Annotated in this window: 53 protein-coding genes and 1 riboswitch (2 of these 54 only partly in view); of the genes, 26 read left to right on the top strand and 27 right to left on the bottom strand. The window is 69.5% G+C overall.

The window, feature by feature from the left end; all coding sequences use genetic code 11:
* On the bottom strand, positions 1-381 hold the start of the coding sequence (locus HDC34_RS05635) for a beta-phosphoglucomutase family hydrolase (protein ID WP_308807274.1). It extends 414 nt beyond the left edge of the window; the window shows 381 of its 795 coding nt (coding positions 1-381); its start codon is at positions 379-381; its stop codon lies off the left edge, out of view.
* A 190-nt stretch (positions 382-571) separates the two neighbouring features.
* Positions 572-1219 carry a helix-turn-helix domain-containing protein gene (locus tag HDC34_RS05640; RefSeq protein ID WP_257023082.1) on the bottom strand — a complete coding sequence of 216 codons (648 nt, stop codon included), beginning with the start codon at positions 1217-1219 and terminating at the stop codon, positions 572-574.
* A 58-nt stretch (positions 1220-1277) separates the two neighbouring features.
* Between HDC34_RS05640 and HDC34_RS05645 the strand changes: the two genes are divergently transcribed.
* On the top strand, positions 1278-2228 hold the full coding sequence (locus HDC34_RS05645) for an NAD(P)/FAD-dependent oxidoreductase (protein ID WP_179556201.1): 951 nt from the start codon (positions 1278-1280) through the stop codon (positions 2226-2228).
* A 33-nt stretch (positions 2229-2261) separates the two neighbouring features.
* Here HDC34_RS05645 and HDC34_RS05650 read toward each other — a convergent pair whose 3' ends face one another.
* A complete protein-coding gene (locus HDC34_RS05650) occupies positions 2262-4667 on the bottom strand; it encodes a PhoX family phosphatase (protein ID WP_179556202.1) in 2406 nt (801 codons plus the stop codon).
* Between the two features lie 101 nt (positions 4668-4768).
* Positions 4769-5425 (bottom strand): GntR family transcriptional regulator, encoded by a 657-nt coding sequence (locus HDC34_RS05655; protein WP_179556203.1) that lies wholly within the window; start codon positions 5423-5425, stop codon positions 4769-4771.
* A 335-nt stretch (positions 5426-5760) separates the two neighbouring features.
* On the opposite strand from HDC34_RS05655, the gene HDC34_RS05660 reads away from it, so the two are divergent.
* Both HDC34_RS05660 and HDC34_RS05665 read left to right on the top strand, forming a co-directional pair.
* Positions 5761-6795 carry an LLM class flavin-dependent oxidoreductase gene (locus tag HDC34_RS05660; protein ID WP_179556204.1) on the top strand — a complete coding sequence of 345 codons (1035 nt, stop codon included), beginning with the start codon at positions 5761-5763 and terminating at the stop codon, positions 6793-6795.
* Positions 6796-6934: 139 nt separating this feature from the next.
* Positions 6935-8404, top strand: a complete 1470-nt coding sequence (locus tag HDC34_RS05665) for an NAD-dependent succinate-semialdehyde dehydrogenase (RefSeq protein ID WP_179556205.1) — start codon at positions 6935-6937, stop codon at positions 8402-8404.
* 1254 nt (positions 8405-9658) lie between these two features.
* On the opposite strand, the gene HDC34_RS05670 is transcribed toward HDC34_RS05665, so the two are convergent.
* Genes HDC34_RS05670 through HDC34_RS05680 form a run of 3 tightly spaced genes read right to left on the bottom strand, consistent with a single transcriptional unit; the run spans position 9659 to position 16063 of the window.
* Positions 9659-10432, bottom strand: a complete 774-nt coding sequence (locus HDC34_RS05670; RefSeq protein ID WP_179556206.1) for an Fpg/Nei family DNA glycosylase — start codon at positions 10430-10432, stop codon at positions 9659-9661.
* Positions 10419-11111 carry a pentapeptide repeat-containing protein gene (locus tag HDC34_RS05675; RefSeq protein ID WP_179556207.1) on the bottom strand — a complete coding sequence of 231 codons (693 nt, stop codon included), beginning with the start codon at positions 11109-11111 and terminating at the stop codon, positions 10419-10421. The genes HDC34_RS05670 and HDC34_RS05675 overlap by 14 nt, the downstream gene beginning before the upstream one ends.
* Positions 11112-11137: 26 nt before the next feature.
* Entirely contained in the window at positions 11138-16063 is a 4926-nt protein-coding gene (locus tag HDC34_RS05680) for a DEAD/DEAH box helicase (RefSeq protein WP_179556208.1), read from the bottom strand.
* A 126-nt stretch (positions 16064-16189) separates the two neighbouring features.
* Between HDC34_RS05680 and HDC34_RS05685 the strand changes: the two genes are divergently transcribed.
* On the top strand, positions 16190-16369 hold the full coding sequence (locus tag HDC34_RS05685; protein WP_104254080.1) for a PspC domain-containing protein: 180 nt from the start codon (positions 16190-16192) through the stop codon (positions 16367-16369).
* Positions 16370-16391: 22 nt separating this feature from the next.
* Here the strand turns inward: HDC34_RS05685 and HDC34_RS05690 are convergent, their stop codons facing one another.
* Positions 16392-17090, bottom strand: a complete 699-nt coding sequence (locus HDC34_RS05690) for an alpha/beta hydrolase (protein WP_179556209.1) — start codon at positions 17088-17090, stop codon at positions 16392-16394.
* 31 nt (positions 17091-17121) lie between these two features.
* On the opposite strand from HDC34_RS05690, the gene HDC34_RS05695 reads away from it, so the two are divergent.
* The 14 genes from HDC34_RS05695 (at position 17122) to HDC34_RS05760 (ending at position 30687) form a co-directional block, all read left to right on the top strand.
* Positions 17122-17658 (top strand): DUF4916 domain-containing protein, encoded by a 537-nt coding sequence (locus HDC34_RS05695; protein ID WP_104254078.1) that lies wholly within the window; start codon positions 17122-17124, stop codon positions 17656-17658.
* A 27-nt stretch (positions 17659-17685) separates the two neighbouring features.
* A complete protein-coding gene (locus HDC34_RS05700; protein WP_179556210.1) occupies positions 17686-18228 on the top strand; it encodes an EVE domain-containing protein in 543 nt (180 codons plus the stop codon).
* A gap of 104 nt (positions 18229-18332) precedes the next feature.
* Positions 18333-19007 carry a GntR family transcriptional regulator gene (locus HDC34_RS05705; protein ID WP_179556211.1) on the top strand — a complete coding sequence of 225 codons (675 nt, stop codon included), beginning with the start codon at positions 18333-18335 and terminating at the stop codon, positions 19005-19007.
* Between the two features lie 150 nt (positions 19008-19157).
* Complete coding sequence (locus HDC34_RS05710; RefSeq protein ID WP_179556212.1) at positions 19158-20357, top strand: branched-chain amino acid ABC transporter substrate-binding protein; 1200 nt, start codon at positions 19158-19160, stop codon at positions 20355-20357.
* 57 nt (positions 20358-20414) lie between these two features.
* Positions 20415-21305: a branched-chain amino acid ABC transporter permease gene (locus HDC34_RS05715; protein ID WP_068479389.1), complete on the top strand. Its 891-nt coding sequence runs from the start codon at positions 20415-20417 to the stop codon at positions 21303-21305.
* 4 nt (positions 21306-21309) lie between these two features.
* Positions 21310-22440 carry a branched-chain amino acid ABC transporter permease gene (locus tag HDC34_RS05720; protein WP_104312754.1) on the top strand — a complete coding sequence of 377 codons (1131 nt, stop codon included), beginning with the start codon at positions 21310-21312 and terminating at the stop codon, positions 22438-22440.
* Positions 22437-23438 carry an ABC transporter ATP-binding protein gene (locus tag HDC34_RS05725; protein WP_179556213.1) on the top strand — a complete coding sequence of 334 codons (1002 nt, stop codon included), beginning with the start codon at positions 22437-22439 and terminating at the stop codon, positions 23436-23438. The genes HDC34_RS05720 and HDC34_RS05725 overlap by 4 nt, the downstream gene beginning before the upstream one ends.
* The gene (locus tag HDC34_RS05730; RefSeq protein ID WP_104312752.1) at positions 23435-24145 is read left to right on the top strand and encodes an ABC transporter ATP-binding protein; all 711 of its coding nucleotides are present in this window, start codon (positions 23435-23437) and stop codon (positions 24143-24145) included. Before HDC34_RS05725 ends, HDC34_RS05730 begins: the two co-directional genes overlap by 4 nt.
* A gap of 86 nt (positions 24146-24231) precedes the next feature.
* Positions 24232-25416, top strand: coding sequence for an FAD-binding oxidoreductase (locus HDC34_RS05735; RefSeq protein WP_179556214.1), 1185 nt, complete (start codon positions 24232-24234; stop codon positions 25414-25416).
* The gene (locus HDC34_RS05740) at positions 25413-25691 is read left to right on the top strand and encodes a (2Fe-2S)-binding protein (protein ID WP_179556215.1); all 279 of its coding nucleotides are present in this window, start codon (positions 25413-25415) and stop codon (positions 25689-25691) included. The genes HDC34_RS05735 and HDC34_RS05740 overlap by 4 nt, the downstream gene beginning before the upstream one ends.
* A complete protein-coding gene (locus HDC34_RS05745) occupies positions 25688-27172 on the top strand; it encodes an NAD(P)/FAD-dependent oxidoreductase (protein WP_179556216.1) in 1485 nt (494 codons plus the stop codon). The genes HDC34_RS05740 and HDC34_RS05745 overlap by 4 nt, the downstream gene beginning before the upstream one ends.
* Positions 27169-28110 (top strand): dihydrodipicolinate synthase family protein, encoded by a 942-nt coding sequence (locus tag HDC34_RS05750; protein WP_179556217.1) that lies wholly within the window; start codon positions 27169-27171, stop codon positions 28108-28110. The genes HDC34_RS05745 and HDC34_RS05750 overlap by 4 nt, the downstream gene beginning before the upstream one ends.
* Positions 28111-28148: 38 nt before the next feature.
* Positions 28149-29156, top strand: a complete 1008-nt coding sequence (locus HDC34_RS05755; protein ID WP_179556218.1) for a proline racemase family protein — start codon at positions 28149-28151, stop codon at positions 29154-29156.
* Between the two features lie 13 nt (positions 29157-29169).
* Positions 29170-30687: an aldehyde dehydrogenase (NADP(+)) gene (locus HDC34_RS05760; RefSeq protein WP_179556219.1), complete on the top strand. Its 1518-nt coding sequence runs from the start codon at positions 29170-29172 to the stop codon at positions 30685-30687.
* Between the two features lie 88 nt (positions 30688-30775).
* Here HDC34_RS05760 and HDC34_RS05765 read toward each other — a convergent pair whose 3' ends face one another.
* From HDC34_RS05765 to HDC34_RS05785, 5 genes are all read right to left on the bottom strand, one after another.
* Positions 30776-31540: an energy-coupling factor transporter transmembrane component T gene (locus HDC34_RS05765; RefSeq protein ID WP_179556220.1), complete on the bottom strand. Its 765-nt coding sequence runs from the start codon at positions 31538-31540 to the stop codon at positions 30776-30778.
* Positions 31537-33264 (bottom strand): ABC transporter ATP-binding protein, encoded by a 1728-nt coding sequence (locus tag HDC34_RS05770; protein WP_179556221.1) that lies wholly within the window; start codon positions 33262-33264, stop codon positions 31537-31539. The genes HDC34_RS05765 and HDC34_RS05770 overlap by 4 nt, the downstream gene beginning before the upstream one ends.
* A complete protein-coding gene (locus tag HDC34_RS05775; RefSeq protein WP_179556222.1) occupies positions 33254-33844 on the bottom strand; it encodes an ECF transporter S component in 591 nt (196 codons plus the stop codon). The genes HDC34_RS05770 and HDC34_RS05775 overlap by 11 nt, the downstream gene beginning before the upstream one ends.
* Positions 33841-34482, bottom strand: a complete 642-nt coding sequence (locus HDC34_RS05780) for a YkoF family thiamine/hydroxymethylpyrimidine-binding protein (protein ID WP_179556223.1) — start codon at positions 34480-34482, stop codon at positions 33841-33843. Before HDC34_RS05780 ends, HDC34_RS05775 begins: the two co-directional genes overlap by 4 nt.
* A gap of 27 nt (positions 34483-34509) precedes the next feature.
* Positions 34510-34617, bottom strand: a riboswitch (TPP riboswitch).
* A gap of 25 nt (positions 34618-34642) precedes the next feature.
* A complete protein-coding gene (locus tag HDC34_RS05785; RefSeq protein ID WP_179556224.1) occupies positions 34643-34984 on the bottom strand; it encodes a VOC family protein in 342 nt (113 codons plus the stop codon).
* Between the two features lie 122 nt (positions 34985-35106).
* Here HDC34_RS05785 and HDC34_RS05790 point away from each other — a divergent pair, with 122 nt between their 5' ends.
* Together HDC34_RS05790 and HDC34_RS05795 are read left to right on the top strand one after the other, a co-directional pair.
* Positions 35107-36261 carry an LLM class flavin-dependent oxidoreductase gene (locus HDC34_RS05790; RefSeq protein WP_179556225.1) on the top strand — a complete coding sequence of 385 codons (1155 nt, stop codon included), beginning with the start codon at positions 35107-35109 and terminating at the stop codon, positions 36259-36261.
* 25 nt (positions 36262-36286) lie between these two features.
* Positions 36287-37654, top strand: coding sequence for an NtaA/DmoA family FMN-dependent monooxygenase (locus tag HDC34_RS05795; protein WP_218854903.1), 1368 nt, complete (start codon positions 36287-36289; stop codon positions 37652-37654).
* A gap of 100 nt (positions 37655-37754) precedes the next feature.
* Here the strand turns inward: HDC34_RS05795 and HDC34_RS05800 are convergent, their stop codons facing one another.
* Both HDC34_RS05800 and HDC34_RS05805 read right to left on the bottom strand, forming a co-directional pair.
* A complete protein-coding gene (locus tag HDC34_RS05800; RefSeq protein WP_218854904.1) occupies positions 37755-38789 on the bottom strand; it encodes a RimK family alpha-L-glutamate ligase in 1035 nt (344 codons plus the stop codon).
* Positions 38786-40189 (bottom strand): M20 family metallopeptidase, encoded by a 1404-nt coding sequence (locus HDC34_RS05805; RefSeq protein WP_308807275.1) that lies wholly within the window; start codon positions 40187-40189, stop codon positions 38786-38788. Before HDC34_RS05805 ends, HDC34_RS05800 begins: the two co-directional genes overlap by 4 nt.
* A gap of 134 nt (positions 40190-40323) precedes the next feature.
* Here HDC34_RS05805 and HDC34_RS05810 point away from each other — a divergent pair, with 134 nt between their 5' ends.
* Positions 40324-40617, top strand: a complete 294-nt coding sequence (locus HDC34_RS05810) for a hypothetical protein (RefSeq protein ID WP_146080829.1) — start codon at positions 40324-40326, stop codon at positions 40615-40617.
* A 51-nt stretch (positions 40618-40668) separates the two neighbouring features.
* Here the strand turns inward: HDC34_RS05810 and HDC34_RS05815 are convergent, their stop codons facing one another.
* Positions 40669-41694, bottom strand: coding sequence for an FAD-dependent oxidoreductase (locus HDC34_RS05815; RefSeq protein ID WP_179556226.1), 1026 nt, complete (start codon positions 41692-41694; stop codon positions 40669-40671).
* A gap of 51 nt (positions 41695-41745) precedes the next feature.
* On the opposite strand from HDC34_RS05815, the gene HDC34_RS05820 reads away from it, so the two are divergent.
* Positions 41746-42366 (top strand): TetR family transcriptional regulator, encoded by a 621-nt coding sequence (locus HDC34_RS05820; protein ID WP_179556227.1) that lies wholly within the window; start codon positions 41746-41748, stop codon positions 42364-42366.
* Positions 42367-42413: 47 nt separating this feature from the next.
* On the opposite strand, the gene HDC34_RS05825 is transcribed toward HDC34_RS05820, so the two are convergent.
* Together HDC34_RS05825 and HDC34_RS05830 are read right to left on the bottom strand one after the other, a co-directional pair.
* A complete protein-coding gene (locus HDC34_RS05825) occupies positions 42414-43214 on the bottom strand; it encodes an alpha/beta hydrolase (RefSeq protein WP_179556228.1) in 801 nt (266 codons plus the stop codon).
* Between the two features lie 37 nt (positions 43215-43251).
* A complete protein-coding gene (locus HDC34_RS05830; protein ID WP_179556229.1) occupies positions 43252-43752 on the bottom strand; it encodes a GNAT family N-acetyltransferase in 501 nt (166 codons plus the stop codon).
* 200 nt (positions 43753-43952) lie between these two features.
* On the opposite strand from HDC34_RS05830, the gene HDC34_RS05835 reads away from it, so the two are divergent.
* Positions 43953-44096: a hypothetical protein gene (locus HDC34_RS05835; RefSeq protein ID WP_179556230.1), complete on the top strand. Its 144-nt coding sequence runs from the start codon at positions 43953-43955 to the stop codon at positions 44094-44096.
* Positions 44097-44124: 28 nt separating this feature from the next.
* Here HDC34_RS05835 and HDC34_RS05840 read toward each other — a convergent pair whose 3' ends face one another.
* The 3 genes from HDC34_RS05840 to HDC34_RS05850 form a co-directional block, all read right to left on the bottom strand.
* Positions 44125-45588 carry an HNH endonuclease signature motif containing protein gene (locus tag HDC34_RS05840; protein WP_179556231.1) on the bottom strand — a complete coding sequence of 488 codons (1464 nt, stop codon included), beginning with the start codon at positions 45586-45588 and terminating at the stop codon, positions 44125-44127.
* A gap of 114 nt (positions 45589-45702) precedes the next feature.
* The gene (locus HDC34_RS05845) at positions 45703-46218 is read right to left on the bottom strand and encodes a hypothetical protein (protein ID WP_179556232.1); all 516 of its coding nucleotides are present in this window, start codon (positions 46216-46218) and stop codon (positions 45703-45705) included.
* Between the two features lie 32 nt (positions 46219-46250).
* Entirely contained in the window at positions 46251-47291 is a 1041-nt protein-coding gene (locus HDC34_RS05850; RefSeq protein WP_179557109.1) for a low specificity L-threonine aldolase, read from the bottom strand.
* A 67-nt stretch (positions 47292-47358) separates the two neighbouring features.
* Here HDC34_RS05850 and HDC34_RS05855 point away from each other — a divergent pair, with 67 nt between their 5' ends.
* Positions 47359-48387 (top strand): pirin family protein, encoded by a 1029-nt coding sequence (locus HDC34_RS05855; RefSeq protein ID WP_179556233.1) that lies wholly within the window; start codon positions 47359-47361, stop codon positions 48385-48387.
* Between the two features lie 62 nt (positions 48388-48449).
* Here the strand turns inward: HDC34_RS05855 and HDC34_RS05860 are convergent, their stop codons facing one another.
* The 4 genes from HDC34_RS05860 to HDC34_RS05875 form a co-directional block, all read right to left on the bottom strand.
* On the bottom strand, positions 48450-49655 hold the full coding sequence (locus HDC34_RS05860; protein ID WP_179556234.1) for a mechanosensitive ion channel family protein: 1206 nt from the start codon (positions 49653-49655) through the stop codon (positions 48450-48452).
* Positions 49656-49789: 134 nt separating this feature from the next.
* On the bottom strand, positions 49790-50263 hold the full coding sequence (locus HDC34_RS05865) for a SprT-like domain-containing protein (RefSeq protein ID WP_179556235.1): 474 nt from the start codon (positions 50261-50263) through the stop codon (positions 49790-49792).
* 8 nt (positions 50264-50271) lie between these two features.
* The gene (locus HDC34_RS05870) at positions 50272-50844 is read right to left on the bottom strand and encodes a hypothetical protein (RefSeq protein ID WP_104254052.1); all 573 of its coding nucleotides are present in this window, start codon (positions 50842-50844) and stop codon (positions 50272-50274) included.
* Positions 50845-50930: 86 nt separating this feature from the next.
* A complete protein-coding gene (locus HDC34_RS05875; RefSeq protein WP_308807276.1) occupies positions 50931-51824 on the bottom strand; it encodes a fused MFS/spermidine synthase in 894 nt (297 codons plus the stop codon).
* 84 nt (positions 51825-51908) lie between these two features.
* On the opposite strand from HDC34_RS05875, the gene HDC34_RS05880 reads away from it, so the two are divergent.
* Together HDC34_RS05880 and HDC34_RS05885 are read left to right on the top strand one after the other, a co-directional pair.
* A complete protein-coding gene (locus tag HDC34_RS05880; protein WP_179556237.1) occupies positions 51909-52373 on the top strand; it encodes a Fur family transcriptional regulator in 465 nt (154 codons plus the stop codon).
* A 65-nt stretch (positions 52374-52438) separates the two neighbouring features.
* Positions 52439-53935 carry a catalase gene (locus HDC34_RS05885; RefSeq protein WP_104312725.1) on the top strand — a complete coding sequence of 499 codons (1497 nt, stop codon included), beginning with the start codon at positions 52439-52441 and terminating at the stop codon, positions 53933-53935.
* A gap of 99 nt (positions 53936-54034) precedes the next feature.
* Here HDC34_RS05885 and HDC34_RS05890 read toward each other — a convergent pair whose 3' ends face one another.
* Together HDC34_RS05890 and HDC34_RS05895 are read right to left on the bottom strand one after the other, a co-directional pair.
* Positions 54035-54847 carry a hypothetical protein gene (locus tag HDC34_RS05890; protein WP_179556238.1) on the bottom strand — a complete coding sequence of 271 codons (813 nt, stop codon included), beginning with the start codon at positions 54845-54847 and terminating at the stop codon, positions 54035-54037.
* Between the two features lie 237 nt (positions 54848-55084).
* A protein-coding gene (locus HDC34_RS05895; protein WP_179556239.1) for a lamin tail domain-containing protein crosses the window boundary here: on the bottom strand, positions 55085-56675 show its 3' portion. Its footprint extends 905 nt past the window's final position; the window shows 1591 of its 2496 coding nt (coding positions 906-2496); its start codon lies off the right edge, out of view; its stop codon occupies positions 55085-55087.

The raw sequence follows: 56675 nt of genomic DNA on the forward strand, positions 1-56675 counted from the left end.
CAGGCCGTGGTCGACGGCGGCGTTCAGGAACTCGACGGACCCCGGGTACGCCTGGACGCCGGTCTCGGCGAGTTCCGAGTTGAAGGTGTCGTTCTTGCGGTTGCCGAGGCCGCACACGGTCTCGAGCTCGGGCGAGTCCTCTGGGGTCCCGTTTTCGAGCGTGATGCCGCGGGAGGCGAGGAACGACCGGACGCCGTCGTAGCGCGGTTTGCCGTCGATGTAGCGCAGGTAGTCGTCGTCGGTGTACGCGGGGCCGACGCCCTTGAGCGTGAGGTAGTCGGTGAAGAGCCTCGCCCATGCGCGCATGTGCACCTCGGCGGTCGGCGTGATGACGCCGTCGAGGTCGAAGAGTATGGCTTGTGAACTGGTGAGCTGTGTCACGTCTCGAAGACGAGGAGCGATCATTGCATCCAACCTTGCATCGTTGGGTGGCGCCGTGACGCCGTTCTATGGTGCACGACAGAATTCACCGGTGTGCTCCTCCCTCGATGCACACCGCAGATCCCCGGCGCGGTGATCAATATCGTAGGGCGTCCTGGGGGTGGGATGCGTCCATTTTCGGACGATCCGTTCAGCCTGTTTCGTGGATGTGGCTGCGCTCCGCCTGACGGCTGAAGAGGGAGAGGACCTCGAGGGTCGTCGCGCCGTCGTTGGTCATGGAGTGCGGCCGGGTCGTGTCGAATTCTGCGGCTTCCCCTGCTTCGAGGATCGTGACCTCGTCGTCGAGCTGCAGGCGGAGTCGGCCGGCCAGGACGTAGCACCATTCGGTGCCTTCGTGGACTCGCAGCTGGACGGGCTTGTCGCGGTCGGCGGGCTTCTGCGGGGCGACGAGCACTTTGAATGCCTGCATGCCGTCGGTCGCGCGCGAGAGCGCGAGGTAGACGCGGTCGCCGCGTTTGACGGGCTTCGGGTGGATGCGCGGGTCGCCGGTGGAGGGCGCGCCGACGAGGTCGTCGAGCGGCACTCGGTAGCAGCGCGCGAGGGGCAGCAGCGCGTCGAGGGATGGCCGACGTCCGCCGGATTCGAGGCGCGAGAGCGTGCTGATGCTGAGGCCGGTCTCGTCGGCGACCTCGCTGAGTGTCATGCCCCGCGCTTGTCGGATCTCCCGGAGTCGCGGCGCGACGCGGCTGAGCGCTTCGGGGATGCTGGCCGTCTGCTCCGAGATCGTGTCTGGTCCGGTGTGGGAGGTGTGGGCTGAGCCCTGCTGCGCATCCATCATGTTGCGAAGTTAGCAAACAATGTTGCGAAACGCGAGACCCGGCGCGGAGACTCGACGCATGACACATCAGGATGCGCCGCTGCGAGCGGCAGACACCGAGGCTCAGCTGTGGGACGCCGTCGTGATCGGCGCCGGCCCGGCCGGGCTGAGCACTGCGCTGACCCTCACGAGAGGGCGCCGACGCGTTCTCGTGATCGACCACGGGGTCCCGCGGAATCGCTTCACCGACCACATGCACGGGGTGCTCGGCCACGAGGGGCTCGCGCCCGGCGAGCTGCGCAGGATCGGCAGGGCCGAGGTCGAGGCGCACGAGGGCATTTTCGAGGATGCCCAGGTGGCGTCCGTGGACTCGGTCGCAGACGACGACGGCACCCGCGTGCGCATCGCGACGACCGATGGCCGGACCTTCCGGGCGCGTGCGGTGGTGGTGGCGACGGGGCTCCGCGACGAGCTCCCCAACGTGCCCGGATTGCGCGCGCTCTGGGGTCGTGGCGTGTACGCGTGCCCGTTCTGCGACGGCTACGAGCATCGCGACCGACCGATCGCCGTGCTCGCGAACGGCGACCACTCCGACATGAAGGCGCACCTCCTGCGCCAATGGAGCGCTGACCTCGTGTTGCTCGTGAACGGCTCGTTTGCGCTCGGCGAGGTCGAGGCGAGGGCGCTCACCGCGCTGGGGATCCGCATCGAACGCTCCGGAGTCGACGAGGTGATCGCGGGCGACGACGATCGTGTGCGCGGCGTGCGCCTTGCCAACGGCACCGAGCTGGAACTCGAGGCGATCTTCACGAATCCCGCCTTCGTGCCGTTGACGGACTTCCTCGACGGGGTCGAGGTGCGCGGCCCCGAGCATCCGGACGCCCGCGTCTGGGTTGTCGGCAACGCGGGGGACCCGCGCGCCAACGTGCCCGTCTCGATCGGCCAGGGCGCGACGGCGGGAGGCGACGTCGCGTTCGCCCTGCTCATGGATGAGATCGCAGCGGCGACCGCGGGCGAGAAGCGGCCTTAGCCGCTGCTCGCCCGGCAGCTGACGAGAAGTCGCCTACTCCGACTCGCTGTCACCCTCGCCGGCCTGTGCGGGTCGTTCACCGCGCCGGCGGATGGCGGCCGCGGTGGCGAGTGCGCCGGCGGCCAGCACGGCGGCTCCGCCGATGGTCGGCGCGAGCAGCTCGCCGCCGGTGGATGCGAGTCCGTCGGGCGTCGCGGTGGCGCTCGGGGATGCCGTGGCCCATCCGGGCGCCGAAGCGCTCGGCGTGGGAGTTCCGGTCGCGCCGGGTGTGCCCGTCGGGGAGGCGGTCGGCGTCAGCGGAGGGGTGGAGGTCGGGGCGGGAGTCGCCGTCGGGGACACCGTGGGCGTCGGCGTGACCGGCACCTCGATGAGCTGCTCCTTGGGAAGCACCTGCACGATGGTGGGCCGGGGGCCAGCGAACGAACCTGCCGGCGCGGGCGTTCCAGCCGCGACGAAGTCGGGGAACAGCGAGTTCTGCACCTCGAAGGAGCCGTCTTCTCCGGGGTGCTGGACGGCGACGAACACGTGGCGCTCGCTGTCGTGGATGACCGGACCGCATGTCTCGCTCTCGCGAGGCACGGCCAGGAACTGCTCGACGTTGCCGCGTTCCGGGCCCTCGAGCGTGACCCGGAACAGGCCGTCGTTGTAGCCGATCGTGCTCGGGGCGCCGTCGGTCGAGATCCAGAGGTTCCCGACGGAGTCGAACGCGAGGTTGTCCGGGCACGAGATGGGCGACACCTGCGCCGCGGGGAAGCCCGCGAAGTACGCCGACGAGTTCGTGGCAGGGTCGCCGCAGAGCAGCAGCAGGTTCCAGGTGAAGCTCGTCGCCGTCTGGTCGCCTCCGGCTTCGGTGATCTCGACGACGTGCCCGTCGCGGTTCTCGGCGCGCGGGTTGGTCTCGTCGACCCCCGCTCGGCCCGGCGTGCCACGGTTGGTGTTGTTGGTGCACGCGACGTAGACCTTCCCGGTGAAGGGGTTCGGCTCGACGTCCTCGCAGCGATCCATCTTGGTGGCGCCCGCGAGGTCTGCGGCGAGGCGCGTGTTGACGAGCACCTGGTCGACGGACATCCCGGCGATCTGCGACGCCCCGCCGACGACCAGCGGCAGCCAGGTGCCCGTGCCATCGAACGCGGCGTCGCTCGGGAGCGCGCCGGAGCCCGTGATCTCGGCGGCAGGGGAGTTGCCCGCGAACTGCGCGACGTAGAGGTCGCCGTTGGCGAGCAGCGTCATGTTGTGGGCGCGGTTGCCCTCGATGTAGGTGTCGCGGGAGACGAACTTGTACAGGTAGTCGAAGCGCTCGTCGTCGCCCGTGTAGGCGACGACCCTGCCATTCGCGGCGATCGAGATGTTGGCGCCCTCGTGCTTGAGGCGACCGAGCATCGAGTGCTTCTTCGGCGTGCTCGTCGGGTCGAGCGGGTCGATCTCGATGATCCAGCCGAAGCGGTTGGCTTCGTTCTCGTACCCGGCGTTCCTCGTGTCGAAGCGGGGCGCATCCAGCTCCCAGCCGCGGGCGGTCTCGCTGTCGGAGAGGCCGTACCGCTTGTCTTCTGCTGAGACCCCGGGGGAACGGAAGTAGCCGTTGAAGTTCTCCTCGCCGGAGAGGATGGTGCCCCACGGGGTCGTGCCGCCCGCGCAGTTGCCCAGTGTCCCCTTGACCCAGCGGCCGGCTGGGTCCTCCACCGTCGTCAGGAGCGGCGACCCCGCGGCTGGCCCAGTGACCTCGTAGACGGTGTTGAGCAGGAAGCGGCGGTTGCGTTCGGCGCCGACCACGTAGCTCCAGGGGTGTTCGGCGGAGGTGCGCTCGAGCTCCACGACGGTGAGGCCGTGTGCGGCTCGGCTGACGGCCCGAACCCGCGCCTGCTCGTTCTCGAGCTGCGCCGCGGGGAACATGATGTTCTCGTTGGTGTACTCGTGGTTGACGAACAGCACCGCGCGCAGGCCGTCCGTGCCATCGAGCGGCAGGATGTCCGTGTAGTCGCAGTTGTAGCCGAACTGGCGGGCCTGCGCGGCCTCCGTCTGGTCCGCTGGGTCGAAGATCGGGCTGTCGGCGAAGAGCGGGTCTCCCCAGCGGATGAGGGCGCGCCAGTCGTAGCCGTCCGGCACCGTGAACGTATCGGACATGGCGTCGACGGGTGAGATCGGGGTGAACTCGAGTGGCGAGGCGGCGGGACCGAACGGCGACGCGCTCGGAGCGGCCTCGGCGCGAGGCGCGGCGCTGAAGGCGAGGGTGATGGCGCCTGCGAGTCCGGCGCTCGCGCCGAGCATCGCGCGACGCGAAAGCTGCGCGGAAACGATGTCGCGGAAGTAGGCGTTCGACGAGGTGTTGCAGACCTCACCCGTGCACGCGTTGGCGCACTTGAGGGCGCACGTCACGGGGCTGCGCTTGCCCTTCGTGTGCCCGAGCATCGGGAGGAACGTGCGGCGCGAGACATCGGTCATGGGAGAACTCCTTCGTCGGGGGACTCGACGAAGGCAAGCAGCGCGTGAGGAACGGAGAATGGTCGCGGGGTGAATGCCCGGTGAATCCGCGTGAGGGCTGCCTAACGCGGGCGCGCTGCCCGCAGCGTGGCGAGGTGGTGCTCGCGAATCGACGCCTCGATCTCGGCGCCCGGCGCCCCGGACTCGACGAGATCGATCTGCTGCTCGTGCTCGGCGAGGGAGGCCCTGGCGTGCTCCGGCACGAACCCGAGCGTCGAATGACGCACCTGCGTGAGCCTGAGACGGGTCCGTTCGACGAGCTCGAGAAGATGCGCGTTCGGGCACCGCCGGTAGAGCACGCGGTGGAATCGCGCATTCAGGTCCATGAACGCAACCGCATCGAGGGCATCGATCGCCTGCCGCATCGACTCGGTGATCTGGCGGGCCTCCGCGAGGTCGGCCGGCGTCATGTGCGGGGCCGCGCTCGCGGTTGCGTAGCCGCCGAGCACGGCAAGCGATTCAAGGGTCTGCGAGAAGAGCTCGGGGTTGAGGCCGGACACCTGCGCGCCGACGTTGCGCTCGAAGGTGACAGCGCCCTCGGCTTCGAGCATCCGGATCGCTTCGCGGACGGGTACGGTGCTCACGCCGATCTGATTCGCGATGGACCCCAGCACGAGGCGGTACCCCGGAGGGAACGTGCCATCGGAGATGCGCTCGTTGAGGTAGTCGTAAGCGAGGCGCGCCTTGCCGGGCGCGAGGGTCTCCAGGGTTCGTGCCACAGTCTTCACGTTCCACCTCTTGCTTCATTGCCGGGGGTAGGAGTGACCATATACGTCTCTGGCCCGGGGTGCGTCGTCCTGAGTCGGTGCCGAGGCGAGGCCCGCCTGAGTTGACGTGCCCGGGTATTTCTTGGCATCATCATCGAACTTCATTCGATTGCATAGATCGCCGCCTCGCCCAGACGGGCACGCAGCGCGGCAGTCGACCACAAGCCGCGCCGCCTCGGGGATGCCGTGTTCCCCCGGGGCGGCGCTTTTTGTGCCCCGCCGAGCTTCGGGTCGTTGGCTTCCGGCAGTAGAGTTCATGCAATTGCATTGAAATGGATGGAGCTGCCATGACCGGCACGATCGAGTTCGGCCTCAACACCTTCGGCGACGCGACCAACGACCTCGAGGGGCAGCCGCGCTCGCACGCCCAGGTCATTCGCGATGTCATCGAAGAAGGCGTCCTCGCCGAAGAGGTTGGCATCGATGCGTTCGCGGTCGGCGAGCACCACAGGGACGACTTCGCGATCTCGACCCCAGAGACCGTGCTCGCAGCCATCGCCGCACGCACCGAGCGCATCCGCCTCGGGAGTGCCGTGACCGTGCTCAGCTCCGATGATCCCGTCCGCGTCTTCCAGCGCTTCTCGACCGTGGACGCCATCTCCAACGGGCGCGCGGAGGTCATGCTCGGCCGCGGCTCCTTCACCGAGTCCTTCCCTCTCTTCGGGCTCAACCTCCAGGACTACGAGGTGCTCTTCGAAGAGAAGCTCGACCTGTTCATGAAGATCGCGGCGGGCGGACCCGTCAGCTGGAGCGGCACCGTCCGCGGCGCGCTCAACGACGTGACCGTGCATCCGCAGCTCGAGGAGGGGCGCCTGCGCACGTGGGCCGCCGTCGGCGGAACACCTCAGTCCGTCGTTCGCGCCGCCCAGTACTCGATGCCGCTCATGCTCGCGATCATCGGCGGAGAATCGGCGCGCTTCGCGCCCTTCGCCAACCTCTACCGGAAAGCCAACGAGCAGTTCGGCCAGCCCAACGGGCCCATCGGTGCGCACTCGCCCGGCCACATCGCCGAGACCGACGAGCAGGCACGCGAGGAGCACTGGCTGAACTACCGGACCATGATGATGCGCATCGGCAAGGAGCGCGGCTGGTCGCCCATGCAATACGAGCAGTACGTGCAGGAGACGGGGGAGCGTGGCGCGCTCTATGTCGGCTCGCCCGAGACCGTCGCACGCAAGATCGCCGCGACCGTGCAGGTGCTCGGACTCCAGCGCTTCGACCTCAAGTACAGCGCGGGCACGCTCCCGCACGAGCACAGCATGAAGGCCATCGAGCTCTACGGAACGAAGGTCATCCCCATGGTGAGGGACCTCCTCGCCTGATTGTGCGGATGCACGGCCCAGGTGCTGCGGGCTGGGCGAAATGCTCGTGAAGCGCCCAGCCCGCACGAGTAGCGTTGGAGCCCGGAGAACGCTTGAGCCCGCCACACTCGAGCCCGCCAACAACCGAGGAGTTTGCACTATGACGTACCCCAACGAAGCGGAACTGCTTGCGAAGGTCCCCGGCCAGCTGTTCATCGGCGGCGAATGGATCGACGGTGCGGACGAGCCCTTCGCGGTCAACGACCCGTCGACCGGCACGGCGCTGAAGCACATCGCCAACGCGAACCCGGAGCAGGGCATCCAGGCGCTCGACGCGGCTGTCGCCGCTCAAGAGGACTTCGCGCGCATGGCCCCGCGTGAGCGCGGCGAGATCCTCCGCCGCGCCTTCGACATCCTGCAGGAGCGCCGCGACGAGATGGCGCTCATCATGACGCTCGAGATGGGCAAGCCCCTCGCCGAGGCGCAGGGCGAGGTCACCTACGGTGGCGAGTTCCTGCGCTGGTTCAGCGAGGAAGCCGTGCGCGTGCACGGCCGCTACGGCACGCAGCCGGAGGGCACGGGGCGCATGATCGTCTCGAAGCACCCCGTCGGCCCCGCATTCCTCATCACGCCGTGGAACTTCCCGCTCGCGATGGCGACGCGTAAGATCGCGCCGGCGATCGCAGCTGGCTGCACCTCGGTCGTGAAGCCCGCATCCCTCACGCCCCTCACCACGCTCTACTTCGTGAAGATCCTCGAAGAGGCCGGCCTGCCCAAGGGTGTTGTGAACGTCATCACGACCCGCAGCACCGCGGCCGTCTCGTCGCCGATCATCGCCGACCCGCGCCTCCGCAAGATCTCGTTCACCGGGTCGACCGGGGTCGGCCAGGGCCTCATGAAGGAAGCCACGAAGAACGTGCTGCGCACGTCGATGGAGCTCGGCGGCAACGCGCCGTTCGTCGTCTTCGAGGACGCCGACCTGGACAAGGCCGTCGAAGGCGTCATCGCGGCGAAGTTCCGCAACATCGGGCAGGCCTGCACGGCCGCGAACCGCATCCTCGTGCACACGGACGTCGCCGATGAGTTCGCGCGCCGCGTCACCGAGAAGGTGTCCTCGTTCAAGATCGGGCGCGGCACCGAGGAGGGCGTCGTCATCGGCCCGCTCGTCGAGGACAAGGCCGTCGACAAGGTCGCGTCGCTCGTCGACTCGGCCGTGGCCGCGGGTGCCGAGCTGCTCCACGGCGGCAAGCGCGTCGAGGGGGACGGGTCGTTCTACGAGCCGACCGTGCTCAACCGCACGCCGTCCTCCAGCGAGATCTTCCGCGAGGAGATCTTCGGACCCGTCCTCTCGATCACGACGTTCGCCGACGAGGAAGAGGCCATCCGCCTCGCCAACGACACCGAGTACGGCCTCGTCTCCTACGTGTTCACGGAAGACCTGAAGCGCGGCCAGCGGCTCATCGACCGCATCGAGACGGGCATGATGGGCCTCAACATCGGTGTGCTGTCCAACGCGGCGGCCCCGTTCGGCGGCGTCAAGATGTCCGGCATCGGCCGCGAGGGCGGCTTCGAGGGCATCGAGGAGTACCTGTACACGAAGTACACGCTCACCCCGAACCCCTACGCGTAGGCTCTCGCGCCTCCCGCATCCACCGATCCCGCCGCCGGCCTCGCGCCGACGGCGGGATCGCTGTCTCGGCGCAGCGTCGGCCAGGGCAGGCTCAGCCTTGTGGGAGAACGCTCCTGCCACCCCGCAGAGCGACACCTCGCCACAACTCTGTCCGGTACCGCGGCTGGTCGGGGATTGACCGCCGAGGTTCTCCACAGCCCGTGAGCGCGCTCGTCTCGGCGCCCGGATCTCTCATAGCCTCGAGCGGTGGATGCAGGTGACAGGAGCGGCGCGAGCAGAGCCAGCCGACGACGCGACGATGCTGGGCGCGCATCGGGACGCGAGCCGCGCATCCCCTTGCCGAGCGAGCTTCGGTACTCCGCGTTCAGCGTCGCGGACGCTTGCGCCGCGGGCGTCTCCCGCGGACGCCTGAGGAACCGGGCTGAGGGAAGGCCCTTCCACGGTGTGCGCGTTCCGGAGGTCCCGCACGATCCGGGAGAGATCGGTCGCCTGCTCGGCCACCACGGTTCCCGCGATGAGTTCGAGGTGCTGGCCGAACGGATGCGGAACCTCGACCGCAGCTACCTGCCGATCATGTCCGCCGTTCAAGCGTTCGGCGGTGTCTCAGCGGCACGTCTCTACGGCCTCCCGCTTCCGCTCCGTCTGCTTCGGGACCCGACGGTGCGTGTCATCGTGCCGAAGGGGCGAAATCCGCCGCGGGCGAGGGGCGTCTCGGCGCGATCCGTTCCGGCGAGGTTCTGGAGTGTCCAGGCATTGCGCGGCGCGCCTGCGAGCGGCCACGGGTCAGCTTCGGGATGGCGTCGAGTCGCCGTGGGAGACCGTGACACGGCTTGTGCTCGTGGAGTCCGGGTATCCCGAGCCTGCGGTGAAGTTCCAGCTCATGTCGGGGGAGCGCAGGATCGCGCGCCTCGATCTCGCCGATCTGCGCGCACGCAGCACGTACGAGTACGACGGGGACGGCCATCGGAAGGACAAGCGCCAGTGGCGTCTCGACGTCACACGCAGTCGGGCGATCCAGGGTGAGCGCTGGAGTCACGTCCGACTCACGGTGGCCGATCTGGAGCCGGCCACCGGGTTGGAGACCTTCACGTCCTACGCGCATCGACTCCGGGCGGAGCGGCTTGGCGAATGGTGCGCGCGCGGGGATCAGCGTTGTGGCCAAACGTCGTCAGCGTTCGGCGGAGCTGCACATGCCCACAACTCTGCGGTCAGCGGGCCCGGGCGCAGCAGCGGGCCCGGGTGCGGGTGCGGGCCTCACGGGGCGGGCTGGCAGCTGGGGCACCAGGCGGCGACGCGCTCTCTGCCCTGCAGGCCGCGGCGGATGCGCGTGCCGCAGCGCAGGCACGGTTTGCCGTACCTGCCGTAGACATACGTGCGCTTCCCTGGGCGCAGATCGCCGGTCGTCGTCCGCTCAACTCGGTCTCGGTTCGCGACGATGAGCTTTTGGCCGAGCTCGACGAGCCGGTCGAGGTCGCCCGCCCCGGAGACGGGGGTGTGCGGGTGCAGACCGCGCAGGAACAGCAGCTCGGTCACGTACACGTTCCCGAGGCCCGCCAGGTTTCGCTGCTCGAGGAGTGCGCCGGCCAGTTCCGCGTCTGGTTCGCGGCGCAGATTCGCCACCGCGAGGCCCGGATCCCAGTTGTCGCCGAGCAGGTCGGGGCCGAGGTGGCCAACCGCGTTCTCCTCGTCGTCGCGCGGCAGCATCTCGACAACCGGCAGCTCGAAGCCGACAGCGGTCCCGGCGGCGGTGCCGAGGACGACTCTCGCGAGGTAGTCCGGGCGGGGCCACTTCGCGCCGAGCTGCACAAGCTGCCAGCTGCCGTCCATCCCGAGGTGGGTGTGCAGGGTGTGCTCGCCGATGCGCGTCAGCAGGTGCTTGCCTCGCGGCACGACCCCGTCGACGGTGAGGCCGCTGAGGTCGAGCGCCGCGTACTTCGGAACCCGCAGCTCGAAGCGGGTCAGCTCGCGCCCCGCGAGGGCGCGGTTCAGGCGGGTCGCCGCGCGGTAGACGGTGTCACCTTCCGGCATCACGCACCTCGATGCCGAGGTGCGCCGCGAGGTGGGGAGCAAGCGCCTCGAGTTGCGAGGGCGTCACCGTGACGCCGCGGAGGCCTTCGAGGCCCGTGATGGTTGAGAACTCGAGGCCGCGCAGGTCGACGTGCTCGAGGCGTGCGCCCGTGACGTCGAGGATGCCGGTGCGGCTCTCCGTGAACGCGACACGCTTCGCCGTGGCACCGCCCAGGTCGATCTCGTCGAACGCGCAGTCCGCGAACCGCACGTCGGTGAGGGTGGCCCCTCGCAGATTCACGTAGCCGAGACGATTGTCGCGGAACTCGACATTCTGGAAGTCGCTCTCGTGGAGGTCGGCCGAGCCGAGTCGCGAGGCCGTCCACGAGACGGAGCGGAACGACTGGCGCTGTCCCTCCACGACGGGCACCTCGACGCGCTCCAGCACGCACTCGCTCACCCGGCCCGAGTGGAGCAGGAGCCTGCGGGCGGTGAGCCCCTCGATGCGGCACTCGGAGAAGGTCACGCCGGCGGCGTCGATCTCCTCACCCTGCACGTCGACGAAGTGCTGCAGCTCGTGTACCCGCGCTGTCGCGAAGTCCACGGCACGCGCCTCGTCGAGTTCCGGCAGGAATGGTGCCTCGATTCTCGCCTCGGTGCCGCCGGTCCTGTTGCCTCGTCGTCCGCGTGCTGCTGCCAATTCGTTTCCTCTCATCGTTGGTGTGTTCAGTTCCCGCGCATCCGCAGGCCGCGGGTGGTGAGCGAGAACCCGCCTTCCTGCAGCATGCTCGCGAGGGGCGTCTCGAGCACGAAGGTGCCGTCGACGCGTTCGATCACGAGGTTCGGGATGCGCGCCCGCCCGATCGTCTCGGCGAGCGACCTCGCCGCCGCCCGGAGCACCTCGTCGGAGTCGGTGAAGGTGAGGAGCGTCTTGCCACCGCGCTCGACGTACAGTGCGAGCTCACCGTCGACCATCGTGACGAGCCCACCGGCCTTCCTGCCTGGCCGGTGCTTGGTCTGCGACTCCTCGGCGTCGGGCCACGCGAGGGCGGCGCCGTATGGGTTCGCTGGATCGGTGGCGGCGAGCGTCAGCGTCTCGAACCGTTTCTCCGCGTCGAGCTCGTGCGTGAAACCGCGCAGGCGGTCGACGGCGCCAACGGTCGAGAACTGGGCGGCGCCGAGCTTCTCGATGAAGTAGCCTCGCCTGGCCTTGCCAGACTCCTCGAAGCGCGCGAGGACGCGGTACACGAGCGCGAAACCGCCGAGGATCTCCTCCGCCATGACGCTGCCCCGGGTCACGATGCCGTAGCGGTCGAGCAGCAGGTCCCCGATGGCGAGGCCGCGCTCGGTCGCATCGCTGACTCCGTTCAGCCCGAGCGTCCAGCGTCCGCTCGTGTGGGGCTGCGATGGGGCGGGGCGCTGCGATGCGAAGGCGGATGCGGTGGGGCTGCCGGCGGAGTCGCTGGGTGCCATGGCGACACGGCCGCGGTAGAGCCTGCCGCGGGCGGCGCGGCTCGGGGCGCGGTGCGCCGAGGTGCTCGCCGCCCCCGGCCCGCCAGAGAGCAGCGCGCGCAGGGGTGCAAGCGTGTCGTTGGTCACGCGCCCCTGCCAGACGAGCGCCCAGAGCGCGTCGGAGAGCTCGCGGTCGCTGACTGACTCGGGTTCGAGCATCAGGCGCACGTGCCTCGACAGCTGGGGGAAGAAGCCGGGGCCGGAGCCGGCGAGCGCGTCGAGGAGGTGCCTGCCGCGCGCATCCGGCTCGCCCTCTGGCTGGTCGGGAAGCGTGAGGTGCGCAGTGTCGGCGAGGTGCAGGCTGATCCAGCCGTCACTCGAGCCGATCGCGCCGTGCCCGCGCCACAGGACCTCGCCCGCGGTCGTGAGCTCGTCGAGCATGCTCGGGTGGTAGTCGCGAACCCTGGCGGGCAGGATGAGCGTCTCGAGCGCCGATGCGGGGACGGGCACGCCCGCGAGCTGGTCGATGACGGTGATGAGGCCGTCGATGCCGCGCAGGTCGCCGCCGACGTGCTGCCAGGCGGGAAGGAACCTGGCGAACGCGGAGTGGTCGACCGGCTCGATCTCGCTGCGGAGCGCGGCGAGGGAGCGGGCGCGGAGTCGCTTGAGCACGGTCTCGTCGACCCACTCGGAGCCCTCGCGGTCTGGGCGGAACTCGCCCTCGACGACGCGGCGCGCCAGCTCGAGACGGGTGAGGGCCTCGCGCACGACGGCTTGCCCGGTGCCGTAGCGCTCCGCGACCTCGGCGACGGAGAATGGCCCGTGCGAGCGCGCGTAGCGGGAGACGAGGTCGCCGACCGGGTCGTCGACCGGGTCGATGAAGGCGACGGGAACGCCGATCGGCAGCGCTACCCCGAGCGCGTCGCGGAGCCTGCTGGCGTCCTCGATCGCGGCGATGCGCTCGACGCCGGCGATGCGCACGCGCAGGGCGCGCTTGGCGCTGACGAGCTCAGCCGCGTACTGCTCCGCGACCTCGATGCTCGCGCCGGGGCGCGCCTCGGCGGCCGCCTCGCGCTCCGCCCTGTCTCCGTCTCGCTCGTGCCCGCCGTCCGGCTCCTCGACATCGTCGGTGCCTTGGGCGTCGTCGCCGAGCAGACGCTCGGCGATCTCCTCGACACTGATCGGTCCGAGCACGCGCAGCAGGTCGGCGACGCCTTCAGCATCGCGGGCCCGCCTGTCCGGTGCCGTGCGCTGCAGCTCTGCCTCGAGTCTGGCGATGACGTTCGCGTCGAGGAGCTCGCGCAGCTCGACGCGGCCGAGCAGGTCGGCGAGGAGGCTCGTGTCAAGGGCCAGCGCGGCCGCGCGGCGCTCCGCGAGCGGGCTGTCGCCCTCGTACATGAACGCGCCGACGTAGCCGAACAGCAGCGTTCGCGCGAACGGAGAGGCCTGCTCGGTCGTGACGTCGACGAGGCGTACCTCGCGCCCGGCGATGCGCTTGGCGAGGTCGACGAGCGCATCGAGATCGTAGACGTCGTGCAGGACCTCTCGCACGGCTTCGAGGATGATCGGGAACGTCGGGTACTGCTTGGCGACGTCGAGCAGCTGCGCCGCCTTCTGTCGCTGCTGCCACAGCGGGGAGCGCTTGCCGGGGTTGAGGCGCGGAAGCAGCAGCGCTCGGGCCGCGGCCTCGCGGAAGCGCGAGGCGAAGAGCGCGGAGCCGCCCACCTCGCGTGCCACGATCTGCTCGATCTCGTCGGCTTCGAGTGCGAACAGCTCGGCCCCGGGCGGTTCGGCGTCGCCTTCGGGGATGCGAACGATGATGCCGTCATCGCTCGCGACGACTCCGCCGTCGAGTCCGTACTGGTCGCGGATGCGCGCGGCGACGATGAGCCCCCAGGGCGAGTGCACGGGGGAGCCGTACGGAGAGTGCAGGATGATGCGCCAGTCGCCGAGCTCGTCCCGAGTGCGTTCGACGATGAGCGTGTGGTCGCTCGGCACCTGCCCCGTCGCGTCCTGCTGCTCGCGGACGTAGGCGACGGCGTTCTGCACGGCGTTGTCGTCCATGAGCGTGGAGAGCGCCTCCGGCACGCGCCCCTTGGCGGCGATCTCGCGGGTGATGGCACCGATGGCCTGACCGAGCTCGGAGGGGCGTCCGAGGGCGTCCCCGGTCCAGAACGGCAGGCGCCCCGGCTGGCCGTAGGCGGGGGTCACGAGGACACGGTCGAACGTGATCTCGGCGATGCGCCAGCTCGTCGCGCCGAGGGCGAAGATGTCGCCGACGCGTGATTCGTAGACCATCTCCTCGTCGAGCTCGCCGACGCGCCTCGGCCCGCGCTGCGCGTCGGCGTCCTCGGATCCCGCGAGGAAGACGCCGAAGAGTCCTCGATCCGGGATGGTGCCGCCGGAGGTGACCGCCAGCCGGGCGGCACCGGGTCGGCCGGTGAGGCGCCCGAGGTCGCGGTCCCACACGAGGCGGGGCCGCAGCTCGGAGAACTGGTCGGACGGGTACTTGCCGGAGAGGAGGTCGAGCGTCGCCTCGAACAGGGGGCGGGACAGCCACGCGAACGGGGCCGAACGGCGGACGAGGTCGAACCACTCCTCGACGTCGAGGTCCTCGATGGCGGCGGCCGCGATGGTCTGCTGGGCGAGCACATCGAGCGGGTTGGCGAGCACCCGCATCCGCTCGATCTGCCCCGTCACCATGCGGGAAGCGAGCACGGAGGAGTGCAGCACGTCAGCTCGGTGCTTGGGGAAGATCGTGCCCTCCGAGGTCTCTCCGACCTGGTGCCCGGCGCGGCCGACCCGTTGGAGGCCGCTCGCGACCGACGGCGGCGACTCGACCTGCACGACGAGGTCGACGTCGCCCATGTCGATGCCGAGCTCAAGGCTCGAGGTCGCGACGACGCAGCGCAGCGTGCCGCTCTTGAGCGCGTTCTCGACCTCGGCGCGAGACTCCTTCGAGACGGAGCCGTGGTGGGCGCGCGCAAACGACAGCGGGGCGCCGGCGGACTGGCCTGCCTGTCCCATCGACACGGCCGGCGGGCGCTTCGGGTCGGGTTTCGGCTTCGCGCTGTGATCGCCGGAGGACCAGCGCACGCCGGGCGCCGCGGCACCGTACGGATCGCTCTCGTGGGCGGCCTCGATCGACGGGGCGTCGACCGCCGCGCGCTCCTCCGCGATCTCGTTGAGCCGCGCCGTGAGACGCTCGGCGAGTCGCCGAGAGTTGACGAACACGATCGTGGAGCGGTGCGACTCGACGAGGTCGGCGATGGACTCTTCGATGTGCGGCCACACCGAGCCGCTCTCTTCTGCGTCGCCCTTCGGATCCCGCAGGGTCCCCGCGGCGGCGCCCGCTTCGAAGTCAGCGAACGGGTCGGCGTCGTCGACGGCACCGGACGCGTCGGCCGCGGTCGGGGTGGCGGCCCCCGCCCGTGTCATGCCGATGTCGCTCAGGTCTTCGACCGGGACGCGCACCTCCAGCTTGAAGGTCTTCGTGCTCGGGGGCGCCACCACCTTGACGGGAGCGTTGCCTGCGAGGAAACGCGACATCTCGTCGAGCGGGCGGACGGTCGCCGAGAGTCCGATTCGCTGCGCCGGCTTGTCGAGGAGGGCATCGAGCCGCTCGAGCGTCAGCGCCATGTGGGCACCGCGCTTGCTCGAGGCGACGGCGTGCACCTCGTCGATGATGACGGTGGTCACGCCGGTGAGCGTCTTCCGCGCCTGAGAGGTGAGCATGAGGTAGAGCGACTCTGGCGTCGTGATGAGGATGTCAGGAGGGTTGCGCAGCTGCTGCCTGCGCTCGGCGGGGCTCGTGTCGCCGGAGCGCACGCCGACGCGGATGTCGGGAGCGACGGCCCCGAGCCGCCTCGCCGTCTGCGTGATGCCGACGAGCGGCGAGTGCAGGTTGCGTTCGACGTCGACGCCGAGGGCCTTGAGGGGCGACAGGTACACGACTCGGGTGCGACGCTCGGCGTTCGGCTCCGAGCTCTGCGCCCCGCGCTCGGCGGCCAGCTGGTCGATCGCCCAGAGGAACGCGCTGAGCGTCTTGCCCGAACCGGTCGGCGCCACGACAAGCGTGTGATGCCCGTCGGCGATCTCGCGCCAGGATGCGTCCTGCACGGCAGTGGGGCCGACGAAGGCGCCTTGGAACCATTCCCGCGTGGCGGGTGAGAACGCATCCAGCGCGGTCGATTTCGGCATGGGGACTACAGAACCACACACCACCGACATCAGCCTCCAGGAGGACGGGATCAACCCCGCGGAGGACGATCATTCAGCCGTGATGGGCGAAGCTGGACGCACCACATTCTGAAGGAGTGATCTCACATGAAGCGTCTTGTCCGCCCCCGCCGGGGCCGCATGATCGCCGGTGTCTGCGCGGGTATCGCGCAGCGTTTCGGCTGGTCGCCGTTCGTCGTCCGCCTGCTCACCGTCCTGTCGGTCCTCATCCCGGGCCCGCAGGTCATCATCTACCTGGCGCTCTGGCTGCTCATCCCGAACGACTAGCGAGAACGGCCTGAGACGAGAGCTACTCAAGCACCCGCTCGAGGAACGCCGCCATGAGCGGCAGCTCCGTCTCGGACACGGCGTGACCGAGGCCCGCCTCGACGTACTTCTGGACGTCGGCGTGGGCCTCGAGCCATGCCGCCGTGTGCTCGACGGCGAGAGCGGGGATGACGGTGTCGGCGTCGCCGCGCCCCCAGAAGACTGGCGGACGCGTCTGGGCGAGCTCGGCATCCCCCGGCAGCGTGCCGACGGCGACGAGCCCGGAGATGAGGAGTGCTCCGGCGAACGAGCCCGGTCGCTGACGGAGCGCCTGCATGGCGACGATGCTGCCCTGCGAGTAGCCGAGCAGGGCGATCGGCGCGCCTGAGGTGAAGACGCCGAGCCCGTCGAGCAGCTCGAGCAGCGCTGATGCCGCGTCGTTCGCACCGCGCTCGAGGCTCAGCTGCGCGTCGGCATCCACGGCGACTTCCCCGGTCATCGGGTCGGCGAAGCGCAACGGGAACCATTCGCGCCCGCCCTCCGGCTGGATGTGCGGGGCAGGCACCGAGACGTAGCGGTAGCCCTGCGGCAGCTGGCCGGTGAGGCTCAGGATGTCGGTGCCGTCCGCGCCGTATCCGTGCAGGCCCACGACCAGAGGAACCCTACTCGTGGCCGCCGTCTCGGCGTCGCCGCCGCGCCAGAGGAGTGTCGTGGGGTCGATACCTGTGGATGCAGTGCTCACCCGGGAAACATACATGGTCCACAATGGGGTCATGACGGTGCGCACTCCTGATCCTGAGTCCGGCTGGATGAACGACGACGAGCTCGCGCTCGTCAGGCGTCGCGTGCCGATGCTGTATGTCGAGGCCATCCCGGTGCGTGTCGACGCCGCGGGGAAGGTCGAGCATCTCGGTGTGCTGCTGCGCGCGGACAACCAGGGCGTCATGACGCGCTCGTTCGTGTCGGGGCGCGTGCAGTACGGCGAGTCGATCCGGGATGCGCTGCTGCGGCACCTGGAGAAGGACCTCGGCACTATGGCGTTCCCTGCGCTGCCGCAGGCGCTCGCCCCGTTCACGGTCGCCGAGTTCTCGCCGATGCCCGGCTCCGGTCTGTTCGATTCGCGGCAGCACGCGGTCGCGCTCGAGTTCATCGTGCCCGTCGCGGGGGAGTGCAACCCGCGCCAGGATGCGCTCGAGATCACGTGGCTGACGCCGCAGCAGGCACTCGACCCCGATCTTCTCGAGGAGCTCGAGGGCGGACGCGGCCAGGTGCTGCGGACTGCTATCGGTCACCTCGGCCTCTGGCCCTAGCCTCAACCCCTGCCGGGCGTCGTTCCCATGGCCATCCGCTACTGGCTCGTCGTGCAGCCCTTCGATCGTGCCCTCGCGATGGTCGAGGGCGGCTTCGTGCAGGCTCCGTGGGGTGCGCTCGAGGGGGTCGAGCAGATGGGGGTCTCCGACGGCGTCGTCATCTACTGCCCGCGGGAGGTCAACCCTGACGGCGAGCCCATGCGCAGCGTGGTGCAGTCCGGGTACGTGCTCGACGAGGAGCCGTACCGTGCCGGCGGTCGGGGCTCGTCGCCGTGGCGCCGAGAGGTGCAGTGGATGCGCGAGGCGCGCCCCGCGCCCATCCGCCCGCTTCGAGAACTCCTCGACTTGACGCGCAACGACAAGTACTGGGGTGAGCGACTGCGTGCTGGCTGGCTGGAGCTCTCTCGCCGCGATTTCGAGATCTTCGAGGATGCCGTCAGGCGCCCGTCTCCTGAGCCGAGTGCGTTGGGGATGGGCCTCATCCGCGAGACGGGCCTCGCGCAGTCGGCGGAGCGGCCCGGGCGTGGGGAGCCGGATTCGGGCGAGGATCCGTACTCGATCAGGTTCTAATCGAGCAATTTCAGCCCATGTGACACATTATTGAGTGTGCGTGATGAGCACCGCTGAGGTGTGCTTACGCTTCCGACCAGAGTGAGCTCGATGAACGGGGTGCCATGATCGACGCGTTGGACTTCAGGCCGGCGGCGCAGCAGTCGAATCTGCGTGCCACGATCGAGGACTCGGTTGCCGCGGCCATCGTGTCCGGTGGGCTGGCGGCTGGAACCCTCGTCTCCGTGCCTGCGCTCGCGGCCCGGTTCGAGGTGTCGGCCACCCCCGTGCGGGAGGCGATGCTGAACCTCGAGAAGCTCGGCTTCGTCGAACCCGTCCGCAACAAGGGCTTCCGCGTCACGCACGTCTCGGTGGAGGAGCTGCGGCAGATCGTCGAGGTCAGGCAGATGCTCGAGGTGCCCGTCGTCCGGGAGCTCGCCGCCGATTTCCCTGTCGCGCCTCGGACCGAGCTGCGCGACCTCGCGACGCGGATCGACGCCGCCTCGGCCGAGGGTGACCTGCCCCTGTATCTGGCCGTGGACATCGAGTTCCACGAGCGGCTGCTCAGTCTGTCCGGCAACGATCGGCTCGTGTCGATCGTCACGGCGCTGCGGCGGCAGACGAGGCTCACGGGCCTCACGGAGATGCTCGGCTCCGAGGAGCTCGCCGCTTCGGCGCGCGAGCATGCGGACCTCCTCGTGCTGCTCGAGGCTGGCAAGGCGGATGAGGCTGCCGAGCTCATGCACCGCCACATCGGCCACGTCGTCGGCTGGTGGGCTGGCCTACCCGAAGAGGCTTAGCAAGCCCTGCACCTAGTGAAACACTTTGTAACAACTGTGTTTCAAGGGTGTTGAAGGGTCTACTGCGAGCGTCCGCCGAACAGTAATGTGTGACATCCCATCACCGGAGATGGTCCGGCGATTCTGACGTCTGTTCGGAAGGAACTCACCATGACTGCACGTCGTTCCACCAGCCCTCGGGGTGCTGGCCTCTGGAAGCGGGTGCTCCTCCCAGGAGCCCTCCTCGCAACTGCCGCACTGGCTCTGACCGGATGCTCCGGAGGTGTCGCCGGAGGCGGTGACACCGCGTCCGAGGACGGACCGATCAAGCTCGGACTCGCGGCCCCCTTCTCGGGATCCGAATCCGCCTTCGGCCCGTACATGGAGAACGGCGCGAAGATGGCGATCGATGAGCTCAACGAAGCCGGCGGCGTCCTCGGCCGCCAGCTCGAGCTCGTCACCGCCGACGACGCCTGCGACGCGACCAGCGCGACCGCCGCGGCGAACAAGCTCGTCACCGACGGCGTCGTCGCCTCCGTGGGCGGCTACTGCTCGGGCGCGACGCTCCCGACGCTCCCGATCTTCAACACGGCGGAAATCCCCATGGTGATCCCGGCCGCCAACTCGAACCAGCTCGTCGCGGCCGGCCTCGACAACGTGTTCCTCATCAACGGCACCGGCACGCAGCAGGCCCAGGCCATGCTCAAGTACGCCGAGAAGCAGGGCGTCAAGACGCTCGCGCTCGTCGATGACAACACCGACTACTCGACGGACCTCGCGAAGTCCGCCTCCGAGCAGGCCAAGGAGCTCGGCATCGAGGTCGTCCTCGAGGAGTCCGTCAACGCGGGCGAATCCGACTACGCGGCCAACGTCAACAAGGTCGTCTCGGCGAACCCGGACATGATGTACTGGACCGGCTACTACCAGGAGGGTGGCCTGATCACGCAGCAGCTGCGTGCCGCTGGCTACACCGGCAAGATCATGGTCGCCGACGGCTCGGTCGACGCGAAGTTCGCTGAGATCGCCGGCAGCTCGTCCGAGGGTGTGCTCGGCACGTTCACGCAGACCCCCGACATGCTCGAGGGTGCAACCGAGTGGATCGACGCCTACACGGAGAAGTTCGGCGCGGCTCCCGGCCCGTACTCGACGCAGAGCTACGACGCCGTCCGCGTCGTCGCCCAGGCGATCGAGGATGCAGGAAGCACTGATGGACCCGCGGTCATCGAGGCGCTCAACGCGCTCGACGGCTTCGACATCTTCTCCGGCCCCCTCACCTTCACGGAAGAGGGAACGCTGACCGAGGGCGGATTCGCCATCGTCACCGTCGGACCCGACGGCACCTTCATCCTCGAGGATGACCTGAAGAGCTAGTCAGCCACGGCGGGCGGGGAGGGAACTCCCCGCCCGCTTCTGCAGTCAGGAACCACTGTGATTCAACTCATCATCGACGGGCTCTTCGTCGGATCCTTCTACGCGCTCGTCGCGCTCGGGTACAGCATGGTGTACGGCATCATCAAGCTGCTCAACTTCGCGCACGGCGACGTCTACATGGTCGGCGCGTTCGCCGGCCTCACGATCTTCTCAGCCTTCTCCGGCCTCGCCGGGGGCGGCATCCTCTCGATCCTGCTCGTCATGCTGCTCGCGATGATCTTCACCGGCATCCTCGGCGTGACGATCGAGCGGGTGGCCTACCGCCCGCTGCGCTCGAGCCCCAGACTCGCCGTGCTCATCACCGCGGTCGGCATGTCGTTCATCCTCGAGTACGGCGTGCGCCAGATCTTCGGGCCGGACCCCAAGGTGTACCCGACGCGTCTCGAGGGCGAGACGCTCGACTTGCTCGGCGGCCGCATCACGATGCCGCAGATCGTCATGATGCTCGTCGCGGCCGCCCTCATGTTCGGCCTCAACACCTACATCATGCGCTCCCGCGACGGGCGGGCCATGCGCGCCATCGCGCTCGACCCCACGGCAGCCCAGCTCATGGGCGTCAACGTCAACAAGGTCATCTCGCGCACGTTCTTCATCGGCTCCGCGCTCGCGGGCGCCGCCGGGGTCATGGCTGGCGCCTACTACGGCACCATCGACTTCCTCGCCGGCTTCGTCATCGGGTTGAAGGCGTTCACGGCCGCCGTCATCGGCGGCATCGGAAACCTCTACGGCGCCATGCTCGGGGGCCTCGTGCTCGGCTTGCTCGAAGCGTTCGGCACCCACTGGCTCGGCGGGGAGTGGCGTGACGTGTTCTCGTTCGCGTGCCTGATCCTCTTCCTGTCCTTCAGACCGACCGGCATCCTCGGTGCCCGCGTCGTGGAACGGATGTGACCCCATGACCGACATCAGACTCCAGGCGCCTGCGCCCACCGTCGAGCGGCCGACACCGCGCACTGGCATCCGGAACCCGAAGACCTTCATGAACCTCGTGGGGCTCGTGCTGTTCCTCTTCGCGTTCCTGCTGCCGTTCATCAACGCGACGCCGTACGTCATCTCCATCGGCACCTCGGCGATGATCTACATCATGCTCGCGATGGGCCTCAACATCGTCGTCGGCTACGCGGGCCTCCTCGACCTCGGCTACTACGCCTTCTTCGCGGTCGGCGCGTACACGGCCGGCGTGCTCAACACGCTGCTGGACATGCCGCTCATCGCGACGATCCCGTTCGTCATCGTGGCGTGCATCCTCGCCGGGCTCATCATCGGCGGGCCGACGCTGCGCCTGCGCAGCGACTACCTCGCGATCGTCACGCTCGGCTTCGGCGAGATCATCCGACTCACGGCCAACAACCTCGAGGTCACGGGCGGTCCATCCGGCATCTCCGGCATCGACACGTTCGAGTTCTTCGGCTGGTCGTTCGCCGACGGCCTCACGATCGGCGGTATCGAGTTCAACGGCAAGATCCTCCTGTACTTCCTCTGCGTCATCATCGCGGGAGGTGCCGCGATCATCGCAGCCTCCCGTCTGGGCAAGGGGAAGATGGGGCGTGCCTGGCGCGCGATCAAGGACGACGAGGACGCAGCCGAGGCGATGGGCGTCAACACGTATACGACGAAGCTCGGCGCGTACGTGCTCGGCGCGGTGTTCGGCGGGCTCGCCGGCGTGCTCATGGCAGCGCACCAGACGGCCATCAGCCCGACGTCGTTCGTGTTCCTGAACTCGGCCCTGCTGCTCATGGCGGTCGTGCTCGGCGGCATGGGGTCCATCCCCGGCGTCATCGTGGGTGCGCTGCTCGTCTCGCTGCTGCCCGAGATCCTCCGCGACTTCTCCGACTGGCGCTTCCTCGTCTTCGGCGTGCTGCTGGTGGTCATGATGATCTTCCGGCCGCAGGGCATCTGGCCGGCGACGGCGATCCTGCCGTTCCTCAAGTCGCGCGCCAAGGGCGAGCCGCCGTCCCCGAAGGACGGCTTCTCGGCCCACGAGGCACCGGACGCCAATATCGACCTCTCGAAGGAGCAGGCATGAGCCAGGGTTCAGGCACGGGTGAGGTCTACGGGACCGCGCCGATCGATGTGCCGAAGACGGAGTCGGTGACCGCGGTTGCCGAGGAGTTCAGGCGGGCGCACTCCGGGGAGCCGCTGCTGTCCGTCCGCGACCTGCGCCTGCAGTTCGGCGGAGTGAAGGCCGTCGACGGCACGTCGTTCGACGCGTACGCGGGCGAGATCATCTCGGTGATCGGCCCGAACGGCGCCGGCAAGACAAGCGCGTTCAACTGCATCACGGGGTTCTACCGGCCGACGTCGGGCACGATCACGTTCGACGGCGTCGACATCATGCGCAAGCAGCCGTCGACGATCACGCGCCTCGGGCTGAGCCGCACGTTCCAGAACGTGCGCATGTTCCGCGACATGTCCGTCATCGACAACGTGAAGACGGCGATGCACGCGCGCATCCGGCAGAACGTGTTCCAGACGATGCTGCACACGATCGGCTACAGGAAGATCGAGGCGCAGGCGCTCGAGGATGCGCGTGGCTGGCTCGACTTCGTCGGCTACTCGCTGGACGACGACCTGCTCGCGTCGCAGCTGCCCTATGGCGAGCAGCGGCGTGTGGAGATCGCCCGCGCGCTGGCCACGCAGCCCAAGCTGCTGCTGCTCGACGAGCCCGCGGCCGGCCTCAATCACAACGAGAAGCAGGAGCTGATCTCGCTCATCCGCAAGATCAGGGACCTGGGGGTCGGCATCGTGCTCATCGAGCACGACATGGGGCTCGTGATGGAGATCTCGGAGCGCGTGATCGTGCTCAACTTCGGCCGTGAAATCGCGGATGGCCTGCCGGAGGACGTCAAGAACGACCCGAGGGTCATCGAGGCGTACCTGGGGGTCGAGGATCCGGAGGACGAGGTGGCCGAGGAGGTCGGCGAGGAGCAGCTCGACTCCCCGGAGCGTCCGCGCACGCTCCGCGACCGGATCGACGAAGAGGACATCGCGGAGCAGGGCTCTGCGGAGGAGGAACGGTCATGAGCGCTGAACTCGAGGTGAAGGACGTCGACCTCTTCTACGGGCGCGTGCAGGCGCTGCGGGGGCTGTCGATCGAGGTGAACGAGGGCGAGGTCGTCTCGCTGCTCGGCAACAACGGTGCGGGCAAGACGAGCACGCTCACGATGCTCTCTGGTCTGGCCAGGGCGAAGAGCGGCACGATCACCTGGCGCGGCAAGGACATCTCGAGCGCCAAGCCGTGGGACCTCGTGCGCGACGGGCTCATCCACGTGCCTGAGGGGCGTCGCATCTTCTCGACCATGTCGGTGCACGAGAACCTGCTGCTCGGCGGGTACCAGGTCAAGGACCCGAAGGTCGTGGCCGACCGTGTCGAGGAGTGCTACGAGCTCATGCCGCGCCTGCTCGAGCGGCGCACGCAGCAGGGCGGAACCCTGTCTGGTGGTGAGCAGCAGATGGTCGCCATTGCGCGCGCGTACGTCGGTGGACCGAAGCTCATGCTGCTCGACGAGCCGTCGATGGGACTGGCGCCGCTTGTCGTGAAGCAGGTGATGGAGCTGATCGGGCGCATCAACGAGCGTGGTGCCACGGTGCTGCTTGTCGAGCAGAACGCGCGTGCGGCGTTGAAGGTCGCGCACCGCGCGTACGTCATCGAGCACGGGCATGTGACGCTCTCCGGCCTCGCGTCCGACCTGGCGAAGGACAAGGCGGTCATCGAGGCCTACCTGGGCTGACCGCCACCTGGCCCGTCCCGCGCGAGGGGCGGGCCAGTCTTGCAAGGGCAACTGGTGTGTGACATATTACTGACAGGAGGTGCGGGATGAGCAGCTACGACGTCGTCGTGATCGGTGGCGGCATCATCGGCGCGGCGTGCGCGGCTGAGCTCGCCGGCCGAGGTCGCCGGGTGGTGCTCGTCGAGCGCGGGCGAGTCGCGAGCGGCACCAGTGCGCACTGCGAGGGCAATCTGCTCGTCTCGGACAAGGGCCCCGGGGCGGAGCTCGAGCTCTCCAAGCTCGCGAATGCGGCCTGGTCCAGGCTTGCGAACACCTTCCGCGACGAACTCGGCGGCGACTTCCCCGACATCGAGTTCGAGGCCAAGGGCGGCCTCGTCGTCGCGACGACCGACGGGGGAGCATCCGCGCTCCTCGATTTCGCGACCACGCAGCGCGAAGCCGACATCGCGGCCGAGCCGGTCACGCTCGCAGAGGCACGCCGACTCGAGCCGTGGCTCACCGATCGCATGACCGCAGCCGTCTGGTATCCGGGCGACAGTCAGGTGCAGCCGACCATCGCGACCGAGGCGCTCGTGGCCCTCGCGCGCCTGCGCGGGGCGAGCATCCTGGAGCACCACGAGGTGACGGGAGCCCTCCGCAACGGCGGCAGGCTCGTGGGCGTGCGGACGACCGCGGGGGATGTGCGCGGCAACGACGTCGTCGTCGCGGCGGGTCCCTGGTCAGGTGACGTGTCGGCCGTTCTCGGCATGCCCCTGCCGGTGCGCCCGCGTCGAGGAGTTGTGCTGGTCACTGCGAAGATGCCGCAGCGGGTGTTCCACAAGGTGTACGACGCCGACTACGTCGGCGCCGTCGGTTCCGGTGACGTCGCCCTCATGACCTCGAGCGTCGTCGAGTCGACGCCAGGTGGCACGGTGCTCATCGGCTCGAGTCGCGAGCAGGTCGGCTTCGACGACGCGTTCCGCGCCAACGTGCTGAGCGAGCTCGCGAGGAAGGCCATGTCGATCTTCCCGTTCCTCGCCGAGACGGCGATCATCCGCAGCTACTCGGGGTTCCGCCCGTACATGCCCGACCATCTGCCGCTCATCGGCGCCGATCCACGCCTCCCGGGCCTGTGGCACGCGACGGGCCACGAGGGGGCCGGCATCGGCCTCTCGTTGCCGACGGCCACGCTCATCGGCGACCTCATGGATGGGAAGCCGACGCAGATCGACGCCGCCCACTTCGCTCCGTCTCGACAGGCCCTCGCCGCCGAGTTGGAGGCCGTCGCATGAGCGAACGTCCAGTCCGGCGCGATGGGGTCGAGAGGCCCGTCCGCATCACGGTCGACGGCGAGCCCGTCGAGGGCATCGCGGGGCAGAGCATCGCGGGTGTCCTCCTCGGCTCCGGCCGCGTCGCCTGGCGCGAGACGGCGGTCGCGGGCAGGCCCCGCGGACTGTTCTGCGGCATCGGTGTGTGCTTTGACTGCCTCGTCACCGTCGACGGGGTTCCGGATGTGCGCGCCTGTCAGCGACGCGCGTGCGACGGGGACGAGGTGAGCTCCCAATGACCTCGACGCAGCGAGAACGGCGCCACGTCGCCGTCGTCGGCGGGGGACCGGCCGGTCTCGCGGCCGCAGTGGCCGCGGCGGAGCACGGCGCACGCGTGACGCTCGTCGAGTCGAGTCGTGAGCTCGGTGGCCAGTACTGGCGACACCTGCCGGACGAGCGTGACGGCCACCGACAGTCAGCGATGCACCACGGCTGGTCGACGTACCAGGACCTCGAGCGTCGAGTCCGCTCGAGCCCCGACATCACCGTGCTCGCCGAGACCAGCGTCTGGGCCGTGGATGCTCCGACTGCGGCTGGTCGGGGCCCCGGCCTCGGCGTCCCGACGCTGCAGCTCCTCACCGGCCCGGCCGACGCGGCGACGCGCGTACCGTCGACGCTCAGGCCGGACGCCATCGTCATCGCGACCGGGGCGCACGACCGCACGCTCCCCTTCCCGGGTTGGGATCTGCCCGGCGTCTTCACTGGCGGGGCTGCCCAGGCCTTCGCGAAGAGCGAGCGCATCGCGGTCGGCGGCAACGTCGTCGTCGCGGGTGCCGGCCCGTTCCTCCTGCCCGTCGCTGCGTCCCTCGCGCAGGTGGGTTCGCGCGTCATCGAGGTCGTCGAAGCCAACCGCATCCCGCGTCTCGCCTCTGGCTGGCTGCCCAAGCCGTGGCAGCTGGCCGGTGCGCCGGGCAAGGTGAGCGAGCTCTTCGGCTACGTGGCAGGTCAGCTGCGTCACCGCATCCCGTACCGCGTCGGCGAGGCCGTCGTGGAGGCGCACGGCGACGGCCGGGTCGAGCGCGTGACGATCGCCAGCATCGACGCCCAGTGGCGGCCGATCCCCGGCAGTGAGCGGCAGGTGGCCTGCGACGCCGTGTGCGTCACGCACGGGTTCACGCCCCGCCTCGAGGTCGCCATCGCGGCCGGATGCGCGCTGAGCGACGACAGATTCGTGGTCATCGACGAGTCCTGCGCGACGAGCGCGGCAGGCGTCTACGCGGCCGGGGAGGTGACCGGCATCGGGGGCGTCGACCTCTCGCTTGCCGAGGGTCGCGTCGCGGGGCACTGCGCCGCCGGCGGCGCCGCTCGGGACCCGCAGGTTAGCGACGCGCAGCGCAGGCGCGCCGTCTTCGGCGCGTTCGCCGCCCGCATCGACGCCGCCCACGGGGTGCGGCCAGGCTGGCAGGACTGGCTTCGCGACGACACGATCGTGTGCCGTTGCGAGGAAGTCACCGCAGGCCAGCTCCGCGGCAAGGCGGCCGCCACCGGCTCACGCAGCCTGCGCTCCCAGAAGCTCGCCACCCGCGCGGGCCTCGGCATCTGCCAGGCGCGCATCTGCGGCCGCAGCGCCGAGGAGCTGCTGCAGGCGGCGACCGGTTCGACCGGCGAACTCGACGAGGGCATCGTCGACCGCCGCCCCATCCAGACCCCCATCCGGCTCGCAGAGCTGGCAGGCATCTCAGAAGAGCAGCACCCCCTGACAGGAAGGCAAGACCCATGACCGAAACAGCTTCCACGCACCTCGACCTCGGCGGCGTCGTCGTCGCGACGGCCCTCCCCTACAAGGAGGACGCCTCGGCGCCCGCCGGTCTCGCCGTCGACTACGACGCCTACGCCGAGCACTGCAACTGGCTCATCGAGAACGGCTGCCGGGGTGTTGGGCCCAACGGCTCGCTCGGCGAGTACTCATCCCTCACTGACGAGGAGCGCCGCAAGGTCGTGCAGGTGGCTGTCGAGACCGTCGGCGACCGCGGCATCGTCGTCGCGGGCGTGCACGGGCCCGGGTGGCACCAGGCGCAGCACTGGACGCAGCTCGCGAAGGAAGACGGAGCCCACGGTGTGCTCTGCCTCCCGCCGACGATGTACCGCTCGGCGGACGCCGACGTCGTCGAGCACTTCGCTAAGGTCGCCGAGGTCGGGCTCCCCGTCATGATCTACAACAACCCGCTCGACACGAAGGTCGACATCACGCCGCGTCTCGTCGCCGAGATCGCGAAGATCGACGGCATCGTCGCCGTCAAGGAGTTCTCTGGCGACGTGCGACGCGCCTTCGAGATCCAGGAGGCCTGCGAGGCGGCCGGCTCGAGCATCGACGTCATCGCCGGCAGCGACGACGTGCTCTTCGAGCTCATGATCGACGGCGCGACGGGCTGGTTCGCGGGCTACCCCAACGTGTTCCCCGCGGAGGCGGTCGCGATCTACGACCACATGGCCGCTGGCCGCTACGTCGAGGCGCGAGAGATCTACAAGAGCCTCATCGCGGCGTTCCGCTGGGACTCGCGCCCGGAGTTCGTGCAGGCCATCAAGCTCGGGATGGACATGGTCGGCCGCAACGGCGGGCCCTGCCGTCCGCCGCGCGCCGCGCTCACGCCCGCGATGGAGGCGCAGGTGCGCGCCGACACGCAGCGCGCCCTCGACGCGCTCGTCACCCTCCAGTAGGGTCGCACCTTCCACTCCACAGCCTGAGGTCAACTGACATGCGAGCATCACGAGTCATCTCCGCCGTCGACTCCCACACCGAGGGGATGCCGACCAGGGTCGTCACGGGCGGTGTCGGGGTGATTCCCGGCACCACCATGAACGAGAAGCGCCTCTACGTGCAGGAGCACCGCGACGACCTGCGCACGTTCCTCATGCGCGAGCCGCGCGGGCACTCCGCCATGAGCGGGAGCATCCTGCAGCCGCCGACGCGGCCCGACGCCGACTTCGGGGTCCTCTACATCGAGGTCTCCGGTCTGCTGCCGATGTGCGGGCACGGCACGATCGGGACGGCGACGGTGCTGGTCGAGACGGGGATGGTCGAGGTGCAGGAGCCGGAGACGGTGATCCGGCTCGATACGCCAGCCGGTCTCGTGATCGCTCGTGTGGAAGTGAGCGAAGGACGCGCTGTTAGCGTTACCATCGAGAACGTGCCCAGCTTCTGCGAACGCCTCGACGCCGTCGTCCCGGTGCCGGAACTCGGCATCGACGCGCTGAGGTACTCGCTGGCATTCGGCGGGAACTACTACGCCATGGTCGACCTCGACGACGTCGACCTGCCGTTCGATCGACGCCGCAAGGATGACATCCTGCGCGCCGGCCTCGCCATCATGGACGCGATCAACGCCCACGACGCGCCGCAGCATCCGACTATCGAGGGCGTCGACCACGTGCACCACGTCGAGTTCATCGCGCCGGGCTCCGACGCAGCCCACTCGCGGCACGCCATGGCGATCTACCCCGGCTGGTTCGACCGCTCGCCGTGCGGCACCGGCACGTCCGCGCGCATGGCAGAGCTGCATGCCAGGGGCGAGCTGCCGCTGCACACCGACTTCGTCAACGAGTCGTTCATCGGCACGAGCTTCACCGGCCGACTCATCGACGAGGTGCAGGTCGGCGAACGCGCGGCCGTGATCCCCACCATCACGGGGCGCGCGTGGATCACCGGCATGGGCCAGTACCTGCTCGACCCGACAGACCCGTTCCCCGCGGGTTTCGAATTCTAGATTGGACTCATCGATGAGCACACCCACCCCGCACACCACAGACGCCGAGCTCGAGCAGATCCTCGCGGCGGCGGCCCTCGCCGCCCCGGTCTGGGCGGCGACGCCCCCGACCGAACGAGCGTCGGCGCTCATCGCGGTCGCGGACGCCCTCGATCAGGCGGCGGGGCAGCTCATCCCCATCGGCATGCGGGAGACGGGCCTCGCGCAGGCGAGGCTCACGGGCGAGCTGAAGCGCACCACTGTGCAGATCCGCCTCTTCGCGGACGTCATCCGTGACGGCGCCTACCTCGACGTGCGCCTCGACGAGGCCGACCCCGACTTCGTGCTCGGCCCACGGCCCGACGTGCGCCGGATGCTCGTGCCCGTCGGCGTCGCCGTCAACTTCTCCGCCTCCAACTTCCCCTTCGCCTTCTCGGTGGCGGGCGGTGACTCGGCCGCGGCGCTCGCGGCGGGCTGCGCGCTCATCGTCAAGGGCCACTCCGGCCACCCGGAGCTCTCGGTCGCGACGGCACGCGTCGTCGAGGACGCGCTCCGCGCAGCCGGAGCTCCTGATGGAGTCTTCGCGCTTGTGCTCGGCCAGCAGGCTGGCGTCACCGTGCTCGAGGATGACCGCGTCGACGTCGGCACCTTCACGGGGTCGATCCGCGTGGGCCGTCTGCTCGCCGACAAGGCCGCGGCGCGCCCCCGGCCCATCCAGTTCTACGGGGAGCTCGGCAGCGTCAACCCGGTCTTCGTGACCGCCGCCGCGCTCGCCGAGCGCGGCGAGGAGATCGCGGCAGGCTACGCCGCTTCCGTCGCCGGCTCCGCTGGCCAGCTGTGCACGAAGCCCGGCTTCCTCTGGGTGCCCACGACTGATGCCGCCGGCGAGCTCGAGCTGCGCGTCTCGCAGGCAGCCGAGCAGGCCGCCGAGCACCGCCTCCTCAACCCGAGCATCGGCCGGGCCTACCTCCAGCGCCGCGCCGACGTGCTCGCGGCCGACGGCGTGCGCGTCGTCGCCGAGGGCACCGTGCGCAGCGACGACGACGGCAACGTGTGGGCGACGCCGACCATCGTGGCCGTGCCCGCGAGCAAGCTCTCGGCGGGCGACGAGACGCTGCTCGACGAGGTCTTCGGTCCGTTCTCCGTCATCGTCGAGTACGACGACGAGGCCTCGCTCGCGCCCAGCCTCGACGAGCTGTACGTCGGCAACCTCACCGGAACGGTGCACGCTGCCGCGGGGGAGCAGTCGACGGCACTGTCATCGCTCGTCGCGGGGCTTGCCCGGAAGACGGGACGCGTCCTCTTCGGCGGGTGGCCCACCGGCGTCGCCGTGACGCCCGCCATGCAGCACGGCGGTCCCTACCCGGCGACCTCGAACGACACATCGACCTCGGTCGGTACCGCCTCCATCTCCCGCTTCCTGCGAGGCGTCGCCTACCAGGGCGCGCCACAGGACGCGCTGCCCGAGCCGCTGCAGGACGCCAACCCGTGGGGTGTGCCGCAGCAGCGTGCGTCAGTAGGACAGTCGGTCAGCTGGGGCTCTCGGGCCTGAGCTTCTCGCCGAGTCGCCGCAAGGGGTCGTCGTGGCGCGATGCCCACGACCCTCTGCGGCGACTCGCGTGCGCCTGCGCTGCGGGGGTTCAGGCAAGGGACAGTCCCGTTCCTGCGGCAACGCCGGCCGCCGCCGTGAGTGCGAATGCGGCGAGCACGATTCCGGCGAGCGCGGCATCGCGCGCATCCAGGGGCACGGGGCGCCAGACCGTGCGGGGCCCAGCTCCGAGCCCCCTCGACTCGAGGGCCTGCGCGATGCGCTCGCCCGAGCGGATCGAGACGACGAGGAGCGAGAAGGACGCCGAGCCGAATCCGGCCAGGCCCGTGCGCGGCATGCCATCCCTCCCGAGCGGCGCCCGCACGGCCTGCGCCGCACGGATGCTCTGCCACTCGCTCGGCAGCAGCTGCAGGAGGCGGAACCCGGCAAGGAGGGCGTAGGCGAAGCGCGGGCTGAGCCTCGCGTGCTGCGTGAGACTCGTCATGAGGTCGCGGGGCGGGGTGCTCGCGATGAAGGAGATCGACAGCATGCCGATGACGGTGGTGCGCAGGGCGAGCGCGACGCCGATGGCAAGTCCCTCGCTGGTCACGCGCACGGGCAGATCGGGGAAGACCTCCGTGCCTGGCCGGCTGAGCGCGTTGACGGTGAGGAGCCCCAGGCCGAAGGCGGCGAAGGGCAGGGACGCCGCCAGCAGCTTCGTGGGGGTCAGCCTCGTCGTCGTCAGCGCGGACACGATCGCCAGCGCCGTCAGCACACCGAGCGTCAGCGGGTTGAGCACGAAGAGCGTCGCGAGTGAGCAGACGAACAGCACCGCGAGCTTGACGGTCGGGTTGCGCCGCTCCAGATAGGGGGTCACGCCGCCACCCGCAGTCCTGCATCGTCGAGCTCGCGCAGGATGCCCCTTGACCGGTCGTCCGAGAAGCCCTCATCGAGGAGCCAGGCGAGCAGTGGTGTGCGCTCGAGGCCCGCCGCCTCCAGCAGCTCGGGGTCGCGCAGCAGCTCGAACGGCGTCGTATCGGCGAGGAGCTCGCCGTCGCCGAGCACAAGCACGCGATGGGCATGGGCGCACACGGCCCGCAGCTCGTGGCTCGAGAACAGCACGCCGCATCCGGACGCCGCCGTGTGCTCGAGCTCGCGCATGGACGTGATGCTCGCGCGCCGGTCGAGGCCGTATCCCGGCTCGTCGGCGAGGAGGAACGGCCGGTCGTGCGCGAGCATGGCGGCGATGCTGAGCCGCCGCTGCTGCCCGCCGGAGAGCCGGAAGGGGTTGTGGTCGAGGGAGCTCGCGAGATCGAAGCGCTCGACGAGCTCGGCGACGCGCTCCGCGTCGCCGGGCCCGAGCCCGTGCTCCATCTCCCGCCGAAGCGTCGACTGCGCGAACTGGTGCTCGGGGTTCTGGAAGATGAGGCCGGGGCGCGGGCCGTTGATGGTCCCGCCACCTGGGCGGGCGAGGCCGGCCATGGTGCGCAGCAGGCTCGACTTCCCGCACCCGTTGCGACCGAGGAGCGCCACGACCTCGCCCGCTCGAAGCTCGAAGCTCACGCCGCGGAGCACGGCGCCGGGCCCAGTTGAGGCTGCAGCAGCAGTGCGCTTCCGCCGCTTCCGCCTCGGCGCCCCTCCTGCGACGACGTCGAGCGACTCCACCTGCAAGGACGGACCGCGGGCCTCGCTCAGTCCTGGGGGCGGGCTGGTTCGGGGGGCAGCCCCTTCGCCGAGCGTCGCGACCGCTTCGGCGACGGCCGGGTTCGCGAGACCGCCGCTCAGCCCCGTCGTGGCGGCGAGTTCCGCTTCGAGTGGCAGCCAGCATCCGGCCGCCTGCAGTTCGACCGCGTTGTCGAGCAGGACCTGTTGGGTCGATCCATCGTGGGCGATGATGCCACCGCGGCCGACGACGATGGTGCGGCCGGGTAGGCCGGCAATGCCGCGCGCCCCCGCGTACTCGTCAAGGCGGTGCTCGACGAGCACGACCGTCGACGCGTGCGCTGACGCGGCGTCGATGGCTCGGCGGACGGATGCGATGCCCTCCGGGTCGAGCATGGAGGTGGGCTCGTCGAGCACGAGCACGCGCGGCTGGGTGACGATGGCCGCGGCGAGGGCCACCCGCTGCGTCTCCCCGCCGGAGAGCGTCGCGGAGCGTCGGTCGATCAGCGTCGAAACCCCGACGGTGTCGAGGGCGTTCGCCACGGCAGGACCGATCGACGGGGGAGGCCACGCGTGGTTCTCGAGCGGGAAGGCGACTTCGTCGGCCACGTCGGGGAGGCACACCGACGAGGCCGGGTTCTGCGCCACGACGGACAGGGTCCGCGAGATCGTCGGCACGTCGTGCTCCTGCGTGTCCATGCCGCAGACGCGCATGGTCCCGCTCACCTGCGCTGGCACGGCGTGGGGGATGACCCCGCTCAGCGCCTGCAGCAGCGTCGACTTCCCGGAACCGGACGGCCCGATGACGAGGACGTGCTCGCCCGGCTCGACCCGCAGGTCCACCGGCCCGAGCCCGTCGCCCGAGGAGTGGATCACCTCGAAGCCGTGTGCCTCGATGTCGAACTCCGGGCTCTCCGAGGGCGCAGTGTCAGGCCGCACGGCGCACGGCCAGGGGCTTCGTGTCCTGCACGATCGCGAAGTTGTCGAGCACGCCCGTGCGCACGAGTGAGTCGACGATGAGCTTCGCGAGGAGGCCGCCGAGGATGATGCCGGACGCGAGCTGGATGCCGAACCGGAGGAATAGGATCTCCTGCCCGTACCAGCCGGATCGGAACGCCGAGTAGAAGAACACGAGGCCAGCACCGAGCGCCCCGGAGATGGCGTACGGCAGCCAGCCGTACTTCTTGTACCGGCCGATCGCGAAGGGCAGCTCGCTGCCGACGCCCTGGATCGCGGCCGCGACGAACAGCAGAGGGCCGACCGCCGAGCCGAGGAAGACGACCTCGATGACCGAGGCGAGCACCTCGGCGATGACGCCGACGAACGGCCGCCGGATGATGGCGATCGCGATGGGCGCGACCAGCAGCCAGCCGCCGAAGAGGAAGTGCTGGGCGAGGTCGCCCGCCGGCCCCATGGCGATCGACAGCGCTGTCCAGGCCTGCACCAGCGCCCAGTAGAGGAATCCGAAGACCGTGCCGAGCACGACCATGAGCACGATGTCGCGCAGCTTGAGGCTCATGCCCGTGCTCCCGCTGCTGCGCCTGCCGCGTGGCTCGGGCTGTTGAGCGAGATCGTGAGGTGGCTCGTGACGTGCTGCACGTGCGCGCCGACCCCGGCCCAGGCCACGACGACGGTCTCGAGGACGCGGCCGAGGTCCCCGCTGAGCTTCGTGACGAAGTGCTCGGATGCAACGAACGTGCCGCTCGCCTTGGCCGTCTCGATGGCGGCGTAGATCTCCCGCATGTGGTCGGGCGTCCGCGCATCCGCCCCCGCGTCCTCGAGCGGGTACAGCGCCCATTCGGCGCTCGCGAAGCTCCCCGTGTGCCGCCCGCGCGGGGCGTCCACTCGCCGCGGCCCCGCGCCGCCTGGCAGCTCGCACACCGCCTCGCCGGGGCAGCCGCGAGAGAGCAGCACCTGGACGGAGGCGTGCAGTCCGGTCGCGGCGACGTGCTGCGTGAGGTCGGTGAGCCACCGCAGCAGCGCCTGCTCGTCGCCCCCGGCGTACGTGCTGACATCGCCCGTCTCGAGGATCAGCCCCGAGGAGTCCGCCGCGTCGACCGCGGCGAGGATCACCTCGACGTAGCGGTCTGACATGACCGAGAGCGTGACTCTCGCCCCCACCCCGAATGCGAGTGGGTCTCGAGTGATGGATTCCATGTGCGTGCCTTCCGTCGGAGCGTGACGGCACGGGTGAGTCGACTCCCTTCGCTGGCATTACCCAGATCAGGTTCAACGGTCGGAGTTCGAGTACTCCCTCTCAGCCCGACTCATCGGGCTCCCGTGCACGGCCACACTGTAGCCCCGACGGTGCGCGCTGCTAGCTCGAGGCGCTCGTGAAGACGACGTGATTGCCCTCGGGGTCGAGCACCTGGAGGATCTGGAAGTGAGTGGCGTCTTCGATCCCGCCGTGCTCGATCTTCGCGGCGTCGAGCCGCGCGGCCACACCCTCGAGGTCGTCGTCGTTGAACACCACGGTGGATTTTCCCGAGCGACTCGAGTCGGCCCACAGCTGGAGGCCGGCCTCGCTTGTGAAGTGCCACTCCAGGAGGCCGGGCATGGGATTCTCGTCGGGACCCCGCCCGAAGAGCCTGCCGTAATATTCCGTAGCCTGAGCCAGGTCCGACACGGTGATCTGCGCGAGCACTCCGTTGATAGCCATGCGTCCCAGCATGCGCGACAAGGGTGCGAGGACCCTCAACGAACATGTCCCCGCGTTTCGACGCGTAACGGGCCGCGACGGGCGCCGTGGACCGAACTCGGGGCGCGGCCTAGCGTCGCACCATGACGAACCCCAACCGAATCCACCTCGGCGTCGCACTCGATGGCGCCGGCATCCACCCGGCGGCCTGGCGGGAGCCGAGCGCTCGCCCAGACGAGCTCTTCACGCCCGAGTACTGGGTGGGGCTCGTGCAGCTCGCCGAGCAGGGCCTCCTCGACTTCGTCACCATCGAGGACTCGCTCGCGCTCCAGAGCAGCGAGTTCCTCCGCCGGGACAACCGGACAGACGAGGTCAGGGGTCGCCTGGACGCGCTCCTCATCGCCTCCCGCGTCTCGCCCGTCACGGAGCACATCGGCCTCATCCCGACCGTCACGACGACGCACACGGAGCCCTTCCACGTCTCGAAGGCCGTCGCAACCCTCGACTACACGAGCCTGGGCCGTGCGGGCTGGCAGGCCCGTGTCTCGCCCGGTGCGGAGCACGCGCACTTCGGTCGTCGGGATGCGCCGCTCGTCGGCGAGCTCTTCGCGGAGGCCAACGACTTCGTCGAGGTCGTGCGCAGGCTTTGGGACAGCTGGGAGGACGACGCCGAGATCCGCGACGCCTCCACCGATCGGTTCCTCGACGCGGCCAAGGTGCACCGCATCGAGTTCGAGGGCAAGTGGTTCAGCGTGCGCGGACCATCGATCACACCCCGGCCCCCGCAGGGGCAGCCGGTTGTCGCCGCGCTCGGTCACGCCGAGGTGCCGTACGAGTTCGCGGCAGCCAGCGCCGACCTGCTCTTCGTGACGCCGACCGACGTCACCTCGGCCGTGCGCATCCTGAGCGAGGTGCGGGCCGCAGAGAAGAAGGTCGAGCGGGACGGCGACCTGTCGGTGTTCGTCGACCTCGCCGTGTTCCTCGACGAGCCGGAGGAGACGGGGTCCGCCCGCCTCAACCGCCTCAACGCGAAGGGGCGCGCGCTCGGAGAGCCGCCGGCGGTCTTCGCGGGCTCGGCCGAGGAGCTCGTCGAGCACTTCGAGACGCTCGCCGGCCTCGGCTACGACGGCTTCCGCCTGCACCCCGGCGTCGTGACCGACGACCTGCCGCGCATCGTCGCGGACGTCGTCCCGCTCCTGCAGCGCAAGGGCCTCTTCCGGGAGCGCTACGAGGAGCGCTCCCTGCGCGGCCTCCTCGGCCTCGAGACCACCGTGCCCAACCGCTACGCCGCCGTTTAGACCCGAACCCGATCAGGAGATCACCATGACGAAGAAGCAGATCATCCTCGCGGCCTACGTCGGCGGGGTCAACGAGCACACGCTCTGGGAGCACCCAGAGGCGGGCAGCCAGATCGAGTTCTCCACGTTCAAGCACGTGGCGCAGAAGGCCGAGGCCGGGAAGTTCGACTACTTCTTTCTCGCCGAGGGCCTCGCGCTGCGCTCGCGGCTCGGCGAGATCTTCGACCACGACATCTCGGGGCGGCCGGACACCATCCCGGTCCTCGCCGCCATCGCCGCCGTGACCGAGCACATCGGCCTCGTCGGGACCATCAACGCCACCTTCAACGAGCCGTACGAGCTCGCTCGCCAGTTCGCGAGCCTCGACCACCTCTCCGGTGGACGTGCCGGCTGGAACGTCGTGACGTCGTTCGACGCGTTCACGGGCGCGAACTTCCGCCGCGGGGGCTTCCTGCCGCACGCGGAGCGCTACGAGCGGGCCGAGCAGACCGTCAGCACCGTCCGGGAGCTGTGGGACTCCTGGTCGGCGGATGCGATCGTCGCGGATAAGGAGACCGGGCAGTTCCTCAACTCCGCCGACGAGGGGCGATTCGACGTGGAGACGAGCCAGTTCGACATCAGCGGGCGCTTCACGGTTCCCCGCAGCCCGCAGGGGAGGCCGATCATCGTGCAGGCTGGCATCTCTCCGCAGGGCAGGGACTTCGCGGCAGCCAACGCCGACGTCATCTTCTCCCCGTACTCGCGCCTCGAGGAGGCACGCGACTTCTACGCCGACATCAAGGCTCGAGTCGAGGGCTTCGGCCGCAACCGTGACGACCTGAAGATCCTGCCGCAGTCGAGCTTCGTGCTCGGCGACACCCACCAGGAGGCGCAGGAGAAGGCTCGCTGGGTGACGGAGCAGCAGCTCAGCCCGCGCACCATTCAGGTCCGTCTCGAGCAGGTCTGGAACCGTGACTTCTCGGACATCGACTTCGATGGTCCCCTGCCCGACTTCGATCCGGATGGGGAGAGCGCGCCCATCATCGAGGGCCGCGCCTTCACCTACGGCGACCGGCTCGCCACGGTCCGCAGGTGGCGCGAGAAGGCGCAGGAGAACGGATGGAGCATCCGCGAGTTCGCCCGCAACGAGCTCGGCGGCGTGCGGTTCGTCGGCACCGCCGCCCAAGTGGCCGAGGAGATCGACGAGTTCGTGCAGAACGACGGCTCGGACGGGCTGGTCATCGGCTCGCACCTCACGCCTGGCGGCATCGACGACTTCGTCGACCACGTGGTGCCGATCCTGCAGGAGCGCGGCTCCCTGCGTGAGGAGTACGCGGGAACGACCCTGCGCGACAACCTCGGCATCCCCGTGCCGGAGCGGGGGACGCGGGCCCCGAGCGCGTTCGCGGTCTGACCCAGAAGAATCCCCAGCAACGAAGAGGTGGCCGCCGGAGATGAACTCCGGCGGCCACCTCTCCGCGCGCCGTGCCGTGCCGTGCCGTGAGTGGCTGGGCTCACACGTCCGGGTAGGTCTCCAGCAGCACGCGCCCCAGGTAGGCCGCGATGGCCCCTGGGCCCGAGCCGGTGGCCACGCGCTCCACATCGGCGTTGTAGTTGGTGTTCGTGTTGATGTCGTAGACCACCTGTCGGCCGTCCTCGGTCTCGATGAACTCGATGCCGGCGATCTCGAGGCCGATGTCCTTCGTGAACGCCACAAGGCGTTCGACGAGGTCATCGTGGCCGCCCTGGCGTAGCGAGAAGATCGACGTGCCTGGCTCGGGCGCCAGCTCGGCGCCCGGGGGAACGACCGGCCGGCCCGTGTCCGGGTCGATCGCGCACGCATCCGCTGGGCAGAGCTGGAAGCCGCCGTGGATGGTGTCGGCCGCGATCGAGTAGATGTGCTCGCCGCCGACGATCTCGACGCGGGTGATGAATCCGCCGGCGGGACGCAGGTACTCCTGCAGGAGCGTGATGCCGTCGAGCGGCTCCTCGAACTCGGGGGAGTCGAGGTAGGCCTCGAAGTCGGCGAAGTGGTCGAAGCGGCGGACGCCGAGGCCCTTGCCGCCCTGGTTGTGCTTCGTGATGAACGGGGTCGGGAATTCGCGCGCCGCATCCCGCAGCCCCTGCTTGCCGATGACGGCGAGGGTGCGCGGGGTGTCGATGCCGGCCTTGCGCAGCAGCGTCAGCTGGTCGACCTTGCTCACCTCGAGCTCGATGGCGCGGCGGCCGTTGACGGTTCGCCTGCCCGCGGCCTCCACCCAGTTGAGCACGGAGCGCGCGTAATCCTTCGACAGCGCGTGATCCCTGGTGTGCGACGAGGCGCTGATGCGTGACCAGAAGATGCCCTCCGGTGGGAGCGCGTCGAGGTCGAGGACGCCCTCGACGAGGCGCCATTCGACGACGGGAACGCCGGCGGCCTCGAAGGCGGCCTGGAACGGCGGCCACCACTCGGGGTTCTCGTGGAGCGCGTAGACGACGGGTGTTGCTGCGACGGGCTGCCAGGAAATGGACTGGGAGGAGATGGACTGGGAGGAGACCGGTGTGCTCAAGAGAAGAATCCTTCGACGTCGAGTGCGCCGCCCGCAGCGTCGAAGTCGGCGCGGGCCGCGGCACGGAGGTTGGGGTCGGCCAGGAAGTCGGCGGCGACGAGTGCGAGGCCGGCGCTTGCGTCCGCGATGGCGGTGCTCGCGGCGGTGCTCGTCGCGTATTCGGCGAACTCGCGCGTGTGGAGGCTGACGTCCGGTGGGCTGATCGCGATGACCGGGTGGATGCCGGGCACGCGCACGCTCACGTTGCCGAAGTCGGTGGATGCGGCGAGGTGCGAGGGCACGGACGCCTTGGTGAGCACGCGACGGCCCCTGGCCTCCTGGTGCACGGCCCAGCGTTCGGAGAGTGGCGTGTTGTACCGCAGTGGCATCGTGAACGGCAGCGGGTCCCACTCGACCTCGACCCCTGTGCCGGTGGCCAGGGCGATGCCGTTGGCGATGTCCTCGAGGCGGAGGCTGAGCTCCTTGAGCGTCTCCGCGGCGTTCGAGCGCACGTAGTACTCGAGTTCTGCGAACTCGGGGACCACGTTGGGGCGCTGTCCGCCGTTGACGATGACGCCGTGGATGCGGTCGCCCGGGTACAGGTGCTGCCGCAGGAGGCCAGTGGCCTGGTAGTTCAGGTTGGCGGCATCGAGCGCGTTGCGTCCCTGGAACGGGGACGCGGAGGCGTGGGCGGGGACCCCGTAGTAGCGGACGCGCAGGATGCGCCGCCCGATGAAGGGCTGGTCGGTGACGTCGTAGCCGAAGGGATGGATCATGATGGCGGCGTCGACGCCGTCGAACGCGCCCGCGCGGGCCATGATCTCCTTGCCGTTTCCGCCTTCCTCGGCGGGTGTCCCGTAGAGCAGGATCCGACCCGCCGGGAGCGAACGGGTTCGGCTCGCCTCGACAAGAGAGAGGAACGCGCCCACGGCGGAGGCGGCGATGATGTTGTGCCCGCAGCCGTGGCCCACTCCGGGGAGGGCGTCGTACTCGGCGAGGATCGCGACGGTCGGCGCATCCTGTGCCGCTTCGCCGACGACCAGCTCGGCGACCAGTGCCGTGTCGAGCCCGAAGGCGCCCACCTGAGCCGTGACGCCGCGCTCGGCGAGCAGCTCGGCGATATCGGCGACGCTCTGCGTCTCCTCGAATCCCTCCTCCGCGTACTCGAAGATGCGGTGGGAGAGCTCCACCAACTCGGGCTGCAGCGACTCGGAGGCGGAGCGGATCGCGGAGGTGTCGTCACCGGATGCGCCGTCGTGGGCTGAGGTGATACGCGGGGCGGCGGCGGCGGCGATGGCGGTCTCAGCAGCGACGAGGTCCAGGTAGGTGCTGCTCGGCGTCGTGGGGGACGCTCCGACGCTGATGCCGCGGGTGGCCCCGGGTCCTTGGGGTGCGCTGCTCGGGCCTGCTGCTTCGCTCACGTGGTGTGCTCCTTGCCGCCGGGGGCCCCGATCGGGCCGTCTGCATCCATCGTGCCTCGATTCTTCGGGGCGTGCCTGACCGTGTCTTGGTTGCCGTCGTGGGCCGTAACGTGAAGCTCGATTACAGTGTCAGCGTGATGTTCATCGTCGGTGCCGTGCTGCTCGGGCTCAGCCTCGCGCTCACGACCTGGGCGCACTTCCTGATCGGCAGGGCGGGCGCCGGCCGCAAGCTCCCGATCTTCAAGGACCCGCCCGGCACTCCGAAGCTCGCGAGCTGGCTGCGCATGGGCGGGGCACTGCTGGCCGTCGTCGCCGCGGGCCAGCTCTGGCACGTCATCGGGCTCGCCGCGCTGCTGCCTGTCGCGCTCGTGCTGTTCGTGCCTGGACTCATCGCGCACTCCCGACACGAACGCACGCTTCATTCGTAACGGCCGAGCTGCCGGCCCGCTCGAGGCCTCGACGATGGGTGAGGCACCGCCTCACCAGGCGTTGATGATCGTCGTCAACGGCCCGGTGGTCAACCGGTTCAGGATGCGCGAGCCGAGTCGCGTGCGCTGACTCGGCCCTCGACGCCGACGGCTATAGGCGGCGAGTCCGGTGTCGAGGTCGCGCGCTGAGGTGAGCTCGGCGCCGAGAGCCGCCGCGTCGATGAGCGACTCGCAGGCTCCTCGCCCCAGGTTCGGCGCCATGGCATGTGCCGCGTCGCCGACGAGCGCCACACCCGGGCGGACGTAGCTGCTGAGTCGTGGCACCTCGAACAGGGGCCTGGCGTCGATGGACTGCTCCGTGACCTGAGCGAGCACCTCCCTGACAGCGGGGTGCCAATCTCCGTAGAGGCCACGCAGCGTCTTGGCATGACCCCACGGCTGCGGACTCGGCGGCAGCTGGACAGTTCTGGCGCAGGCGAACCAGTTCGTGTGGCCGGGGGAGTGCGGGGTGATGCCGAAGATGCGGCCCCGGCCCCACGTCTCGGAGATCTCGGTCGCCTCACCGGGCACGACCCCACGGAGCGCGGTCGTCCCAAGCGCTCGCGGGCTGGCGTGCCGCCAGTGTCGGGCACGCACGACGCTGTTGATGCCGTCCGCACCGACGAGCAGTGGTCCGTGGTTGGCGCTCTCGGCAACTTCGGCGGCGGCTGCGGTGTCTCCCCACACGATGGCGTCCGAGCCGAGACGGGTCGTCACCTCGTCCGACAGCGCCAGAAGCAGGGTCGGCCTGGGGACGATGCGCGCCTCGCGTCCGGTGCCGAGCCGCGCGAGGATCCGCCCGTCCGCACGACGGATGCTCCCGCCCGCGTGCGCCTCGGTCTCGTCGCGTATCCGGGCCCCGACCCCGATCGCATCAAGCGCGGCCATAGCGTCCGGCCACATCGCGAGACTGGTTCCGCTGCTGGGGAGGCTCGTGGCGCGCTCGCGGACGGTCACCTCGAAGCCAGCCTTGTGCAGTGCAAGCGCTGAGGCGAGCCCAGCGATGCCGCCCCCGATGATCGTCGCGCGCCTGTCCATACGCGCAGGCTACTACAGGCGTAGTGGCGGCACTACGTCTATAGTTCGAGGGTGCCCTCCACACGCGATCGCTCGCTCTCCGCCGCGCTCCAGCTGCTTGCTTCTGGCGGTATGCGTGCGCTCACGCACGCTCGCGTCGACGCTGAGGCTGGGCTGCCGCGCGGGTCGACCTCCAACCACTTCCGGACGCGGCAGGCGCTGATCGAGGGGGTCATCGAGCGCCTGGTGAGGAGCGACTATGCGGAGTGGCTCCTGACGTACGAGTGGGGAGAGCCGAGCGTCGAGCGCTTCTGCGCCGCCATCGAAGCGGCGGTCGATTCCATGACCGGCACTGGGCGCGAGCAGACGCTCGCTCGCTACGCGCTGGTCCTTGAGGGCACCCACAACCCGTCAGTGGCCGCGGCCATCCAGGAGGGGCGCGATCGGTTGCGCAGCTGGGCCGTCAGCGCGGTCGCCGGCCTCGGTGTGAGTGGCCCTGAGGCGCGCGCCTTCGCCCTCTTCGCGTTCATCGACGGGGTTGTCCTGCAGCGGCTCTCCGCGCCTTCGGAGGGGCAGTCGACCGAGGGGCCGTCGAACGAGGGTGAGCCGAACGAGGGTGAGCCGAACGAGGGCCGGGTGGGTGATGCTGTCGACGTGGGTCTCACGGTGCGGCGGATGCTCGCCGAGGGGTAGGTGTCCCCGTCCGCTGCGCGCGGGTGGACATCACCGGGCTGGCACCGTCAACCGGCTGGGTGCAGCTCTGCCGCCCAGGCTGACGTTGCGACGGCGATCTGCTCGCGCCCCTCCTCGTCAGGGATGGTCGCCGTCCCGTCGCCGGACTGCGGGCCGTAGTTGCCGAACATGGCATGGTTGGCGCCGTCGACTTCGAGGGTCTCGGCGTCCGCGGGGAGCAGGCCGCGTGCATCGGCTGCCTTCTGCGGGGTGGTGAGTCCGTCGGCGCTTCCCGTGATGCTGAGGACATCGAGCGAGGTGTCGGCCGTGAGGTCGTTGGCGCAGTAGCTGCCGAAGAGGAGGAGGCCGGCCACGTCGGGCGAGTCGGCGAGCTGGCAGGCGCGGACTCCGCCGAGGGAGTGCCCGCCGACGGCCCAGGTCGTGACGTCTGGCGCGGCGGCCGAGTAGTCGTCGATGGTGCGAGTGTCGAAGAAGGCGAGGTTGAGGAGTGGCTGCGGGATGACGACGGTCATCTGTTCGTCGGTGACGAGGCTGGAGAGCTTGGCGGCGTAGGCCGCTGGCTCGACCTTCGCTCCGGGGATGAAGACGAGGCCGGTTGTGCTCGCAGTTTCGGTCGGGCTGAGCACCAGCGACCCGTCGACTTCCGCGATGGTGATCGCCGGGTCGTCGGTGACGGACGCGAGCGGTTCGGGTTCGGCGGCCATGACGCCGACGTTCGCCCAGATGAGGAACGCGGCGATCGCGGCGACGAAGACGCCGGCGATGATGGAGAAGCTCCAGATGAGCGTGCGCCGGAGCCGGCTGCGCTTGGGTCGACGCGGCTGCTGGTTCGGGGGAGTTGCTGGCACCTTGCGAGGGTACTCCTCAGGCGCTGGCGCGGGCGTTTCAGGCGTTAGCGGGGGCGTTCCTGGGGGTGCTGGTGACTGGCTTCTCAAACGCGAAGACGGGCAGGTCGAATTCGGGGATTCGCCGCTCGCCGCCTTCGAAGCCGGAGGCGCGGTAGAGGGCGACCGCCTCGGGCTGCCGTGACCCGGTGGTGAGGAAGATGCGGGTGTAGCCGAGCTCGGCTGCGGCGTTGTCGAGTTCGCGGAGCACCTGCTGGGCGAGTCCGCGGCGGCGGTGCGAGTCTCGCGTCCACATGCGCTTCACTTCGGCTGTGGTGGCGTTGTAGCGGCGGATCGCGCCGGCGGCGACGAGGAGGTCGCCGTCGAGGATGCCGATGAATGCTCCGTCCGGGGCGAGGAAGTCGCTGACGGGGTAGGCGCCGATGTCGTCTTTGTAGAACTCCCGGTACCTGGTGCGGTACTCCTCGTCGAGGGCGTCGAGCACCTCGGCGACCTCGGCGGAGGCGATGTCGAGGCGGCGTGCGATGAGCGCGGATGTCATGCGCACATGGTGCGCTGCATTGCCGCTTCTCGCTTCGCGACTGGCTGTCCGGTGACGCCGTGTTTCGCCCGGCGAAGCGCGGTGTCGTCTCGTGTACTCGTCTTGCGTCGCCTGCTTCCGGCTTGGTTCCTGCGTTCCTACGCTGACGCAAGAGGTTTCGTCATGGCGACGAGGGATCGCGACCAACGAGAGGGCAGCACATGAGCATTTCCGTCCGCACCGATGGCGGGCTCTCGATGGCCATGCGCCTGCAGAGGCTGTTCTCGCAGCTCTTCGTGTCAGAACGCTCGGGTGTGGGCGAGCAGAGGCTCCTCCTGCGCGGCGTCGGCATCGAAGAGGTGTAGACGAGATCGGCATGTGCGTCGCCCCGCGTCAGAATGGCGGCGGATCGTTGCTCGGGTCTCGTTCCATCTGAGGTCCGGATGGCCCCCCGGATGTGGTCGCGGTCGAGGGGTCGGCCGTGGATGGGGCTTCGCTCTGCGCGTTGATTTCGGCTGTCGGCACGAACCGAACGCCCTGCCGCTCGGGTTTGTCGGCCAGGACTGTTCCTCCTGGCGTCTTCCACTCGAGGACTCCGCCTTCGAGCTGGTCGACTGACCACGGTGTGGCGTGGCGCATGACGTGGTGGAAGACGCAGAGGTGTTCGAGGTTCCCGAGGCAGGTTTTCCCACCGTGCTGCCATTCCTGGGTGTGGTCGATCTGGCAGGCGCGTGCTGGGAGGCGGCAGCCCGGGAAACGGCAGTGGACGTCGCGGGCTGCCAGGAATCTCCGCATGGCCGCGGTCGGCGTGTACGTGTCGACGGCGAGTACGGTCCCGGTTATGGGGTGTGTCAGAATCCTCGTGAACATCGGTGCCAGTGCGGCCAAGCGCTTGGCTTCGTCGATCGGCACGGGTGAGAGGCCGTCGAGGAGCGCCGGGGGACGGCCGGGTTCGCGTTGGTCGGCGAGCAGGGTTGTTGCTGGGATGACCAGGTTCACCGTCGCCTGGACGCCATTGGCTGCGGTTGTCGAGGTGGGGTCGCTCGTGAGGAGCTGGTCGCAGACAAGGTCGGCGCTGACTTCTCCAAGTGTTCGCTCGTCGGGTTCTGACTCTGGAAGTCCGCCGGCGGCAGCGGCGGCCTTCTCGGCCTTGGTGCGTGCCCGCAGGACACGCGTCGCCTGCTTGCGGACTCTGTCGCGAACGGCGGTGAGCAGGAGGAGCGACCCTCCGACGTGCAGCACTCCGTGACCATCGCCCGCGTCGGTCACAGAGACGAAGCCCTTCATGCGCGTTTTTCGGCGCCGCTCCGCGAGTGGGATCTGCGTGAGTTCCTCCGCGATGCGAGCGGTGATGCGCCTGAGTGCCGCCTCCGTGAGGATCTGTCCGCTCACCTGGTCGAGAGCGATCTCGACGTAGCGGGCGCGGAGCGAAGCCTGCTCGGATTCCACTTCGTGGGAGATGAGAAGCCCTGACGAGACGATGGCGTCGAGGTGGTGGCCGGAGATGCGTCCGTCTGCCACTGCATCCACTGCGGCGGGGAACTCCCGGACGGCGTTCCACGACCCGGCGAGCTGCCGAATCACGAGACTGTGCTTCGCCTGCACTTCGAACGAGATCTCCGCCGAGATCGAACGGACGTGCATGCCCATCTCGGGGTGGCCGTCGGCAAGGTCGAGGAGGTAGCCGAAGTTGTACGCGCGAGCCTCGAGCAGGATCGCCTCAGCGTCGATAGCGCGCCTGGCTGACTCGATGCGGGCGGTCTCGGACAGGATCGCAGCGCGTTCGGCGGCGACGGAGGCTGGGTCGTTGACGTCGAAACGCCACCGCTCCTCGAAGCTCGCTGCCGGCTGGTACATGGGTCAACCCTAGCATTACTAGAATCTAGTTACTAGGAATAGTCAGTAACTTTCTGGCTCCGAATTCCTAGGTCTGCGCCGCTCCGACGACAGACCGAGGGGGACTCGCGCCCGCTAGGAGAGCTGGCGCGCCACGAACCCGAGCGCGGCCGCCGTGTCGACGATCTCGGTCACGGATTCGCGCGGCACGACGACCAGCGGATAGGCGTCGCTGTCCTCCTCTAGGAACACGAGCGCGAGACCGGCGGGTGCAAGCAGCGCGTCCGCGGCGGCGGATGCGGTTGGCACATCCCCGTCCACGTCTCCGATCTCGTCGGTGTCGAGCCCGATGCGGACGACTCGAGGTACGCCGGCGAGGGCATCCGCGAGTTCCATTGCGGTGTCGTCGGCGTGGAGGTACGCGAGGGCGCCACAGTCATCGAGCGCGTCGATGAGGGCGCCCCAGGCCTCGTCGGCGCCGTCGTCCTCCTCGACGCCGCTCTCGTCGGTGTCTGCCTGGTGGTCGTCGCCGTCATCCTCTTCGCGGTCATCATCGGCCCCGACGTGCAGCACCTCCTGGACGCTCGGCCAGATCTCCGGGTCGTCATCGATCAGCGTGCAGAGGCGTTCCCAGGCGATGTAGTCAGTCACGGCCCCGAGGCTACCCGCCGAAGCGTCACGTCCTACGCGCCCGCGACAGCCGCGATGAGTCCATCCACGTCGCCGTCGGTGGTGTCCCAGGAGCAGAGGAAGCGCACGAGGCCGGTGGAGGCGTCCCAGGTGTGGAACGCGTAGCTCTCGCTGACGCGCTCGGCGACCTCGCCCGGCAGCACGGCGAAGACGCCGTTTGCCTGGCGGGGGAGCGGTACCGAGCAGCCGTCGATGGAGTCGATGCCGGCGGCGAGGCGAGCGGCCATGGCGTTCGCGTGCTCGGCGTTCTCGCGCCACAGCTCGCCGCCGAACAGCGCGAGCAGCTGCGCTGAGACGAAGCGCATCTTCGATGACAGCTGCAGGTCGATCTTTCGAGCCTCTTCGACGCCGTACACGGCTTCCGGGTTGACGACGACCACGGCCTCGGCGGCGAGTGCCCCGTTCTTGGTCCCACCCAGGCTGATGACGTCGGCCCCCGCGGCGCTCGAGACCTCGGCGAGCGTGCAGCCGAAGTGCGCGGCGGCGTTCGAGAGGCGAGCGCCGTCGACGTGCAGCCACATGCCGTTTGCGTGGGCGGCGTCGGCCAGTGCGCGGACCTCGTCCGGCGAGTATGCGGTGCCGACCTCGGTTGCCTGGCTGATGCTCACGGCGAGCGGCGTGGCACGGTGCACGTCGCGCCGGACGCTCGCCGCGCGCTCGACGTCGGCGGGGGTGAGCTTCCCGTCCGGGGTCTCGACGGTCAGCAGCTTGACCCCGCCGACCCGCTCGGGTGCCGCGTTCTCGTCGGTGTTGATGTGCGCGGATGCTGGGCACACGACTCCGCCCCAGCGCGGGACCATCGACTGCAGCGCGACGACGTTGGCGCCCGAGCCGTTGAAGACCGGCAGGCCGATGGCTGCCTCTCCGAAGAGCTCGCGACACAGGTTCTGGAACGCCGTCGAGTACGGGTCGGCCCCGTACGCGCCGACGTGCCCGCCGTTCGCGGTGACCAGCGCATCCAGCACCTGCGGGTGGGCGCCCGCGGCGTTGTCGCTCGTGAACGTGCGGATGCTGGGGTCGTGCAGCTGCGAAATCACCGATCCATTCTCGCGCACGCCACGGGTCGATGAAAACTCATGTGTTCGCGTCTACCCTCGGTATATGAGCAACGCCGAGGCGAACCCCATCGAGGCGCGGCTGCAGGACGCCTACGAGACCGGCCAGGTCATCGCGGGCATCGAGCTGCTGCTGCCCCGCGAGGTGCCGCTCGGCGGACCCCGCTCGCTGCCCGTCCTGCGCTCGGTCCCCAACAAGTACCGCCACTTCATCGGGGCGTGGTGCTTCATCGACCACTACGGCCCGGTCGACCTGCCGTCGGATGGCGGGATGGACGTCGCCCCGCACCCGCACACGGGCCTGCAGACGGTGAGCTGGCTGTTCTCCGGCGAGGTGCTGCACCGCGACTCGATCGGCAGCGTCCACGAGGTCGCGCCCGGTGGCGTCAACGTGATGACGGCGGGCCAGGGGATCGCGCACTCCGAGGTCTCGCCGACACGTTCGACCCGTGCGCCGGTGCTCCACGGGGTGCAGCTCTGGGTCGCGCTGCCCGCCGAGCGTCGCGGCATGGCGCCCGCCTTCGCGGGTCTGGACCGGTGTCCGTCGACGCAGCTCGAGGCGTCGACGGGAGTGGACGGGCGCGTCGAGGCGACCGTCTTCATGGGGGAGTACGCCGGTCTGCGCTCCGACGCCCCGAGCTTCTCGCCGCTCGTGGGGGTCGAGCTCGCGTTCCCGGGCTGCTCGGAAGCTGAACTCGCACTGGATCCGGCCTTCGAGCACGGTGTGCTGGCATGCTCGCCTGGCATCACGGTCGACGACGTGGAACTTCCCGTGGGCGCCGTCGGCTACCTGCCCGCCGGGACGGGACGTACCGTCGTGGGTGCGGCGGAGGGCGGACGCGCGCTGCTGCTCGGAGGCCTGCCCTTTGAGGAAGAGATCGTCATGTTCTGGAACTTCGTCGGCTCCTCGCACGAGGACGTCGCGGCGGCGCGAACAGAGTGGGAAGCGACCAGGGCGTCGCTGTCAGCGGATGCGCGCTTCGGCGCCGTCGACAGTCACGACGGGAAGACACTCGCTGCCCCGGCCCTCCCGACCGTGCGCCTCAAACCCCGCGGTCGAACCCGCGACGCCTGACGCGCACGGCCCGAGAACTCGGCCTCAGCCCGCCCCAGCCCCAGCCCCGGCCCGGCAAGGCCTCAACGATCGCGATCCTCCGCGTCGACGACGGGAATCGCATTCGTGAACACCGATGCCCGCTCCTGGGCCTCGACGCTTCCCGTGAAGAGCCCAGAACCTCCCGCACTCGTGTCATCGCTGCGGGTGTCTTCGTCCTGAGACGCACGTGATGCAGCGTCATCTGGAACCGCGGGCTCGGTGATGAGCACCCGCTGCACCGGCAGTGCCGACGGCATGGTGCGCTGCAGCCAGGTGACCATGGCCTCGCGCACGAAGCACCGGAGGTCGAACAGGGTCGGCGCATCCACCGCCGTCACGAGGATGCGGATGCGGACGAGCCCACCCGTGGCCTCGGTCACCTGGAGCACCTGGGCGCGGCCATCCCAGAGGTCGGTCTGCGTGAGCACCTCCGCGAGGCGCTCGCGCATGAGGGCTGGAGAGACCCGCCAGTCGACGTCGAGCTCGACCGAGCCGAGCAGCTCACTGCCCTGCCTCGTCCAGTTCTGGAACGGCTGCGTCGTGAAGTAGGTGCACGGCAGCACGAGACGCCGGTCGTCCCAGAGGTCCACGACCACGTAGCTCAGCGTGATCTCGCCGATCCGGCCCCACTCGTCCTCGACCACCACGACGTCGTCGACCCGCAGGGCCTCGCTGAACACGAGCTGCAGGCCGGCGAAGATGTTCGCGAGCACCGACTGCGCGGCGAGTCCCGCGACGACCGACGCGATGCCGGCCGAGGCGAGGAGGCTGGCGCCGACGGTGCGCACTGCGGGGAACGTCAGGAGGATCGCCCCCAACGCGATGATCACGATGACGGCGACCGCCAGGCGTCGCAGGATCAGGGTCTGGGTGCGGATGCGACGAGCGACCCGGTTGTTCGCCACGTCGATGCGGTTGCGGCCGAGCGTGATGTCGGTCGAGAAGGCGACGAGGCCGGCCATGAGCCAGGCGCCAGCGGCGATGACGCAGATCGTCAGCGCGTGGTAGATCACCTCGCGCCAGGAGCCCTCGCCGGAGGCGGGGAACGCTACTGCGACGGCGATCCACAGCGCGATTATGAGCACGACGACGCGGAAGGGGCGCCGCGTGTGCCGCACAAGCGGTTCGGGCCAGCGCATTCGCTTCGCGACCAGGCGGATGATGAGGGCGACGGCAGCGGTCAGGGCGACCGCGGCCGCGACGGCGACAGCGAGTGAGATGGCAAAAGCGAGCCAGGGATCGAGCACGTTCCTCCTTGGGGAGTGGAGGTCCCTCTTCGGGCCCGCGGAAGCAGGCGGCGCGGAGGGCTGGAGCAACCCACGCTAGTGACCGAGTCTCCGTGCTCCCTGGCTTGTGACCAGAAGCGGGGCGCGCCGGAGCGTCAGGCCCTGCGCTCTGCGTCCGAGCGCTCCCGCCACCGGATGAGGAACCTCCGGTCGAAGGAGGGCGCGCAGCGCAGGCAGGACACGAGTCTGCCGTTGGTCGGGCGACGGAACCTCAGCACTTCGTGCCCGTTCGGACAGGTGCCGACCCACTTGGCGAACTCGGACGCAACTTCACCGTCGTGCGTGCGCCCGCCGACGTAGCCGAGCTCATCCGCGATGCGCTTCCATTCCGGCCCGTGCCCCGCCTTGTGGCCGGCGACCGCGTGGGCGACCTCGTGCAGGAGCGTCTGGTGCACGGTGTCGTCGTCGTACCTCGCCGACAGGTACCGCGAGACTGTGATGCGCTTGTCTCGGAAGTTGCAGGCGCCCGCGCGCTTCTTCGCGTGGTCGAAGCCGAAGCTCCAGCTGTCGTCGAGGTGCATGCGGATGAGGGCTTCCGCCCACACCTGCACCTTGGCCAGGTCGGCCACCGCGCCGCTTAGGAGTCGATCGAGGTGATCGGTTCGCTCAGTTCCGAGGAGGGCTCCTCGTCGCCCTCGAGGATCGCCCGGGTCACGCGGATCGCGAACTTCGACGACTGCAGCTGGTCGGCAGCCACGCCGCGTGCGAGGCGCAGCTCGTGGGCCCGCTCGAAGTCGACGAGCGCCTCCGTGTACTCGCGCTGCTCGAAGCGCACCTTGCCGCGGTGCTGCAGCGCGAACGCGGCCAGTTCGTCCCACTCATGGGTGAGCGCCTCGTCGACGCAGCCGGTCAGGTCCTGGAGTGCGACGTCGTGCTTGCCCTGGAACTGCTGCACCTGCGCCTTGCGGACGCGTGCCGCGAGGGCGTCCTCGCGGGCGCCGGTGAAGCGCGACTGGCGGTACGCGGTCTGCGCCGTGTCGAACGCCTCGTCGAGGCGGCCGAGCATGCGAAGCAGCGCGACCTTCTCGTTCAGCGCGGTGAGGGATCGCAGCACGGCGATCTCCGCGAGGCGAGCCTCCGCGGCGTCGACGTCGATGCGCTCGCGGAGGGTCTCCGGGTCGTAGCCGAGGATGATGGGAGCGTCTGACACCCCAGCAGGTTAGTCGCAGCGGCGGCGGTTTGGGTGCATCCCTCGCCGGGTTGTGGACAGCGGATCCGATCAGGTGTCGGCGGGGTTCACCAGCCGCCCTGTCTGCGCTCGCGGAAGAGGCTCTTCCCTGGCAGGGGCGACGCTGTCGCCGATGCGTCCCTGGCCGGCTCGGCGCCGCGGGTGAACTCGCGCACGGCCTTGCCGCGAACGACGACGGCTGGCGGGAAGCCCGACGCGACGCGTCGCTCGAGTCCGGGCAGCGCGAGTGCATCGGCGGAGCGCGAGGCGACGGCCGCGATGTTGCCGAAACGCCGGCCCTTCAGCATGGCGGGGTCGCCGACGAGCGCGACCTCGCCGAACACCTCGAGCAGCGTCGCGACCTCCGCGCGGGCGAACGCGAGGTCGTGGCCGTCGGCGATGTTCACGAGCACGACTCCGTCGGGCTTCAAGAACGGTTCGAGCTCGGCGAAGAACTCCACGCTCGTCACGTGAGCCGGGGTCTGCGCGCCAGAGAAGATGTCGACGACGATCGCGTCGACGGAGCCGAGCAGGCCGCGGGGGAGTCTGCCGAGCTGCTCACGCGCATCCCCGTAGCGGACCCGGATGCTCGCCCCGGCCGGCAGCGGCACGACCTCGCGCACGAAGTCGACGAGCGAGCGCTCGAGCTCGACGACCTGCTGTCGTGAGCGGGGCCGGGTGGCGTCGACGTAGCGGGGGATGGTGAGCGCCCCGGCTCCGAGGTGCAGGGCCGTGATGGCCGCTGATTCGGGGAAGGCGAGGTCGAGGACGTAGCCCATGTGGCGGATGTACCCGAACGAGAGCTCTCTCGGGTCGAGCGGGTTGACGGCCGATTGAGGGGTGCCGTCGACGATCAGGGTCCACTCTTCTCCGTCGCGCGAGAAGCGGGCTTGGGCTCCTGAGTCGAGCTTGACGCTCTGCGGGCTGGAGCTGCTGGGGGTCTTCTCGCTGGCTGACGGCACCTGGCAAGTCAAGCAGAGACACGCTGGGTTCGAGCAAGGGTGGCCTTGTTTGGAATCGTTCAAAACAACTGCCAGCATGGACGCATGGCAACGACAACCGAGCTCGAGGTGGGCGAGCGACACGACGCCGCCTTCTGGCGCTCGGCGCTGCGCGACGCCGGGCTCCGAGTGACGCGCCAGCGCGTGACGGTGCTCGAGCTGCTCGACGCCGACCCGCACGCGTCGGCCGAGCGGATCTTCGCAGTGGCGACCTCGCTTCGCGCTGAGCTCGGCTCGCTCACCCTGCAGGCTGTCTACGGCATCCTCGACGACCTCGGTCGCGCGGGCCTCGTGCGTCGGTTCGACGCGCCCCGCACCGCGGCCCGCTTCGAGACCCGCATCGGCGACAACCACCACCACGCGGTCTGCGACGAGTGCGGGCGCATCGAGGACATCGACTGCTCGGTCGGTGAGGCACCCTGCCTCGTCCCGGACGCGCCGAACGGGTTCGCCGTGCACACGGCAGAAGTCGTCTACCGCGGCGTCTGCGCCGACTGCGCGACACGCTGACCCGTGTCCGCGCACCCAGACTCATCCCCCAGTTCACAGCCCAGCTGAATCCGAAGAGGAGCGTTATGACTGACTACATCGACCCGACAGTCCCATCCACCGAGACCAACGGCCGTCCCACGGAAAGCGACCGGAACTCCCTGAGCGCGGGCGCAGACGGCCCGCTCATGCTGCACGACGTGCGCCTCGTCGAGACGCTCGCGAGCTTCAACCGCGAGCGTGTGCCGGAGCGCAACCCGCACGCGAAGGGTGCAGGCGCCTTCGGTACCTTCACGGCCACGCACGACGTCTCGCAGTACACGCGCGCCGCCGTCTTCCAGCAGGGCGCCGAGAGCGAGACGCTGCTGCGCTTCTCGACCGTCGCGGGCGAGCAGGGCTCGCCCGACACCTGGCGCGACGTGCGCGGCTTCTCGCTGCGCTTCTACACGAGCGAGGGCAACCTCGACATCGTCGGCAACAACACGCCCGTCTTCTTCCTGCGCGACCCCATGAAGTTCCCCCACTTCATCCGCTCGCAGAAGCGCCTCCCCGACTCGGGCCTGCGCGACAACACCATGCAGTGGGACTTCTGGACCCTCAACCCCGAGACCGCTCACCAGGTCACGTACCTGCTCGGCGACCGCGGCCTGCCGCAGTCGTGGCGCCACATGAACGGATACGGTTCGCACACGTACGCGTGGATCAACGCGGCGGGCGAGCGCTTCTGGGTGAAGTACCACTTCATCTCCGAGCAGGGAGTCGAGGTGCTGTCGAACGACGAGGCAGAGAAGCTCGCGGGCTCCGACGCCGAGTACCACCGCCGCGACCTCTTCGAGGCCATCGGACGGGGCGACTTCCCGCGCTGGAAGCTCAACGTGCAGGTCATGCCGTTCGAGGACGCGAAGACCTACCGCATCAACCCGTTCGACCTCACGAAGGTGTGGCCGCACGCCGACTACCCGCTCATCCCGGTCGGTGACCTCGAACTCAACCGCAACCCGGAGAACTTCTTCGCGCAGATCGAGCAGGCAGCCTTCTCGCCCTCGAACCAGGTGCCTGGCACCGGAATCTCGCCGGACAAGATGCTGCTCGGCCGCGTCTTCGCGTACCCGGACGCCCAGCGCGCCCGCGTCGGCACGAACTACCAGCAGCTCGAGGTGAACCGGCCGAAGAACGCGACCAACTCGTACACGTTCGACGGCAACATGACCGTGTCGCACTCCGGTGCCGCGCCCGTCTACGCTCCGAACTCGTTCGGTCGCCCGTACGCCGACCAGACCGGCCCGGTCGAGAACTCGTGGGAGACCGACGGGGACCTGGTGCGCAGCGCGTACACGCTCCGCGCCGACGACGATGACTTCTCGCAGGCGGGCACACTCGTCCGCGAGGTCTTCACGCAGGAGCAGCGCGACCGTCTCGTGGAGACTGTCGCCGGTGCCCTCGAGACCGTCATCGAGCCCGTCCGCTCGAACGCGTTCCAGTACTGGGTGAACATCGACCCGGAGACCGGTGCTCGCATCCGTGCCGCAGTCGAGGCCAACGCCGTCGACAGCGACCCCGCGCCAGTGGGCGTCGGCCACTAGCCGGAACGGCGCGGGCCGCGGCCCCGCAGACGAGCGTGCCCCCTCGAGTGCTTCACTCGAGGGGGCACGCTCGTCTGCGTTCGCGAGGGCGACAGGTGGTCAGGAGGCGCGCCAGTACCCGCAGTTGCGCGACTCGAACGTGCTGTCCTTGGCGTCGATCGTGACGACGATCTCGGCCTGGGTCTTGTCGTACGACGTCTCGATCCACTCGCCCTTGTCGTCGTAGCGGAACCAGCGGCAGTTGTCGCTCGGCGTCTCGGGCTTGTAGGTGCCCGGCTTGATCTCGTCGCCGACCTTCCAGACGCCGTCGTTGAAGCGCGTGCCGTCGTTGCCGGCGGTGACGTTGGCCTCGTAGGTGTTCAGCGAGGTCCTGGCGGACTCCGCGTCCGGGTGCTCAGGGCAGAGGATGAGGGCGGCTTCGAGCTGCGACGACTGCTCGTCCGTCGAGATGCCAGGGGAGATCGCGAAGTAGAACCCCGGGGTAGCGCAGAGCGCGTAGACATCGGCGAGGCGCACGTCGTCGGGTGCCACGTCCTTGTCGTCGTCCGTGGCCGCCTGTCCGAGGGCGTCGAGTGCCTTCTGCTCGGTCTCCGAGAACGTGGTCCCGCCGTTCGACTTGCCCGTGCAGCGGGTGACGTCGTCGCCGAGCGCCCAGATCTCGGCAAGGTCGGATGGGGCCTCCGCGAACGTGCGAGTGTCGGTCATCCGGCAGGCGTAGCTGACGGCGAACGCGCCGGGGTCGGACGACTCCGAGGGGGTCGTCTCGCCGGGCGCACCTGGAGTGCTCTCCGCGGTCGAGGTCGTCTCGACCTCTGGCGTCTCGCCGCCGGACATCTGCCCGACGAGCGCGCATCCCGACAGCAGGAACAGGGCGGTCAGCGCGACCGCTGACGTGCGCACGAGCTTCTTCACGAGGTCTCCTTCATGGCGAGGGCATGACACGGCCGAAGGTGGGGCGGGGCGATTCCTCGCGATCCGACGAAGCCGACCGTGCTGGAAGACACGCTAACGGAACTGGGTGGCTGGGGGTGGATGCGGGGGAGGACTCCCCGCAGGAAGCCGGGAAGCCGACGCCCCACGGGTCGTCCGGGAGACGACTGAGGGCAGGGGCTCAAATGCCCCTGCCCTCAGCTGATGCGTCTCGTTGGCTTACGCGTCGCGGCGGCGGGTGAGCGCGAAGCCGCCGAGTGTGAGCGCGGTGAGCCCTGCGAGCGTGACGAGGACGAGGTGCTCGGCACCGGTCGTCGCGAGGGCACCTCCGTCCGTGCCGCCGGCCGCGGATTCAGGCCCGTTTCCGTGCGCTGACCCGTCTCCCGGTGCCGTGCTCGCCCCCGGCGTCGTCGTCCCGCCCGGAGCGACGGTCGCGCCGGGGGTCTCCGTTGGCGCGGGTGTCTCGTCCGGGGCGCACGCGATCGAGCCCTGTTTCAGTGCGTCGGCCTTCACGCCGTCTTCGAGCCAGTAGGTGGCGCGTGTGCCGTCGACGCAGGTCTCGTTGGCGGCGATCGCGAAGCCCTCGTTGTTCGTGTCGGGGAGTCCCGCGGGGCGGGCGACGTGCGTCACCGTGTACCCGGCCGTGCCGTCTTCCGCGCCGAACTGGAACAGTGCGCTCGTGCCGCCGCATCCGTTGTCGCACATTCCCCAGAGGGTCTGCGTGGACTCGTCGTAGTCGAGGGCCATGACGCCGCCGAGGCCGGACTCGAGGGTGGCGACGCGGCTCGCGCTGCCGTCGTCGAAGAGCGCGTAGGCGTAGACGCCTGCGGTCTCCTCGACGGCGACGAAGAACAGGCCGTTGGCGCCCGGGTAGTTCGCCGAGTCGTACGGGGCGCCCGTGTTCTCGTCGAGCAGCTTGCCCTCGAGCTCGCTGTCCGCGACCCACTCGATCGCCTCGATGCCCGTGTTGGCGCCGACCTGCGGCAGGCTCGCCGTGAGGTCCCACTCCGCCGTCGCGACGATGTCAGCGCCAGTCGCGTCGCGCAGGTTGACCTTCAGGATGGTGTTCTTGTTGGTCGACTTCTCGGAGTTGTCACGCTCGGAACCGATGTAGACCGAATCAGGCTGGTCTGCCGAGACCGTGACGCCCTCGGCGTCGGGGCCAGCGGCCGACGGATTGCCCGCATCCGCCTGGAAACGCACTCGCTTGGGCTCCTCCCAGCCTGGTGCGGGGGAGACGCTGCCGTCGGTCGCGACGTCGAGGCGGTAGAGGTTGCCCGTGCCATTGTCGACGGCCCACAGCGTGCTGCCGTCCGGCGAGTACTGGTAGTCGAGGCCCGACATGTCCTCGCCGAGCGTGATGCCTCCCGCGATGGGGGCGACGTCGGGTGAGCCGGTCCACGGGTCGGCCTGCGGCGCAGTCGGTCCCGGCGTCTCGACGGGCACATCCGAGCACGCGTTGAGTGCGCCCTTCGTCGACGCGGTCGTCGAGCGGAAGTCGCCGTCGCCGTCGGCGCAGCGCGCCCAGCTCACCTCGACGTGGTCGATCCAGGTCGTCGTGTCGACGATGGTCCCTGATGCGTCGGCGAGCGTCGCGCTGTCACCGCTGCCGAGGCCGAAACCGAGGAGGCTCTCCTCGTAGACGAAGAACTCGCCGGGCGCGAGCACCGTCGCGGCTGGAGCGGGCGCTGGGGTGTGGCCGGCGTTGTCGTCGACGATCGTCCAGCCGGAGATGTCGACGGTGTCGCCGCCGCGGTTGTAGACCTCGACCCAGTCGCCTGGCGTGCCGCCGTTCGACTCGACCTCGTTG

It is taken from the genome of Pseudoclavibacter sp. JAI123 (genome assembly GCF_013409665.1).
GTDB lineage: Bacteria > Actinomycetota > Actinomycetes > Actinomycetales > Microbacteriaceae > Pseudoclavibacter.

Excerpts from the sequence above, each read along its gene's own strand:
- HDC34_RS05780 (WP_179556223.1), bottom strand. The coding sequence starts at position 34,482 with ATGGAATCCATCACTCGAGACCCACTCGCATTCGGGGTGGGGGCGAGA.
- HDC34_RS05815 (WP_179556226.1), bottom strand. The coding sequence starts at position 41,694 with ATGGACAGGCGCGCGACGATCATCGGGGGCGGCATCGCTGGGCTCGCC.
- HDC34_RS05745 (WP_179556216.1), top strand. The coding sequence starts at position 25,688 with ATGACCTCGACGCAGCGAGAACGGCGCCACGTCGCCGTCGTCGGCGGG.
- HDC34_RS05735 (WP_179556214.1), top strand. The coding sequence starts at position 24,232 with ATGAGCAGCTACGACGTCGTCGTGATCGGTGGCGGCATCATCGGCGCG.
- HDC34_RS05885 (WP_104312725.1), top strand. The coding sequence starts at position 52,439 with ATGACTGACTACATCGACCCGACAGTCCCATCCACCGAGACCAACGGC.
- HDC34_RS05660 (WP_179556204.1), top strand. The coding sequence starts at position 5,761 with ATGACCGGCACGATCGAGTTCGGCCTCAACACCTTCGGCGACGCGACC.
- HDC34_RS05760 (WP_179556219.1), top strand. The coding sequence starts at position 29,170 with ATGAGCACACCCACCCCGCACACCACAGACGCCGAGCTCGAGCAGATC.
- HDC34_RS05785 (WP_179556224.1), bottom strand. The coding sequence starts at position 34,984 with ATGGCTATCAACGGAGTGCTCGCGCAGATCACCGTGTCGGACCTGGCT.
- HDC34_RS05840 (WP_179556231.1), bottom strand. The coding sequence starts at position 45,588 with ATGTACCAGCCGGCAGCGAGCTTCGAGGAGCGGTGGCGTTTCGACGTC.
- HDC34_RS05775 (WP_179556222.1), bottom strand. The coding sequence starts at position 33,844 with ATGAGCCTCAAGCTGCGCGACATCGTGCTCATGGTCGTGCTCGGCACG.
- HDC34_RS05705 (WP_179556211.1), top strand. The coding sequence starts at position 18,333 with ATGATCGACGCGTTGGACTTCAGGCCGGCGGCGCAGCAGTCGAATCTG.
- HDC34_RS05670 (WP_179556206.1), bottom strand. The coding sequence starts at position 10,432 with ATGCCGGAAGGTGACACCGTCTACCGCGCGGCGACCCGCCTGAACCGC.
- HDC34_RS05790 (WP_179556225.1), top strand. The coding sequence starts at position 35,107 with ATGACGAACCCCAACCGAATCCACCTCGGCGTCGCACTCGATGGCGCC.
- HDC34_RS05650 (WP_179556202.1), bottom strand. The coding sequence starts at position 4,667 with ATGACCGATGTCTCGCGCCGCACGTTCCTCCCGATGCTCGGGCACACG.
- HDC34_RS05645 (WP_179556201.1), top strand. The coding sequence starts at position 1,278 with ATGACACATCAGGATGCGCCGCTGCGAGCGGCAGACACCGAGGCTCAG.
- HDC34_RS05795 (WP_218854903.1), top strand. The coding sequence starts at position 36,287 with ATGACGAAGAAGCAGATCATCCTCGCGGCCTACGTCGGCGGGGTCAAC.
- HDC34_RS05725 (WP_179556213.1), top strand. The coding sequence starts at position 22,437 with ATGAGCCAGGGTTCAGGCACGGGTGAGGTCTACGGGACCGCGCCGATC.
- HDC34_RS05685 (WP_104254080.1), top strand. The coding sequence starts at position 16,190 with ATGAAGCGTCTTGTCCGCCCCCGCCGGGGCCGCATGATCGCCGGTGTC.
- HDC34_RS05835 (WP_179556230.1), top strand. The coding sequence starts at position 43,953 with ATGAGCATTTCCGTCCGCACCGATGGCGGGCTCTCGATGGCCATGCGC.
- HDC34_RS05680 (WP_179556208.1), bottom strand. The coding sequence starts at position 16,063 with ATGCCGAAATCGACCGCGCTGGATGCGTTCTCACCCGCCACGCGGGAA.
- HDC34_RS05880 (WP_179556237.1), top strand. The coding sequence starts at position 51,909 with ATGGCAACGACAACCGAGCTCGAGGTGGGCGAGCGACACGACGCCGCC.
- HDC34_RS05695 (WP_104254078.1), top strand. The coding sequence starts at position 17,122 with ATGACGGTGCGCACTCCTGATCCTGAGTCCGGCTGGATGAACGACGAC.
- HDC34_RS05730 (WP_104312752.1), top strand. The coding sequence starts at position 23,435 with ATGAGCGCTGAACTCGAGGTGAAGGACGTCGACCTCTTCTACGGGCGC.
- HDC34_RS05750 (WP_179556217.1), top strand. The coding sequence starts at position 27,169 with ATGACCGAAACAGCTTCCACGCACCTCGACCTCGGCGGCGTCGTCGTC.
- HDC34_RS05710 (WP_179556212.1), top strand. The coding sequence starts at position 19,158 with ATGACTGCACGTCGTTCCACCAGCCCTCGGGGTGCTGGCCTCTGGAAG.
- HDC34_RS05665 (WP_179556205.1), top strand. The coding sequence starts at position 6,935 with ATGACGTACCCCAACGAAGCGGAACTGCTTGCGAAGGTCCCCGGCCAG.
- HDC34_RS05720 (WP_104312754.1), top strand. The coding sequence starts at position 21,310 with ATGACCGACATCAGACTCCAGGCGCCTGCGCCCACCGTCGAGCGGCCG.
- HDC34_RS05755 (WP_179556218.1), top strand. The coding sequence starts at position 28,149 with ATGCGAGCATCACGAGTCATCTCCGCCGTCGACTCCCACACCGAGGGG.
- HDC34_RS05700 (WP_179556210.1), top strand. The coding sequence starts at position 17,686 with ATGGCCATCCGCTACTGGCTCGTCGTGCAGCCCTTCGATCGTGCCCTC.
- HDC34_RS05740 (WP_179556215.1), top strand. The coding sequence starts at position 25,413 with ATGAGCGAACGTCCAGTCCGGCGCGATGGGGTCGAGAGGCCCGTCCGC.
- HDC34_RS05640 (WP_257023082.1), bottom strand. The coding sequence starts at position 1,219 with ATGATGGATGCGCAGCAGGGCTCAGCCCACACCTCCCACACCGGACCA.
- HDC34_RS05830 (WP_179556229.1), bottom strand. The coding sequence starts at position 43,752 with ATGACATCCGCGCTCATCGCACGCCGCCTCGACATCGCCTCCGCCGAG.
- HDC34_RS05855 (WP_179556233.1), top strand. The coding sequence starts at position 47,359 with ATGAGCAACGCCGAGGCGAACCCCATCGAGGCGCGGCTGCAGGACGCC.